Origin of the sequence: Cryobacterium sp. MDB2-A-1, from assembly GCF_004402675.1 — a bacterium.
GTDB classification, from domain to species: Bacteria; Actinomycetota; Actinomycetes; order Actinomycetales; family Microbacteriaceae; genus Cryobacterium; species Cryobacterium glucosi.
Map to the genome: position 1 here is coordinate 1 of NZ_SOFK01000034.1, position 57,671 is coordinate 57,671.

The 57,671-nt window shown below is 68.0% G+C and carries 51 protein-coding genes and 2 tRNA genes (1 of these 53 running past the window's edge); 25 read left to right on the forward strand and 28 right to left on the reverse strand.

Going from position 1 to position 57,671, the window contains the following annotated elements:
* The 7 genes from E3O39_RS14255 to E3O39_RS19170 all read right to left on the reverse strand — a co-directional run.
* Positions 1–560: tetratricopeptide repeat protein (locus E3O39_RS14255; RefSeq protein ID WP_166789566.1), on the reverse strand; the 560-nt coding region annotated here is incomplete at its 3' end.
* Positions 561–2,143: 1,583 nt separating this feature from the next.
* On the reverse strand, positions 2,144–2,587 hold the full coding sequence (locus tag E3O39_RS14265; protein WP_134445805.1) for a hypothetical protein: 444 nt from the start codon (positions 2,585–2,587) through the stop codon (positions 2,144–2,146).
* A 232-nt stretch (positions 2,588–2,819) separates the two neighbouring features.
* Entirely contained in the window at positions 2,820–3,707 is an 888-nt protein-coding gene (locus tag E3O39_RS14270) for a type II secretion system F family protein (RefSeq protein ID WP_198413445.1), read from the reverse strand.
* Positions 3,695–4,603, reverse strand: a complete 909-nt coding sequence (locus tag E3O39_RS14275; RefSeq protein WP_134445806.1) for a type II secretion system F family protein — start codon at positions 4,601–4,603, stop codon at positions 3,695–3,697. Before E3O39_RS14275 ends, E3O39_RS14270 begins: the two co-directional genes overlap by 13 nt.
* Positions 4,600–5,829 (reverse strand): CpaF family protein, encoded by a 1,230-nt coding sequence (locus tag E3O39_RS14280; RefSeq protein ID WP_134445807.1) that lies wholly within the window; start codon positions 5,827–5,829, stop codon positions 4,600–4,602. The genes E3O39_RS14275 and E3O39_RS14280 overlap by 4 nt, the downstream gene beginning before the upstream one ends.
* Positions 5,830–5,919: 90 nt before the next feature.
* On the reverse strand, positions 5,920–6,684 hold the full coding sequence (locus tag E3O39_RS19165; protein WP_134445808.1) for a 3-hydroxybutyrate dehydrogenase: 765 nt from the start codon (positions 6,682–6,684) through the stop codon (positions 5,920–5,922).
* A gap of 2 nt (positions 6,685–6,686) precedes the next feature.
* Positions 6,687–8,090 carry an MFS transporter gene (locus tag E3O39_RS19170; RefSeq protein ID WP_134445809.1) on the reverse strand — a complete coding sequence of 468 codons (1,404 nt, stop codon included), beginning with the start codon at positions 8,088–8,090 and terminating at the stop codon, positions 6,687–6,689.
* A gap of 101 nt (positions 8,091–8,191) precedes the next feature.
* Here E3O39_RS19170 and E3O39_RS14295 point away from each other — a divergent pair, with 101 nt between their 5' ends.
* The 4 genes from E3O39_RS14295 to E3O39_RS14310 all read left to right on the forward strand — a co-directional run bounded on the left by E3O39_RS14295 (position 8,192) and on the right by E3O39_RS14310 (position 10,829).
* Positions 8,192–9,157: a LysR family transcriptional regulator gene (locus E3O39_RS14295; protein WP_134445810.1), complete on the forward strand. Its 966-nt coding sequence runs from the start codon at positions 8,192–8,194 to the stop codon at positions 9,155–9,157.
* Positions 9,158–9,189: 32 nt separating this feature from the next.
* Positions 9,190–9,271: transfer RNA gene (locus E3O39_RS14300), tRNA-Leu, on the forward strand.
* Between the two features lies 1 nt (position 9,272).
* The gene (locus tag E3O39_RS14305) at positions 9,273–9,974 is read left to right on the forward strand and encodes a DedA family protein (RefSeq protein ID WP_134445811.1); all 702 of its coding nucleotides are present in this window, start codon (positions 9,273–9,275) and stop codon (positions 9,972–9,974) included.
* 99 nt (positions 9,975–10,073) lie between these two features.
* Complete coding sequence (locus tag E3O39_RS14310) at positions 10,074–10,829, forward strand: DedA family protein (RefSeq protein WP_166787219.1); 756 nt, start codon at positions 10,074–10,076, stop codon at positions 10,827–10,829.
* A gap of 172 nt (positions 10,830–11,001) precedes the next feature.
* Here E3O39_RS14310 and E3O39_RS14315 read toward each other — a convergent pair whose 3' ends face one another.
* The 4 genes from E3O39_RS14315 to murI all read right to left on the reverse strand — a co-directional run bounded on the left by E3O39_RS14315 (position 11,002) and on the right by murI (position 14,296).
* Positions 11,002–11,925 carry a cation diffusion facilitator family transporter gene (locus E3O39_RS14315; protein ID WP_134445812.1) on the reverse strand — a complete coding sequence of 308 codons (924 nt, stop codon included), beginning with the start codon at positions 11,923–11,925 and terminating at the stop codon, positions 11,002–11,004.
* A 119-nt stretch (positions 11,926–12,044) separates the two neighbouring features.
* Positions 12,045–12,647, reverse strand: coding sequence for an RdgB/HAM1 family non-canonical purine NTP pyrophosphatase (rdgB, locus tag E3O39_RS14320; RefSeq protein WP_134445813.1), 603 nt, complete (start codon positions 12,645–12,647; stop codon positions 12,045–12,047).
* A 3-nt stretch (positions 12,648–12,650) separates the two neighbouring features.
* Positions 12,651–13,385, reverse strand: coding sequence for a ribonuclease PH (gene rph / locus E3O39_RS14325; RefSeq protein WP_134445814.1), 735 nt, complete (start codon positions 13,383–13,385; stop codon positions 12,651–12,653).
* Positions 13,382–14,296 carry a glutamate racemase gene (murI, locus tag E3O39_RS14330; RefSeq protein ID WP_134445815.1) on the reverse strand — a complete coding sequence of 305 codons (915 nt, stop codon included), beginning with the start codon at positions 14,294–14,296 and terminating at the stop codon, positions 13,382–13,384. Before murI ends, rph begins: the two co-directional genes overlap by 4 nt.
* A gap of 167 nt (positions 14,297–14,463) precedes the next feature.
* Here murI and E3O39_RS14335 point away from each other — a divergent pair, with 167 nt between their 5' ends.
* The gene (locus E3O39_RS14335; protein WP_134445816.1) at positions 14,464–15,696 is read left to right on the forward strand and encodes a beta-ketoacyl synthase; all 1,233 of its coding nucleotides are present in this window, start codon (positions 14,464–14,466) and stop codon (positions 15,694–15,696) included.
* A gap of 93 nt (positions 15,697–15,789) precedes the next feature.
* Entirely contained in the window at positions 15,790–17,118 is a 1,329-nt protein-coding gene (locus E3O39_RS14340) for a nicotinate phosphoribosyltransferase (protein ID WP_134445817.1), read from the forward strand.
* Between the two features lie 37 nt (positions 17,119–17,155).
* On the opposite strand, the gene E3O39_RS14345 is transcribed toward E3O39_RS14340, so the two are convergent.
* From E3O39_RS14345 to E3O39_RS19905, 4 genes are read right to left on the reverse strand one after another with little or no spacing between them, the layout of a single operon-like run.
* The gene (locus tag E3O39_RS14345; RefSeq protein ID WP_134445818.1) at positions 17,156–17,449 is read right to left on the reverse strand and encodes a DUF3039 domain-containing protein; all 294 of its coding nucleotides are present in this window, start codon (positions 17,447–17,449) and stop codon (positions 17,156–17,158) included.
* A 20-nt stretch (positions 17,450–17,469) separates the two neighbouring features.
* A complete protein-coding gene (locus tag E3O39_RS14350; protein WP_134445819.1) occupies positions 17,470–17,952 on the reverse strand; it encodes a DNA alkylation repair protein in 483 nt (160 codons plus the stop codon).
* 7 nt (positions 17,953–17,959) lie between these two features.
* Positions 17,960–19,537, reverse strand: coding sequence for a hypothetical protein (locus tag E3O39_RS14355; RefSeq protein ID WP_134445820.1), 1,578 nt, complete (start codon positions 19,535–19,537; stop codon positions 17,960–17,962).
* A complete protein-coding gene (locus E3O39_RS19905) occupies positions 19,513–21,708 on the reverse strand; it encodes an ATP-binding cassette domain-containing protein (protein ID WP_370294911.1) in 2,196 nt (731 codons plus the stop codon). Before E3O39_RS19905 ends, E3O39_RS14355 begins: the two co-directional genes overlap by 25 nt.
* A 258-nt stretch (positions 21,709–21,966) precedes the next feature.
* Between E3O39_RS19905 and E3O39_RS14365 the strand changes: the two genes are divergently transcribed.
* The 3 genes from E3O39_RS14365 to E3O39_RS14375 are packed head-to-tail and all read left to right on the forward strand — an operon-like array spanning position 21,967 to position 24,284.
* On the forward strand, positions 21,967–22,659 hold the full coding sequence (locus E3O39_RS14365; RefSeq protein WP_134445821.1) for an NTP transferase domain-containing protein: 693 nt from the start codon (positions 21,967–21,969) through the stop codon (positions 22,657–22,659).
* A gap of 42 nt (positions 22,660–22,701) precedes the next feature.
* Positions 22,702–23,502 carry an ABC transporter permease gene (locus E3O39_RS14370; protein WP_241975384.1) on the forward strand — a complete coding sequence of 267 codons (801 nt, stop codon included), beginning with the start codon at positions 22,702–22,704 and terminating at the stop codon, positions 23,500–23,502.
* On the forward strand, positions 23,502–24,284 hold the full coding sequence (locus E3O39_RS14375) for an ABC transporter ATP-binding protein (RefSeq protein WP_134445822.1): 783 nt from the start codon (positions 23,502–23,504) through the stop codon (positions 24,282–24,284). Before E3O39_RS14370 ends, E3O39_RS14375 begins: the two co-directional genes overlap by 1 nt.
* Positions 24,285–24,290: 6 nt before the next feature.
* On the opposite strand, the gene E3O39_RS14380 is transcribed toward E3O39_RS14375, so the two are convergent.
* Positions 24,291–24,566 (reverse strand): helix-turn-helix domain-containing protein, encoded by a 276-nt coding sequence (locus E3O39_RS14380; protein ID WP_134445823.1) that lies wholly within the window; start codon positions 24,564–24,566, stop codon positions 24,291–24,293.
* Positions 24,567–24,683: 117 nt separating this feature from the next.
* Here E3O39_RS14380 and E3O39_RS19565 point away from each other — a divergent pair, with 117 nt between their 5' ends.
* Complete coding sequence (locus E3O39_RS19565; RefSeq protein ID WP_241985093.1) at positions 24,684–25,715, forward strand: hypothetical protein; 1,032 nt, start codon at positions 24,684–24,686, stop codon at positions 25,713–25,715.
* An 8-nt stretch (positions 25,716–25,723) separates the two neighbouring features.
* Here E3O39_RS19565 and E3O39_RS14390 read toward each other — a convergent pair whose 3' ends face one another.
* The 5 genes from E3O39_RS14390 to E3O39_RS14410 form a co-directional block, all read right to left on the reverse strand.
* Complete coding sequence (locus tag E3O39_RS14390) at positions 25,724–26,950, reverse strand: hypothetical protein (protein ID WP_134445824.1); 1,227 nt, start codon at positions 26,948–26,950, stop codon at positions 25,724–25,726.
* 24 nt (positions 26,951–26,974) lie between these two features.
* Entirely contained in the window at positions 26,975–27,853 is an 879-nt protein-coding gene (locus tag E3O39_RS14395) for a glycosyltransferase family 2 protein (protein ID WP_134445825.1), read from the reverse strand.
* A gap of 3 nt (positions 27,854–27,856) precedes the next feature.
* Positions 27,857–28,684 (reverse strand): CDP-alcohol phosphatidyltransferase family protein, encoded by an 828-nt coding sequence (locus E3O39_RS14400; protein WP_134445826.1) that lies wholly within the window; start codon positions 28,682–28,684, stop codon positions 27,857–27,859.
* Positions 28,681–29,667, reverse strand: a complete 987-nt coding sequence (locus E3O39_RS14405) for a glycosyltransferase family 2 protein (protein ID WP_134445827.1) — start codon at positions 29,665–29,667, stop codon at positions 28,681–28,683. Before E3O39_RS14405 ends, E3O39_RS14400 begins: the two co-directional genes overlap by 4 nt.
* 199 nt (positions 29,668–29,866) lie before the next feature.
* Entirely contained in the window at positions 29,867–31,567 is a 1,701-nt protein-coding gene (locus tag E3O39_RS14410; RefSeq protein WP_134445828.1) for a S1C family serine protease, read from the reverse strand.
* A gap of 203 nt (positions 31,568–31,770) precedes the next feature.
* Here E3O39_RS14410 and E3O39_RS14415 point away from each other — a divergent pair, with 203 nt between their 5' ends.
* Positions 31,771–33,006, forward strand: coding sequence for an aminotransferase class I/II-fold pyridoxal phosphate-dependent enzyme (locus E3O39_RS14415; RefSeq protein ID WP_134445829.1), 1,236 nt, complete (start codon positions 31,771–31,773; stop codon positions 33,004–33,006).
* A 109-nt stretch (positions 33,007–33,115) separates the two neighbouring features.
* Here the strand turns inward: E3O39_RS14415 and E3O39_RS14420 are convergent, their stop codons facing one another.
* Positions 33,116–34,198 (reverse strand): alkene reductase, encoded by a 1,083-nt coding sequence (locus E3O39_RS14420; RefSeq protein ID WP_134445830.1) that lies wholly within the window; start codon positions 34,196–34,198, stop codon positions 33,116–33,118.
* A 230-nt stretch (positions 34,199–34,428) separates the two neighbouring features.
* On the opposite strand from E3O39_RS14420, the gene E3O39_RS14425 reads away from it, so the two are divergent.
* On the forward strand, positions 34,429–35,667 hold the full coding sequence (locus tag E3O39_RS14425) for an alpha/beta fold hydrolase (RefSeq protein WP_134445831.1): 1,239 nt from the start codon (positions 34,429–34,431) through the stop codon (positions 35,665–35,667).
* Here the strand turns inward: E3O39_RS14425 and E3O39_RS14430 are convergent.
* Complete coding sequence (locus tag E3O39_RS14430) at positions 35,604–36,338, reverse strand: glucose 1-dehydrogenase (protein WP_134445832.1); 735 nt, start codon at positions 36,336–36,338, stop codon at positions 35,604–35,606. The genes E3O39_RS14425 and E3O39_RS14430 overlap by 64 nt on opposite strands.
* Positions 36,339–36,489: 151 nt before the next feature.
* Between E3O39_RS14430 and E3O39_RS14435 the strand changes: the two genes are divergently transcribed.
* Complete coding sequence (locus E3O39_RS14435; protein WP_166787220.1) at positions 36,490–37,227, forward strand: TetR/AcrR family transcriptional regulator; 738 nt, start codon at positions 36,490–36,492, stop codon at positions 37,225–37,227.
* A 116-nt stretch (positions 37,228–37,343) separates the two neighbouring features.
* A complete protein-coding gene (locus tag E3O39_RS14440; RefSeq protein WP_241975386.1) occupies positions 37,344–37,730 on the forward strand; it encodes an ATP-dependent DNA ligase in 387 nt (128 codons plus the stop codon).
* Positions 37,731–37,743: 13 nt separating this feature from the next.
* On the opposite strand, the gene E3O39_RS14445 is transcribed toward E3O39_RS14440, so the two are convergent.
* Entirely contained in the window at positions 37,744–38,601 is an 858-nt protein-coding gene (locus E3O39_RS14445) for a carbon-nitrogen hydrolase family protein (RefSeq protein WP_134445834.1), read from the reverse strand.
* Positions 38,602–38,719: 118 nt separating this feature from the next.
* Between E3O39_RS14445 and E3O39_RS14450 the strand changes: the two genes are divergently transcribed.
* From E3O39_RS14450 to adhE, 10 genes are all read left to right on the forward strand, one after another.
* Positions 38,720–39,397, forward strand: a complete 678-nt coding sequence (locus E3O39_RS14450) for a response regulator transcription factor (RefSeq protein WP_134445835.1) — start codon at positions 38,720–38,722, stop codon at positions 39,395–39,397.
* Between the two features lie 13 nt (positions 39,398–39,410).
* Positions 39,411–40,793 carry a cell wall metabolism sensor histidine kinase WalK gene (locus E3O39_RS14455; RefSeq protein WP_166787221.1) on the forward strand — a complete coding sequence of 461 codons (1,383 nt, stop codon included), beginning with the start codon at positions 39,411–39,413 and terminating at the stop codon, positions 40,791–40,793.
* Positions 40,794–40,877: 84 nt separating this feature from the next.
* Positions 40,878–42,416, forward strand: a complete 1,539-nt coding sequence (locus E3O39_RS14460; protein ID WP_134445837.1) for a glycosyltransferase family 39 protein — start codon at positions 40,878–40,880, stop codon at positions 42,414–42,416.
* A gap of 5 nt (positions 42,417–42,421) precedes the next feature.
* Entirely contained in the window at positions 42,422–43,162 is a 741-nt protein-coding gene (locus E3O39_RS14465) for a polyprenol monophosphomannose synthase (RefSeq protein ID WP_134445838.1), read from the forward strand.
* Between the two features lie 187 nt (positions 43,163–43,349).
* Positions 43,350–44,066: an NUDIX domain-containing protein gene (locus E3O39_RS14470; RefSeq protein WP_134445839.1), complete on the forward strand. Its 717-nt coding sequence runs from the start codon at positions 43,350–43,352 to the stop codon at positions 44,064–44,066.
* Between the two features lie 44 nt (positions 44,067–44,110).
* Entirely contained in the window at positions 44,111–45,436 is a 1,326-nt protein-coding gene (gene nadA / locus E3O39_RS14475; RefSeq protein ID WP_134445840.1) for a quinolinate synthase NadA, read from the forward strand.
* Positions 45,433–47,142, forward strand: a complete 1,710-nt coding sequence (nadB, locus tag E3O39_RS14480) for an L-aspartate oxidase (RefSeq protein WP_241975387.1) — start codon at positions 45,433–45,435, stop codon at positions 47,140–47,142. Before nadA ends, nadB begins: the two co-directional genes overlap by 4 nt.
* A complete protein-coding gene (gene nadC, locus E3O39_RS14485; RefSeq protein WP_134445841.1) occupies positions 47,136–48,020 on the forward strand; it encodes a carboxylating nicotinate-nucleotide diphosphorylase in 885 nt (294 codons plus the stop codon). The genes nadB and nadC overlap by 7 nt, the downstream gene beginning before the upstream one ends.
* A gap of 35 nt (positions 48,021–48,055) precedes the next feature.
* A complete protein-coding gene (locus tag E3O39_RS14490; protein ID WP_134445842.1) occupies positions 48,056–49,201 on the forward strand; it encodes a cysteine desulfurase family protein in 1,146 nt (381 codons plus the stop codon).
* Between the two features lie 216 nt (positions 49,202–49,417).
* A complete protein-coding gene (adhE, locus tag E3O39_RS14495) occupies positions 49,418–52,147 on the forward strand; it encodes a bifunctional acetaldehyde-CoA/alcohol dehydrogenase (protein WP_134445843.1) in 2,730 nt (909 codons plus the stop codon).
* A 77-nt stretch (positions 52,148–52,224) separates the two neighbouring features.
* Here the strand turns inward: adhE and E3O39_RS14500 are convergent, their stop codons facing one another.
* Positions 52,225–53,724 (reverse strand): CoA-acylating methylmalonate-semialdehyde dehydrogenase, encoded by a 1,500-nt coding sequence (locus E3O39_RS14500; protein ID WP_241985094.1) that lies wholly within the window; start codon positions 53,722–53,724, stop codon positions 52,225–52,227.
* 97 nt (positions 53,725–53,821) lie between these two features.
* Here E3O39_RS14500 and E3O39_RS14505 point away from each other — a divergent pair, with 97 nt between their 5' ends.
* Positions 53,822–54,445: a LysE family transporter gene (locus E3O39_RS14505; RefSeq protein WP_134445845.1), complete on the forward strand. Its 624-nt coding sequence runs from the start codon at positions 53,822–53,824 to the stop codon at positions 54,443–54,445.
* Between the two features lie 30 nt (positions 54,446–54,475).
* Here E3O39_RS14505 and E3O39_RS14510 read toward each other — a convergent pair whose 3' ends face one another.
* The 3 genes from E3O39_RS14510 to E3O39_RS14520 all read right to left on the reverse strand — a co-directional run.
* A complete protein-coding gene (locus E3O39_RS14510) occupies positions 54,476–54,943 on the reverse strand; it encodes a GNAT family N-acetyltransferase (protein ID WP_134445846.1) in 468 nt (155 codons plus the stop codon).
* 120 nt (positions 54,944–55,063) lie between these two features.
* A tRNA-Met gene (locus E3O39_RS14515) sits at positions 55,064–55,137 on the reverse strand.
* 177 nt (positions 55,138–55,314) lie between these two features.
* Positions 55,315–57,671 carry the 3' portion of a UPF0182 family protein gene (locus tag E3O39_RS14520; RefSeq protein WP_174774617.1) on the reverse strand. The gene runs 544 nt beyond the window's last position, so 2,357 of the gene's 2,901 nt are visible here — the last part of the coding sequence; the start codon falls outside the window, past its right edge; its stop codon occupies positions 55,315–55,317.

A 57,671-nucleotide genomic window follows, 5' to 3' on the forward strand; every position in this document is an offset into this window, starting at 1 on the left:
CCGATCTCCACAGCTTCCACAATCGGCGCCACCGCCTCCTCCCGCCGCCCCACCCCGGACAGCTGGTTCGAGAGAGTGTGCATAGAACCGGCAAGGTCGGATTCGTACGCGGCCGGATTCACCTTCGCCAACCGGCGACGGATCTCAACCGCCTCCACGATCGGCACCACCGCCTCCTCCCGCCGCCCCACCCCGGACAGCCGGTTCGAGAGAGTGTTCAAGGACATGGCAAGGTCGGATTCGTACGCTGCCGGATTCACCGCCGCCAACCGGCGACGGATCTCCACCGCCTCCACGATCGGCACCACCGCCTCCTCCCGCCGCCCCACCCCGGACAGCCGGAGCGAGAGAGTGTTCAAGGACATGGCAAGGCCGGGCTCGTACGCGGTCGGATTCACCTCCGCCAACCGGCGATAGATCTCCACCGCCTCCACGATCGGCACCACCGCCTCCTCCCGCCGCCCCACCCCGGACAGCAGGAGCGACAGATTGTTCAAGTACCCGGCAAGGCCGGGCTCGTACGCGGCCGGGTCACCTGCCGTGGCACGGAGGGCATTCACGTGCTGTTGGGTNCTCGTACGCGGCCGGGTCACCTGCCGTGGCACGGAGGGCATTCACGTGCTGTTGGGTGAGGGTGAGGGCAAGTCCGTTGAGGATGACGTCCTTCCGTGCCGGCAGGATGTTGAGGGCGTTCTGTAGGGCTGTGAGGTTGGGGCGAATCATGGTTACGGCCTGATCTAAGGCGCTGGCGATCGTCGCGCCCTTCAGCAGGAGGCCCAGGTCAGAGGTTCCGGCAGCTTGCGAGACGGCGACGTTGCAGAGGCGTTCGAGGTTCCCTGTGAGGATCGGGCGGGCCGCGTCAGCGAAGGACTCATCCATAGCCGCGGTCCGGGCACAGGCGATCAAAGGCTGAACGAGACTCTCCGGCCGGGAACGGTCGAGAGCTGCGGCCACAGTACTGGGAAAGTCCTTGAGTGTGGTGCCGATCAGGTGCTCGGCGAGCAGGTCAGGTTCCAAAGCATTCCACCACTGAGGACCTCGATAAAGATTGTGGAGCCAACGGGCGAGCTGGTGACACCGCTCGTCGGGCGCGTTCGACAGTTCGGGAAGGCTCCGCAGCAGCCTGGCGGCTTCGTCCTCAGCCGCCGCGTCAGACCCGGCACCAGCGCCCGCGCCCGCGCCCGCGAGAGTCGCCACAGCGACAACACGACGCAACAAAACGGGATCGGGCAAAGGGGCCAGGTTGCGCGCCCTGTCAGACCAATACATGGCCTCGTACTCCAGGAGTCCTTCTAGCAGTTGACTCCGGGTGGAACGGCTGAAATCCGGTCCGACACCGCCCTGAACAATTAAGTATGCGGTGATTACGATCAACAGCGCACTATCGAAAGCCCGCCCCGTCAGATCCGGGTCAGTCGATTCCATCGGATCGGCCGGCGACCCCGGCCACCCTGAAAACGCTTCGGCGGCGGCGTGAAACAACGCCAGCCTCTCATCGGCCGTCGGCTCCGCCTTGTTCAGATCGAAGGCGCGTGTCTCGCTGAGGATCGCCCGGAGACGATTGGTCACGGTTGCCCGCAGCGACTCAGTCCAGTCGTCGCTTGTCCGCGGCGCAGTCCGAACCAGCAACACCACGCGAACCCGGTGCTCGTTCGAGGCGGCGCGTTGCAGCGCAGGGAGCACTTTCTCCAACTGCCCGACCCGGTTCTCAGCAGAGTCAATCACGACCAGACGATGCGTGGGAGTGTCGGCCAAATCCTGGAGCTCGGCCGCTTCCAAATCATGCTGCAACATCCCCGCCAACCAATGATTCTCGCTGGCTCGCTCACACACTTCAACGCTCAGGCGGCTCTTACCCGTGCCACCACGCCCTCCCAACACACACACCGCAAACGGAAGATCGCTACGAGTCCAGTCAACCAAAGAGCCCAACAGTCCCGCACGGTCCACATACGGGATCACCCCAGAACTAGCCTGAATAAGTTCCGCAGGCGATGCATTAGCGGTGACCGGGATGACAGCGGACTCCACCGGCACAAACCACCGCCGGTCATTAAATGAGATCTGAATCGTGGCCCCGACAACACGGCTGATCTGCACATTCTGATTACCCTGAGCCCACTGGCCCCCAGGCACCAGCCCGTCAGAGACGGTCATCCGAGGATCCCCGCCGCCCAGTCTCAGGCAGGTTCCCGTAACTCACGGTGATCGTCGAGTCACTGACGTTCGCGTTTTGCACCACACCCGTAGCGTGATCAGCAATCAACGAAACATCACCCGTCTTCACCCCCGCGGCCTTCGTTTCCTTGACCCAGGCCGCCAACTCACTCTTGAAAGCTTCATCAGCATCGGCACGCTGGTTGATCACAGTAGCCAGAGCACCCGCACGGGAGGGGCTATCTGGAACCTCCTCCACGCCCTTCAGCGCGGCCTCCGCATCTTTGTCCCCCTCAAAACGCTTACGCAACCACACCACCATCTTCTCCAACGCATTCGCCGCCCCATCAACGGCCTTCTCCCCGACCTTCTCCGCAGCCTTCACCACCAAAGCAGCAGCAACCACACCCAACGTCACCGGATCAACCACAACAACCTCCCAAGAGTCTCAACGAAACACCGGGATCATGCCCCAACCCACCACACCCCGCTAGGGAAAGCGGAGAACCCAAGACAGACCACTGCGGCCAACGAGACGGCAGGAGCCATCTCAAAAGCCGACTAGTCCGAACAGGAGAGACCACCGAAACGGCGTGCTTGGCGAGTTCGCGAAGCAGTAAGATTAGACAAATACCTGATCAGGATGATTAAAGCAAAACACATCATAGTCCCGGTATAAGCGGAACGAGCATCGCGACCTCTTTCTTCCCCGCGACCTCGAGGAGCTCGCGCTTGGTCTCCTCGCGGGCGTCCTGCGCCTGGGCGCGCAGCACCTCGGCGAGCGGGGTGCCGCGGTCGAGTGCACCGCCGACCTGGTCGACGAAGCGGGTCAGCGCCGTCAGTTGCAGGGACCTGGCGAGTGACTGGAGGGCCTCGACGAGCGGGATCCCGGAGTGCACCTCGGCGACGACGCCGGCGAATTCGCGGGACAGCTCCCCCGCGCTCGTGCGGGACACCCTGGCCAATGCATCGAGGATGCCTTCCCCGGCCGACAGGGACAGGGTGAGGAACTCGAGAATGGTCGGCAGCTCGGCACGCATCCTCGTGAGTCGGCTGTGTGCGGCTCGGCGCAGGAGCCCATCCCAGAGCAAGGCACCGCCGAGCCCGACGAGCACGGGGATCGCGGCAGCCGCCAGCACCGGGAGGGCGTGCAGGGCGGGGACGAACACGACCGCGACGAGGCCGGCGGCCAGGGACAGGAGTGCGCAGACGAGCTGCTGGGAGCGGAACTCGTCGAGGCTGCGCCGGTACCCCGATTGCCGGAGACGCCGTTCGACGGTGTCGGAACCGCCGAGGAGAGCCGCGAGTCCGCGTCGAAGCCGGCCGAAGACCGGCACGAACAGGGTGCCGAGCACCGGGATCGGATCGACGGTGGTGCGCCCGACGAACGCGCGGGCCTCCGGCGACACGTCCAGGATGTACGGGGCCAACCGGTCGGCCAGCCGGGGCCGGCTGAGCCGGGGGAAGACGCTCACGAGCGACCAGAGCCCGATACCGAGCACCGCGCCGAAGAACACACCCCACGCGAGCGGGGCGCTCACCGGAACCACCGGCGTTCCTCGGGCAGGCGGCCGATGAAGACCATCAGGCGGTATGCGATCACCGACACCACAAGTCCGGAGACGATCACGGCAACCCCGCTGCCGGTGTTGTATGCGACCGCTCCCTCCGGCCGGGAGGACAACAACAGGAGCACGATCCAGGGTGCGGCGACGCCGAGCCTTGCGGCGTTGACGACCCACGACTGCCGGGCTTCCACCTCCGCCCGAATCGCGGCATCCTGCCGCAGCCAGGCCGCGAGGTCACGGAGCACGAGGGTGAGGTCACTTCCCCCGACCTCCCTGGCCATCCGCAGGGTCTCCAGAATGCGGTCGGCCACCGGATCGGCAAGGCCGGCCTTGAGCCGGTCGACGGAGTAACCGAAACTCCCGGTCGCGCGGTAGTCGCGGGCGAAGTCGGCGAAGGCGGCCCGCGTCGGCACCGGCCCGGATTCGGCGAGCGTGCTGATGCTGTCGGGCAGGGCGAGGCCGGAGCGCACGCCCGAAACCAGGTGGTCGACGACGTCCGGCCAGACCGTACGGTGCGAGCGCCGTCGCTCGCGGGCCCGCCAGAGCACGATCGTCGTCGGCACCAGGGTGCCGACAAGGCCGGCGACAAGGGCGAGCGCCCTGACTCCGATCAGCGCCTGGGCGAGGGCAGCGCAGGCCAGGCCCAGCAGCAGCGAAATCGCCGTGAACGCCGGGAGCGGCAGCGAGCCGAGGCCGGCAAGGGCGAGGGACCCGCGCAGGGTCGCAGGGCCGCGCGGGTGGGGCCGGCCGCTTGCGCCGTCAGGCGGGCTCGGCGGTGAATCCTGGGCGCCCGCCGCCACCCGGCGCCGCGGCCAGAGGAATGGCGCGGCCATGAGCAGCAGGCCGGCGCCGAGGAGGCAGCCCAGCGCGAGCCTCATGCGCGGTCCGCCCGCAGCACGATCGCGGGGTCGAGCCCCACCGCCCGGAACTTGGCCAGCTTGCCGGGCTGGCCGCCCGTCGGCGTGAGCCCGCCCCGGTCGGCGAGGAAGATCGGGCTCGCCTCGATCACGGTGCCGGCGAGTCGTCCGCTGACCGCGAGGATCTCCGTCACCCGCCGGCGCCCGTGCCGGTCGATCTCGCAGTGCACGACGATGTCGATGCACCCGGCGACGGTCGGCAGCACGAACGCGGAATCGATGTTGCGCCCCGCGAGCAACGGCAGCGTGCAGAGCTTGGCGAGGGCGTCCCTCGCACTGTTCGCGTGGATGGAGCACATCCCCGGCAGGCCGCTGTTGAGGGCGATCAGGAGGTCGAGGCTCTCGGCCTCTCGAACCTCGCCGACGACGAGGCGGTCGGGGCGCATCCGCAATGACTCCTTGATCAGTCGCCGCAGGGTGATCTCGCCACGGCCCTCGAGGCTCGGCTGCCGGCACTGCATCGACACGACGTCGCGGGCGGACAGGTCGAGTTCGAAGGTCTCCTCGACCGTCACGATCCGTTCGTTGCGCCGGGTCGCCGACAGCAGGGCGTTCAGCATCGTGGTCTTCCCGGTCTGGGTGGCTCCCGACACGAGGATGTTCTGTCCGGCGAGCACGCACATCCGCAGGAACTCCGAGGCCTGCTGGGTGAGCGAGCCGAGGCCGACGAGCTGGTTCAGGTCGCGGATGCGCCGGGTGAACTTCCGGATGTTGACCGACCACTCCCGCGTGATGTCGGGAATCACGACGTGAAGCCGCGAACCATCCGGCAGGGAGGCATCGACGAACGGTGAACTCAGGTCGATACGACGGCCGGAGGCCTGCAGCATTCGCTCGACGAGGTCGCGCACCTCCCGTGCGGTGAGGACCATGTCGGTGAGTTCGGGTACGCCGTCCCGAGCGACGAACACCAGGGACGGTCCATTGATCCAGATCTCCTCGATCTCCGGATCGTCGAGGAGCGGCTGGAGCGCCCCGAACCCGGTCAGCGAAGCGACGACTTCCCTGGCCGCCTGATGCTCGTCGGAGATGAGCGGATGCGCCCCACCGAGCGCCCGCTCACTGTAGCGCTGGAGCTCGGCGCGCACGTATCGCTCGGCGAGGTTCTCGTCGGAGGCGAGGTCGACGCCGTCACGGCGCACCCGTGAGCGCACCTGCTCGGTGATGATGCGCACGGCCTCGCTCATGCGCACAGTGTGCCCGGACGGCCGGATCCCCGTTGAAGTTATCCACAGGCATCCGCCGTCCGGGCCGCACACCGGAATGGGCCAGTCGGATCAGCGGGCCGACCAGCCGCCGTCCATGCCGTAGCTCGAGCCGGTGACCATCGCCGCGTCCGTCGAGGCGAGCCACGCCACGAGCGAGCCGACCTCCGCCGGTTCGACGAGGCGCTTGACCGCGCTCTCGGTGAGCATGATCCGACTGAGCACCTCCGACTCGGGGATGCCGTGCACGACGGCCTGGTCGGCGATCTGCTTCTCGACCATCGGCGTGCGCACGTAGCCGGGACTCACACAGTTGCTCGTGACACCGTGGTCACCGCCCTCGAGGGCGGTCACCTTCGAGAGCCCCTCGAGCCCGTGCTTCGCCGAGACGTATGCGGCCTTGAACGGCGACGCACGGATGCCGTGCACCGAGGTGACATTGACCACCCGTCCGAAACCGCGTTTGTACATCCCAGGGAGCGCCGCCCGGATCAGCAGGAACGGGGCCTCGAGCATGAGGGCGAGGATCAGCCGGAAGTCGGCGGGGTCGAAGTCGGGGATCGGGTTGATGCGCTGGATCCCCGCGTTGTTCACGAGGATGTCCACGTCGCCGAGCACGTCCGCGAGCCGGGCGTCCGTCAGGGCCGGAGTGTCGGCGAGGTTGACGACCCACGTCGAACCGTGAACCTCCGCGGCGAGCACCGAAGCACTCGCCGCGTCGATGTCGGCGACCGTGACGTGGGCTCCGCGGGCAGCGAGGGAGCGCACGACGGCCTCGCCGATGCCGCTCGCTCCCCCGGTGACGAGGGCGCGCCTCCCTGCGAGGGACTGTTCCACGGTCAACGCAGCGTCGGGGCCGGTTCGAGGCCGTGCCTGGCGGCATCCGCCGCGTCGACGTCGCGGAGCGAGATGCCGTTGGTCTCCTTGAGCGTCACAACGGCGACGACCGTGATCGCACACGCGATCACGAGGTAGAACGCGACCGGCAGCCAGGACTTGTACTGCTGGAGCAGCGCCGTCGCGATGATGGGCGCGAGCGAGCCGGCGAGGATCGACGTGACCTGGTAGCCGAGGGAGACGCCGGAGTACCGCATCCGGGTCGGGAACATCTCGGCCATGATCGCCGGCTGCCCGGCGTACATGAAGGCGTGGAAGCACAGCCCGATCGTGATCGCGGCGACGATGACGACCGGGTTGAGGGTGTCGAACATCGGGAAGGCGAAGAACGCCCAGCTGGCCCCGAGAATCGCGCCGGTGAGGTAGATCGGTTTGCGGCCGAAGCGGTCGGAGAGCCTGCCGACCTGCGGGATCACGAGGAAGTGCACGACGTGGGCGATCAGCAGGGCCAGGAGCAACTGGCTGGTGTTGTACTTGTGCACCGTGACGAGGTAAACGATCGAGAAGCTCACGATCGTGTAGTAGAGGATGTTCTCGGCGAACCGCAGCCCCATCGCACCGAGGATGCCGCGCGGGTACTTGCGGACGACCTCCATCACGCCGTAGCTGATGGCCTTCTCGGCCTCGACCTGGGCGCGGGCCTCGAGGAAGATCGGCGCTTCGCTGACATGGGTGCGGATGTAGTAGCCGATCACCACGATGATCGCGGACAGCCAGAAGGCGACCCGCCAGCCCCAGCCGAGGAATTGCTCCGCAGGCAGGATCCACGACATGGTGAGCAGCACGAGGGTCGCGAGCAGGTTGCCGACCGGGACGGCGGCCTGCGGCCAGCTCGCCCAGAAGCCGCGGGACTTGTCCGGGCTGTGCTCCGCGACGAGCAGCACGGCGCCGCCCCATTCCCCGCCGACGGCGAAGCCCTGGATGAAGCGGAGTGCAACGAGCAGCGCGGGCGCCCAGTATCCGATCGTGTTGTAGCCGGGCAGGCAGCCCATCAGGAAGGTCGCGGCCCCGACGAGGATGATCGTGACCTGCAGGGTGTGCTTGCGGCCCAGGCGATCGCCGATCTGGCCGAAGACGATGCCTCCGAGCGGCCGGGCGATGAAGCCCACCGCGTAGGTGAGGAACGCGGCGATGATCCCGTCGAGTTCGCTGCCCGCGTTCGGGAAGAAGAACTTGCCGAAGACGAGGCTCGCCGCGGTCGCATAGAGGAAGAATTCGTACCATTCGACGACCGTGCCGACCATCGAGGCGGCCACGATCTTCCTGAGGCCGGAGGTTTCTTCCCGGTTGTCGCGGGATCCCGCGCCTCCGGGGCTGTCGGCAGTGATGCGTTCGTTGACGCTCATGTCTGTCTCCTTCGGTGTCTTCGCTGACACTGTCGCTGGATGCCGGGGGCGGGTCGCCGCCCTGGCTCCACCGAGTATCGCCGCCCGTCGGCTCTGCGGCCATGACCACTTCCGAACTCCGTGTGTGCATAATTGCAGATATGACCGGACCCCGCCCCACCCTGCCGCCGAACGCCGACGACCTTCTCGTGCTGCTCGCGGTCGCACGCAGCGGCCGTTTCGTGACCGCGGCGGAAAGCCTCGGCCTCAATCACACCACGGTCTCGCGCCGCATTGCAGCCCTCGAGAAGGCGCTCGACGGCCGGGTGCTGTCCCGCACGGTCGGCGGCTGGGAGCTCACGGAACTCGGCTCCCGCGCGGTCAACGCCGCGGAAAACGTCGAGGCCGCCGTCTCCCTGCTCGGCGGCCCTCCCGGGCAGGCCGCTCAGCTCTCCGGCGTCGTGCGGCTCTCGGCGACGGATGGCTTCAGCGCGTACATCGCAACGCCGGCGGTCGCCGCGCTGCAGCGCCGGCATCCCGGCCTGCGGGTCGAGATCGTCACGGTGACGCGGCGCGCGCTCCAGCACCGGTCGGGACTCGATATCGAGGTCGTCGTCGGAGAGCCTCAGGTGCACCGGGCCGACGCGATCCTGCTCGGGCACTATGTCCTGGGCATGTATGCGTCGCGGGACTACCTGGCCGAGAACGGCACGCCCGTGAGCGTTGCAGAGCTCACCGAGCATCCGCTCGTCTACTTCGTCGATTCGATGCTGCTCGTCGACGACCTCGATGCCCCCAGGCGGCAGGTGCCGTCGATGCGCCCCTCGCTGAGTTCGACCAACGTGTTCGTGCACGTCGAAGCGACCAGGGCGGGAGCAGGGATCGGTTTCCTGCCGTGTTTCATGGCCGACCAGCACCCGGACCTCGTGCGCCTCCTGCCGGACAAGTTCAACGAGGAACTGCCGTACTGGATGGTGCTCCGCGCCGAGTCCCTGCACCAGCCCGCCGTCGCCGCCGTCGTCGACGCCCTCCGTGCCCGAACCGCGGCGTTCACCCACGCCCTGCAGGGCCGCGGAGGGGCAGGCTGACCAGACGATCTGGCTACACTGGAACGGCACAAGCGGGAGTGGTGAAATTGGCAGACACGCAGGATTTAGGTTCCTGTGCTTTCGAGCGTGGGGGTTCAAGTCCCCTCTCCCGCACATGATGAGCACATCGGCCCTCGACGGCCAACTGACCGATGTGCTCGCGAACACGGGCGTCATCGTGTTCTACCTGCTCGTCTGGGCCCTCGTCTTCGCCGGGACCGCGGTATTCCTCGGAGTCTTCATCCCGTTCATCACCGGGGATTCGCTCCTGTTCGGGTCCGGGCTCGTCGCGGCATCGGCGGCGAACGTGGACATCGTCGTGCTGATGATCGGAACCGGAATCGCCGCATTCCTCGGCGACCAGGTCGGATTCCTGCTCGGGAGGCATTTCGGCCGCGGCTACCTCGATCGCCGCGGTGGCCGTCGCACCCGCGCTGCCATCGTGAAGACCGAGGCCTTCTACCGCAAGTACGGCTGGTGGTCGGTCGTGATCGCCCGGTTCATGCCCTGGGCGCGCGTCTTCGTGCCCGTCATCGCAGGGGTCGGCCGGATGAACTACTACCGGTTCCTCTCCAGTAACCTCGTCGGCGCACTCGCCTGGGGCGTCGGGCTCACCCTGACGGGATACTTCGCGGCGAGCCTGCCCGGCGTGAAGAGCGCCGCGTACGTCATCGCCGGGGTCTTCATCGCGGCATCCATCTTCTTCGGAGGCCGCACCTGGCTCGCCGACCGCGCCGAGAACCGCCGGGACGCGGCCGGCGGCGGCCGACCAGACGGCCCGGCCGATACCCCGGCCGACGACCCCGCGGCCGGGTAATTCACGGGTTCCACCCTCCCTTTAGCGCTAGCCTGTAACAGACCATCCCTGCTCATCACCGTGCGGTCGCCATGGCCACCACCGACTGGAGTCATCTTCGTGCTCAACACTGCTCTCAACCACGCCGGACTCATCCCGTGGCTTGACCCGGTAAACCTCATCGACGGGTTCGGTCCATGGGCCCTGCTCGGAGTGTGCGCGATCATCTTCGCCGAAACCGGCCTTCTCGTCGGCTTCCTGCTGCCCGGCGACACCCTCCTCGTCATCACCGGCCTCCTCACCTTCGCGGGCGTCATCCACATCAACATCTGGTGGGTCGCCCTCGCCATCGGCTTCGCGGCGTTCCTCGGCGGCGAGGTCGGCTACCTGATCGGTCACAAGCTCGGCCCGCGCGTCTTCGAACGCAAGGAATCCGGACTGTTCAGCGTCGAGAACGTGCAGCGTACCAACGGTTTCTTCGAACGCTTCGGCGGCTTCGCCGTGATCATCGCACGCTTCGTGCCGATCGTGCGCACGTTCGCACCCGTCGCCGCGGGCGTCGGCCACATGAATTACCGCAAGTATTCCCTGTACAACCTCGTCGGCGCCATGATCTGGGGCGCCGGCCTCACCTTCGGGGGGTACTTCCTGGGGTACATCCCGCCGGTCGCCGACTTCGTCACGCACTACATCGACCTGATCCTGATCGCGGCCGTGCTCGGCACGCTCATCCCCACCGCGTTCCACTACGTGCAGTCCTCGCGCAAGGCGAAGAAGGCCAAGGCGCTCGCCGCGGCCGCGCCGTCGACGACCGACACCGGCAGCCTCGTCCTCGACGCGGATGTCTTCACCGGCCACCCCAAGCACGACGACTAACACTCCCCATCGCGGACTCCAGCGCGCGCTGCGTTCCGAATTCAGGAGCTGAGCCCGGCTGAACCGCTTCAGGAGTGCGTTGATCCCGGTTCCGGGCCTCAACTCCTGAATTCGGAACAGGCACGGACGTCTTTGAGGCGCGCGCGCGGAGCGTGGAAGCGGGAGGTCGGGGTCAGCGGTGCGGGAAGTCCTCGTGATCGGCATGCTCGGCCGGCTCGAGCTGGAACGTGGAGTGCTCGACATCGAAGTGGGTGCTGAGGCACTCCGAGAGGGCGTCGAGCAGCGCCCCTGAGCCGCCGGACTGCAGTACGGCGGGTTCGACGACGACGTGCGCACTGAACACGTGCGCGCCGGACGTGATCGCCCAGACGTGCACGTCGTGCACCGCTGCTACCCCCGGCGTTTCGATGAGGTGCCTGCGGATCTCTGCGACGTCGGTGTCGACGGGCACCGATTCGCTGAGCACCCGTACGACGTCTCTGAGCAGGGTGAAGCTGCGGGGCACGATCATGGCCGCGATCAGCAGGGACGCAATCGAGTCCGCCTGCTCGAAACCGGTAGTGAGGATGACCCCGGCCGCGACGATGACCGCGACGGAGCCGAGAGTGTCTCCGAGTACCTCGAGGTAGGCGCCACGCATGTTGATCGAGGAGCCGGCAGCAGGGCGCAGCAGGAGCAGCGCGCCGATGTTCGCGACGAGGCCGATCACGGCGACCCAGAGCATCGGTCCGGCCTGAACGTGGCCCTCGCCGGGCCCGAGCAGCCGGGAAACCGCGCCGATCACGACGGACACGGCGACGCCGAGCAGGATCAGCCCATTGATGAGCGCGCCGAACACTTCGGCGCGCTGGTAGCCGAACGTCTGCCGGTCCGTGGCCGGCCGGGCGGCCACGACGGTGGCGATGAGGGCGATGATCAGGCCGGCCAGGTCCGAGAACATGTGCCCGGCATCCGCGAGCAGGGCAAGCGACCCGGTCAGCCAGGCCCCTGCGACCTCGACGAGGAGCACGAGGGCGACGATCCCGATCGCGAAGGACAACCGGGTGCGATTGGTGGCGGATGCCTGCCCGTGCCCGTGCGCGTGATCGTGGCCCATGCCTCCACGCTAGGCGGTGCCGGGGCGCGTCGCCAGTTCAGCGCCCAGTTGGGAATGAGAGCCGTTATCAGGGCTTGAGCGGCGCCTCCGCCGGTATCGAGACCGGTGCCGGTGCCGGATCAGCCGAGCAGCTCCCGCAGTACGGGGACGAGCCCGTCGAAGGCGCGCGCCCGGTGGCTGTCGCGATTCTTGACGGATGCCGTCAGCTCCGCCGCCGAGATCGCATAACCGTCCGGGAGAAAGATCGGGTCGTACCCGAAGCCGCCGGCCCCCGCGGCCTCGGTCAGGATCCGGCCGGGCCACTCCCCCGTCACGACCCGTTCGGTGCCGTCCGGCAGCGCCAGGGCGGCGACGCAGGTGAAATGCGCGGTGCGGTGTTCCTCCGGCACGTCCCCGAGCTGCCAGAGCAGCAGGCGCAGGTTCTCGCCGGAATCCCTGGCCGGGCCCGACCAGCGTGCGGAGAAGATGCCCGGCGCGCCGCCGAGGATGTCGACGCAGATACCCGAGTCGTCCGCGATGGCGGGCAGGCCGGTGTGTGCCGCGGCTGCACGAGCCTTGATGAGGGCGTTCTCGGCGAAGGTCGTTCCGTCTTCGACGGGTTCAGGGCCGTCGTACGCGAGCACGTCGACCCCCGGGAGCTGCGGCGCGAGAATGCGGCGCAACTCGTCGACCTTGTGCGCGTTGTGGGTGGCCAGTACGAGCCGCATGGTGTCAGCGCCCATCCGTCAGCGCCCGAGGGCGGCGTTCTGCAGTTCGGTCAGGGTGACGGTCCCTGCGAGGGCGAGGTCGAGCAGCGAGTTCAGCTCCGCACGATCGAAGGGGGCGCCCTCCGCCGTGCCCTGCACCTCGACGAAGGAGCCCCGGCCGGTGACGACGACGTTCATGTCTGTCTCGGCACTCGAGTCCTCGGTATATGCGAGGTCGAGCATGGGAACGCCTTTGATGATGCCGACGGAAATCGCGGCGACGCTGTCGGTGAGGGGCTGCGCCTTCTGGCCGATGAACTTCTGCTGCCGACCCCACTCGAGCGCGTCGAAGAGTGCGACGTAGGCTCCGGTGATCGCGGCGGTACGGGTGCCGCCGTCGGCCTGGAGCACATCGCAGTCGATCACGATGGTGTTCTCGCCGAGCGCCTTCATATCGACGACCGCTCGGAGGCTGCGGCCGACAAGACGGCTGATCTCGTGCGTTCGGCCGCCGATCTTGCCCTTGACCGCCTCGCGGGCCATCCGCTCGTTCGTGGAACGCGGGAGCATCGCGTATTCCGCGGTGACCCAGCCCTTGCCCTTGCCGCTCATCCAGCGCGGGACACCGTTGGTGAACGACGCGGTGCAGAGCACCTTCGTGCGTCCGCAGGAGATGAGCGCGGACCCTTCGGCCTGGTCGCTCCAGCCGCGTTCGATCGTGACCGGCCGTAGTTCGTCGATGGCCCGTCCGTCTGCGCGCACGATGTCGGTCATGAGGTCTCCTTGGTGTGCCGGGCATCCCTCGGGTGGAGGAGGGACGCTGCGTGATTGTGCTCGGAATTAGGGTGGGTTGCTGCGAACTCGACGAGCTCGCTGAGACTGAAGACACCGGTCTCGACCAGGTCGACGGTCGAGACCTCCGGGCCGGCCAGGCGATGGGCGAGGTCGAGGAAGTCATCGGCGCTGTTGCCCGTCGCCTCGTAGCGGTAACTCGGAGGTGCCTTCTCGGTGCGGGCGAGGCCCTGCCCGACGAGGATCCGGTAGACGTCGTTGGCGGTTTCGGTGTCGCTCGAGACGATCGACACGGCGTCGCCCATCACGTACGAGATCGCGCCGCGCAGGAACGGGTAGTGCGTGCAGCCCAGCACGAGGGTGTCGATGTCCGCAGCGCGCAGGGGGGCGAGGTATTCCTCGGCGACGGCGAGCACCTCGTCGCCGGTCGTGACCCCGGCTTCGACGAATTCGACGAATCGGGGGCAGGCCCTGGTGAAAAGCCTGATGTTCGTCGCTGCCGCGAAGGCGTCCTCGTATGCCCGTGAATTCACGGTGCCGATCGTGCCGATCACACCGACCCTGTTGTTGCGGGTCGTGCCGACCGCGCGTCGCACGGCGGGCTGGATGACCTCGACCACCGGGACGCTGTAACGCTCCCGCGCATCTCGGAGCACAGCGGCCGACGCGGTGTTGCAGGCAATTACCAGCATCTTCACGTCCTGGGCCACGAGGTCGTCGAGAACCTTGAGTGCGAAGCCGCGGACGTCGGCGATCTTCTTCGGCCCGTACGGCGAATTGGCCGTGTCTCCGATGTACAGAATCGACTCGTTGGGCAGCTGGTCCTTGATCGCCCGAGCGACGGTCAAACCGCCGACGCCAGAATCGAAAATTCCTATGGGTGCATCCGTCACGACAATCGAGCTTAGTCGGCCCGGCTGACCGAGGCTCCGAGGCCGTGCGGGCGCCCGCGCGTACCACGCCGGGAATATGGCCGTAACTACACTCGAAAGAGGGTTCCCGCCAACCGACGGTCGCCGCGCAGGACGGCGTCAGATTCGCCGTCGAGGAGATGATCGTCATGATTGACCGAGTCGTAATCACCGGGTTGGGCGCTCTCACGCCCCTGGGCAACACCTGGCGGGAGACCTGGTCCGGCCTCACGAACGGTCGCAGCGGCGTCGCACGCATCACCCAGTTCGACCCCTCCGGATTGCCCACCCGCATCGCGGGCGAGGTCAAGAACTTCATCGCCTCAGAGCGGATGCCGTTCAAGCAGGCCAAGCGCGCCACACGCGCATCACAACTCGCCATCGCCGCGGCACGCGAAGCCGTCCAGGACGCCGGGTTCGGCGAATCCATGGAAGGCATCGACACCGCCGTCGTCGTCAACAGCGCCGTCTCGGGATATGCAGAGATCCAGGAGGCGACGGAACTCGTCAACTCGGGCGGCTCACGCCGGATCCCGCCGCGCTTCGTACCCTCCTCCCTGCTCAACATGGCCGCATGCGAGGTCGCGATCGACCTCGGCGTGCACGGCCCGGTCAACGCGAGCGCGCTCGCCTGTGCGAGCGGCGCATACGCCCTCCTCGAGGCACGCACGATGCTGATGATGGGCGACGCGGACGTCGTCATCGCCGGTGGCGTCGAAGCGGCGATCACCCCGGTGATGTTCGCCGGCCTCAATGCGATGCACGCGGCATCCACCCACAACGACTCGCCCGCCGAGGCAAGCCGCCCCTTCGACGCCGACCGGAGCGGACTCGTCTTCGGCGAGGGCGCCGTCATCTTCGTGATGGAACTCCTCTCCCACGCCAGGGCACGCGGAGCGAAGGTCTACGCCGAGGTGCTCGGCGGGGCGCTCACGAGCGACGGCTTCAGCATCGTCGCCCCTGACCCCACCGGACAGTACGCGAGCGCCGCGATGACGAAGGCGCTCACGAAGGCGAAGCTCAACCCGAGCGACATCGACGTGATCTGCGCGCACGGCACCTCGACGCAGGCCAACGACCGCGCCGAGACCTCCGCGATCCGGCGGGCGCTCGGGCACGCCGCCGACCGCATCGCCGTCACGGCGCCCAAGTCGATGACCGGACACATGATCGGTGCGGCCGGGGCGCTGTCCGGACTGCTCTGTGCGCTGAGCATCAAGACGGGCATCATCCCCCCGACGATCAACTACACGACGCCGGACCCCGACTGCACGCTCGACTACGTGCCGCTCGTGGCCCGTGAGCGGCCCGTGCGCTACGCCCTCGCGAACGCCTTCGGCTTCGGCGGCCAGAACTGCATCGTCGCGTTCGGCGCGCTGTAGGGAGAGTATGACCAGGCGCGGCCGGGGCAGGCTGGGAACGCCGGCCGCGGCCCGTCCGCTGGGGCAACCCCGCCGGAGGAATAGGCTGGCCGGGTGACTGAATCCTCCGCGTTCCGCACCGACCGATACGAGCTCACCATGGTGGACGCCGCCATCCAGAGCGGCACCGCAGACCGGGAGTGCCTCTTCGAGGCGTTCGCCCGGCGGCTGCCGGATGGGCGCCGCTACGGTATCGTCGCGGGCACGGGGCGCCTGCTCGAGCTCATCCGGGACTTCCGATTCACGGATGCCGAGCTCACCTGGCTGCGCGACAACCACGTCGTGCGCACGCCCACCCTCGACTGGCTCGCCGACTACGCCTTCCGCGGCAATATCTGGGGCTACCAGGAGGGCGAGGCGTACTTCCCCGGCTCTCCCCTGTTCTCCGTCGAGGGCAGCTTCGCCGACGCCGTCGTGCTCGAAACCCTGGTGTTGAGCGTGCTCAACTACGACAGCGCCGTCGCTAGCGCGGCCGCGCGCATGGTCTCGGTGAGCCTCGGCCGGCCGATCGCCGAGATGGGCTCGCGCCGCACGAGCGAGTACGCCGCCGTCGCCGCCGCCCGCGCGGCGTACATCGCCGGGTTCGCGTCCACGAGCAATCTCGAGGCCGGGCGCAGCTGGGGCATCCCCACGATGGGTACGGCGGCCCATTCCTTCACGCTCTTGCACGACAGCGAAGCGGATGCCTTCGAAGCCCAGGTGGCGGCGTTCGGCTCCTCGACGACCCTGCTCGTCGACACCTACAACATCCAGGCCGGAATCGACAGGGCCGTCGCGGTCGCCGGGACAGGGCTCGGGTCGATCCGGATCGACTCAGGGGACCTCCCGACCGTCGTCGCCGGCGCGCGCGCCCAGCTCGACTCGCTCGGCGCGGTCAACACCCACATCACGGTGACAAGCGACCTCGACGAGTATTCGATCGCCGCACTGTCGGCGTCTCCCGTCGACGCGTTCGGCGTCGGCACCTCCCTCGTCACGGGTTCTGGTGCCCCCGCCGCCGGGATGGTCTACAAGCTCGTCGCGCACCGGAACGACGCCGGCGAGTGGGTGTCCGTCGCGAAGACATCCGCGGCCAAGGTCTCGGTCGGGGGCCTCAAGCGGGCCGTTCGACGTCTCGACGCGAGCGGAACGGCCCGCGCCGAGGTCGTCCTCCTCGGCGGCGACCCCGCAGACACGACGGAGCCCGCGGAGGAATCCGGGCGGGACCGGGTACTGCTCGTCCCGCTCGTCACAGACGGCGTGATCGACGAAAGCCACCTCGGGGCGGCCGGCACGGAACGCGCGAGACTGCACCATGCCTCTGTGATGCGTGAGCTGCCGATCGAGGCTTTCCGCCTCGGCCGCGGGGAGCCCGTCATCCCGACGATCTACGAGCAGGGGTAGACAGGTACGGGTAGACCGGAAGGGGTCTGCGGAACCGCTACTTCTTCATCGTGTCGTAGATCTCTTTACAGGTCGGGCAGATCGGGAACTTCTCCGGGTCGCGACCGGGAATCCACATCTTCCCGCACAGTGCCTTGACCGGCTTGCCGGAGATGGCGCTCTCGAGGATCTTGTCTTTGGGTACGTAGTGGGAGAACCGCTCGTGGTCGCCCGGTTCGATCTGCTCGGTGTTGAGCAGTTCCTCGAGCTCGCGGTCGAGCGTGGACGTACCGCCGCCCGGCTGGCCGGGGTTGCCCGGTTCGGCGATACTGGCGCGAATGATTCTGATCATGGGTCCTAGTCTAGGCAGCGTCAGGCTTCCCTCACGAGGGCGGCGGTGCGGCGGAGCCACGGGTCCTGGTCGCGCGCCCAGCGCTCGATGGCGGCATCCGCCCTGGTGCGAGGGAGTCCGGAGAGCCGTCCGACGAGGGGGCGGGTGACATCGCGGGCGAGCGGATCCGCGAGCGCGGCCAGCCGGGCGTCGCGGAGGAAGCCTTCGATCCGGGTGAGATCGGTGTTGGTCAGCAGTGCGACGTTCGACTGCAGCAGGACGACGGCGGCGAACCGGCGCTCGAAGACGGGAACGTCCCACAGCTCTGTGCTGAGCGCCGTGACCTCGTCATGCGTCAGCCCCGGGTACCGCCGGGCAGCGTCCCGGATCGTGCCCCGGATCGCCCCGATCGTCGCCCCGTAGAAGTCCAGGTCGCTTCCGAGTCTGGTCTTCTCCGCCTGGGCCCGGTATTCGTCCCCCTCGTTGCGCAGGGTGGTATCGACGAACTCGCAGGCGGCGCTCACCGACGGGTCAGGCGCGCAGCGCCGAGGCGAGCATCTCGGGTCCGCGGGCGTCGAACGTGCGGCCCCCGAGCCAGATGCCGCCCCAGAGGGTGAGCAGGCCGACGACGACACCACTCGCGAGGGACGGCAGCAGCCAGACCGGATCGACGAAGAGGCCGAGGACCGCGAACCCGATCGCCGGGAGCGAGAGGATGACCGATCCGACGAGGGTCACGGACTGGATCAGCGCTGCCGCGGTGTCGGAGGCTTGCGGCTGCGTGAACGGGCTGTCGCCTGGCTTGGATGCCGGGTAGGGGAAGCGCGCCGAGCTGTAGCTCGAGAAACCGAGTCCGGTCAGCAGGATGCAGGTGCTCACGCCGAGCACGGCGGGGAACGCGCCCCAGTCGCCGTACACGGCGACGCTGATGCACGAGCCGATGCCGGTCAGTGGGATTCCGACCAAGAACGCGGGAACGAGCCGGCCCATCCGGTCGGCCATGCCCCGGGTGCCGGAGACGACGTGCAGCCAGATCGCGGTGTGGTCGAACGCGACGTCGTTGTGAAGCGCCCAGCCGAGGAAGATGCACATCAGCGGCACCGGCAGGAGCGCGAGGGCCTGGACCGGAACCCCGGCGAACGCGAGCGGGAGAACGACGAGCACCGGGATCACCGGGATCATCACGAGGGACATGCCGTAGCGGGGGTCCCTGCGCCAGTAGGTCAGGCTTCGTGCGGCGATGGCGCCCGCGGCATTGTTCGGCAGGCGGTCGAACCAGCCGAGGCCGCCGTACTCCTTGGCGACGGCTTCCCTGCCGGGTGAGACGAGCATCCGGCTCACGAGCGCTTGCCAGGCGACCCAGAGGACGAGCAGGAATGCCGCGGCCTCGAGCAGCTTGAGGAGTGCAGCACCCCAGTCCCCACCTGCCGCGTCGCCGGGCGCCGACCAGGCCGCCCCGAGCGGAGTCCAGCCGAGGATACTGCTGAGGCCGCCGATGAAGCCCGTGCCGTAGAGACTCCAGTCGAGGTTGACCACGAGCACGGTGACGGGAGCGAACATGACGAGCAGGAGAACGCCGACGATTCCGGCGATCTCCCGCGCGCGGCGAGTGGCCAGCAGGAACGAAGCAATGGACGTACTGACCCGGGAGCCGAGCATGCAGGTGGCAAGGAGGAGCGCCGCGGACAGGACGGCGAACACGGTCTCACCGGGTCCGCGCGACCAGGTCACGATGGTGCCGAGCAGCACGATCGTGAGCACGATTGCGGGGACGCCGATCAGTGCGGACACGGCAAGCCCCAGCGACAGTTGCCGGTTGGGGATGCCCATGACCGCGAACTTGCGGGGGTCCATGCTGTCGTCGATGCCCGTCATGAGCGGGATCAGCAGGAAGCCGAGCACGACGAGCGAGCCGGCGACCACGATGCCGTCACGGATCGAACCGACGCCGTCGTCGACGAAGCGCAGGCCGACAAGCAGGGCGAAGATCCCGGCCGCGACCGCGAGCCCATAGAGCAGTCCGATCACGATGCCGACGACCTGCCAGGGGCTCCGCCGGAAGAGATTGCCGAAGAGCCGGAGCTTCAGTCCGAGAAACTGTGCAACCATTCCATCCCCTCCGCCACTTTTCGCCCTCCGGCGAGTTCGATGAACCGTTCTTCGAGGGTCTGCCCGCCACGCACCTCGTCGACAGTGCCGGCCGCGAGGACCTTGCCGTTGACGATGATCGCGACGTGATCGCAGACCCGCTGGATCAGGTCCATGCTGTGGCTCGAGAGGACGACGGTGCCGCCACTTGCAACGTACTTCTGCAGGATCTCGGTCACGTTGACCGCCGAGACCGGGTCGACGGATTCGAACGGCTCGTCGAGAACGAGCAGGCGCGGCGAGTGGATCATCGCGCAGGCCAGGGCGATCTTCTTGGTCATGCCCGCCGAGTAATCGGCGACCAGTCGGTTGAGTGCGTCCTCGAGTCCGAACGCAACGGCGAGGTCGGCGGATCGTTTCCGGACGGTCGCCCCGTCGAGCCCGCGGAGCACGCCGGCGTAGTAGAGCAGCTGGGCGCCGGTCAGGCGGTCGAAGAGACGCAGTCGGTCCGGCAGCACCCCGATGACGCGCTTCGCGGCGACCGGGTCGCTCCAGACGTCGATGCCGTGGACCTCGATCGAACCGTCGTCCGGACGGAGGAGGCCGGTGACCATGGAGAGGGTCGTGGTCTTGCCCGCACCGTTCGGGCCGACGATGCCGTAGAAGGAGCCGGTGCGGACCTCGAGGTTGATTCCGGAGACGGCGAGCGTGCTTCCGAAGGACTTACGCAGGGCCGTGACGGAGAGGACGACAGGGGCGGGTGCGGTACGGGCACCGGGAGCGATGGCGAGGTTCGCGGCAGCCGGCTCGGCAGGCTCGACCTCTGGCTCTGGCTCCGGTTCCGGTTCGGGTTCCGGCTCGGGTTCTGGTTCCGGTTCCGGTTCGGACACGAGCTCCGGCACGGGCGGGGCCTGGGGCTCCACCGAGTGCACGGTTTCGGGCTCGGTTTCTGTCTCGGGCACGAGTTCGGTTTCCGGCTCGGTGACGGGCTCAGTTTCGGGCTCACTGAGGAGCTCGGTGACGGGCTCCGCTTCAGGCTCGGTTGCGGGCTCGGTGACGGTCGCCGGCTCGTCGAGAGTCGAGGACCCTGCCGCCTTCGCGACGATCGGCACGGGTGCTGCGGCGACGACGGGCCCGGGGTCGGGCTCCGGAGCGTCGATCGGCTCAGGGACAGCGACGAGTCCCGGTTCCGGAACGGATGGGGCAATCGGCTCACCAGCACGAACCGGTGCCGGTACCGGCATGACCTTGGTCGCGGGCGGAGGTGTCGGGTCCGGACGGACCGTCGACACCTCGTCGTCCTTCGGCTGCGTGGCTGCCGGCGTGGTGGACTTGTTCTCGACGGGGGGCAGGTGCAGGCCGAGGACGGCCGTGGCGACCCAGTCTCTGGAGGTCCCGACTCCCGGGCGGATGCGTGGGGGCTTGGGAACGGCGGGAGGCGCTGAGACAACGGATGGCACGACGATCGGCACGACGCCGGGTACGGGAAGCCGGCCGCCGCGTGCGGGCGCGTCCGGCGGCATGGGGCCGAGTGAACGCTTGGCGAGGGCCTCGGTGCGGGCCTGCGCCTGGGCGCGGGCAAGCGCCTCCGGGTCGGGACGCGGTTTGATCGCGGCCAGAGCCAGGGCATCGGCCTGCGCCTTCGCGCGTGCGGCGGCATCCGCCTGGGCGCGCGCCTCGGCCGCCTCGTACTCGCGAGCCTGGGCAGCTGCGTACTCTTCGGCTTCGGCACGGGCACGAGCCTCCGCCTCCGCCTCGGCCTGCGCCTGGGCGAGGGCTTCCGCGGCGGCAAGGGCCTCCGCACGGACGACGGCAGCCTTCGCGGCACGCGACTTCGCCGCGCTCGCCCTCGCGGCGCGTTGACGAGCGGCCGTCTCGGCCTTTTCTGCGGTCGTGCGGGTCTTGGCCGCGGCTCCTGCCGCAGGGGCGACATGGGTCGGGGACGGCTCGGCCGGATCAGCGGGTTTCTGGGGAGCCGCGGCAACCTTGCGAACCGGGCTGGCGCGGGGCTTCTGGGTTCGGGCGACGGGGGTTCGGGCTGCCGGAGTTCGGGGTGAAGCGGTGCGCGCCGAGGTTGCGCGGTCGGGCGTCGTCTTGGCCGGACGCGCCGGAGTGGCTGCGTCGTTCGACGGGGCCGAATCGGACGCGGGCACAGTTGTGGTCGGCTCGTTGGGCTCGGAGTTGGGAGGCACGTGAGTCACCTCGCCAACCCTACCAACGACCCTCCGACAAGACTGGATGGCGGGCGCGAATCCCGCCGAAAACGCGCTCGACCCGGCCCGTTCACCGGGGCCGATTCCACGCGGCGGCACCCGAAAGGGGCACTTCGGGTAGACTGATCCTTTCGTGTTGGTGTGTCTGAACGGAAAAGACGAGGTGAACCACAGGCAAACTGGCTCGACATTTTTCGAACCGGGCGCAGGTAGCCCGACACTGTTTAGGAGACAAATATGGCCACCCAGGTAGTCATTTTGGCAGCGGGAATGGGCAGCAGACTGGGTCGTTCACTGCCCAAGCCGCTCACGGAACTCAGCGACGGCCGGTCGATCATGCGTCAGCAGTTCGACAACATCGAGCACGCATTCGGATCCCTGGCCCGCGTCACCATCGTCGTCGGTTACAAGCTCGAGCACATCATCGAGGCGTTCCCCCAGGCATCCTTCGTCTACAACGAGGAATATGACCAGACCAACACGTCCAAGAGCCTCCTGCGCGCCCTGCAGGCCTCCGGCGCGGGCGGGGTGCTCTGGATGAACGGCGACGTCGTCTTCGATCCCGCCGTCCTCGATCGGGCGCACGCCATGGTCGAACGCGACCAGTCTTTCGTGACGGTCAACACCTCACAGGTGTCCGAAGAAGAGGTCAAGTACACGACCGACGACGAGGGATACATCAGGGAACTCTCCAAGACCGTGACCGGTGGACTCGGAGAGGCCGTTGGCATCAACTTCATCTCCAGTGCGCACAAGGCGATCCTGGTGCGCCATCTCGCCAGGGTGAACGACCAGGACTACTTCGAGCGCGGCATCGAACTCGCGATCGAGAAGAACGGCCTGCTGATCGAACCCCTCGACATCTCCGACTTCTACGCTGTCGAGGTCGATTTCGCCGAAGACCTCGAGCGCGCGAACCTGTTCGTCTGATTCGCATTCACCCTGATTTTGTGAACATCTAGAGTGGAGTCTGTGAGTAGCTACGCAGAAGTGCGCCCTGAACAGCTCACCGCTCTCTCCCGCTACCGCCACTCACTGTGGCTCCTGACCCAGCGCGACCTGCGGGTCCGCTACTCCACCTCGTTCCTCGGCTATTTCTGGTCGATCCTCGACCCGCTCGTGATGGCCGGGATCTACTGGTTCGTGTTCACCCAGGTGTTCCACCGGGGCGTCGGGCACGAGCCGTACATCATCTTCCTGCTCAGCGCGCTGCTGCCCTGGATGTGGTTCAACGGAACCGTCTCCGATTGCACGCGCGCGTTCCTGCGCGAGGCGAAGCTGATCCGGTCGACCCGGATCCCCCGCACCATCTGGGTGAACCGGCTCGTGCTCTCCAAGGGCATCGAATTCCTCGCCTCGATCCCGGTGCTCGTGCTGTTCGCCGTGTTCGCCGGCGCCCGGCCGAGCGTCGAAATCGTGTTCTTCCCGCTCGCCATCGTGATCCAGGCGATCCTCACGGCGGGGGTCGGCCTCATCGTCGCGCCGCTCGTCGTGTTCTTCCGCGATCTGGAACGCGCCGTCAAACTCATCCTGCGCTTCCTGTTCTACGCATCCCCGATCATCTACAGCACCCAGGACCTGCCGCACCAGCTGCACTTCTGGGCGGCGTTCAATCCCCTCAGCGGCATCTTCAGCCTCTACCGGGCGGCCTTCTTCCCCGGCAACCTCGACTGGTTCACCGTCGGCGTCAGCGCGGCCATGTCCGTCGCCTTCCTCGGACTCGGGCTGCTGGTCTTCACGCGCACCGAGCGCGCGGTCCTGAAGGAGCTGTGATGACGGGAACAGTCCGGACGCCGGGATCGGCCGTGACCGGGGCGCCTGTGATCGCCCTGGCCGGGGTCGGCATCCGTTTTCGCCGTAACCGACGCGGCAGGCGCAGCTTCAAGGACCTGTTCGCGAGCGGGGCCCGGCGCACCAGACCCGGCGAATTCTGGGCCTTGCGCGCCGTATCCTTCACGGTGCAGCGCGGAGAGGCCATCGGCGTTGTCGGTCGCAACGGCCAGGGAAAGTCGACCCTGCTCAAGCTCGTGACCGGGGTCGTCCTGCCCGATGAGGGCACTGTGCGGGTGACGGAGGGCGTCGCACCACTGATCGAGATCACCGGCGGTTTCGTCGATGACCTCACCGTGCGCGACAACGTCTATCTCACGGCGGGCCTGCACGGCATGACGAAGAAACAGATCGGCGAGCGTTTTGACGAGATTCTCGACTTCGCCGAGATCGGAGACTTCGTCGACACCCCGTACAAGCACCTCTCGAGCGGTATGAAGGTGCGCATCGCCTTCGCGGTCATCTCCCGGCTCGAGGAGCCGATCATCCTCGTCGATGAGGTGCTCGCCGTCGGCGACAAGGCCTTCCGGGAGAAGTGCTATCGCCGGATCGAGGAACTGCTCGCCGGCGGCCGCACCCTGTTCTTCGTCTCGCACAACGAACGCGACCTGCGTCGCTTCTGCGCCAGGGGCCTCTACCTCGACAAGGGCGCGCTCGTCCTCGACGGTCCACTCGACGAGGTCCTCGCCCGGTACGACGCCGATTACGGCGTGCGGCCCGCCTGAGCCGGCTCAAGGATCGACGATGGCGAGGCTGTCGCGATCGGGCGGCAGCTGTTCCTTGGTCAGGCCGGTGAGGAGGTCCCCGACCTCGAGGCTCAGCACGTCCGCGAGCCGGATCAGGGTGTGGAAGGTCGGATTCCCAGTGCCGCGGTCGATCCTGGCGTAATTGGACACGTTGAGTCCGGCCCGGTGCGCGACAGACTCCTGGTTGAGCTCGAGTTCCGTTCGGCGCTGCCGCAGGCGCAGTCCCAGCAGGCGGCTCGCTTCTGACTTCGGCTCCGGCATCCTCCATCTATAGGCTTGAAGTGGGAAAACCGCCAGTGGCCGGGGAAAAGATGTGAATACCTTCCCCTGTCAGACCGGCAACGTAAACTCGACGGAAATCGGAAGGACGGCATCGACATGGCACGAAGAGTGAAACCCCTCGTCTCGACGACCGGGGGTCTGCCGCAGGGCGGCCAGCTTCCGACCGGCATCATCCGGGGATTCGACCGGGTCATGGCCATCCACCGCCCGGCTGTGCTCGCCCACATCCGCGGCATCCGCCGGCGCTCACCGGACTCGGACCCCGCACAGATCATCAGGATCCTCGAACGCCGCTACCTCGCCATGGTCACGACCGGCGGCGCGGCCGTCGGGGCGACGGCCGTCATTCCCGGCGTCGGCACCGGGGTGACCCTCGCACTGTCCGGCGTCGAGACCGCCGGGTTCCTCGAAGCGACAGCCTTGTTCGCCCAGTCGGTGAGCGAGGTGCACGGCATTGCCGTCGACGACCCGGAGCGCGCCCGCGCCCTCGTCATGACGATGATGCTCGGCAGGGAGGGCTCCGACCTCGTCCGCCAGCTTGCCGGCCAGTTCAGCGGAACGGGTGCGGTCCGAACGGCCTATTGGGGCGAACTCGTCACCGCGAGCATTCCGCGCGCCATCATGGGTCCGCTCACCGATCGCCTGAAGAGCTCGTTCATCCGCCAGTTCGCGACCCGCGGCTCCGCGAGTTTCGTCGGCAAGGCGCTCCCCTTCGGCGTCGGCGCCGTCGTCGGCGGCGCCGGCAACCATATTCTGGGCAAGCGGGTGCTGACCTCGTCCCGGCTCGCCTTCGGCCAGCCGCCTGCGGGCTTCCGTCCCGAACTCGACCCGCGCATACGCGAGGCGATCGTGCGCGAGGGCGGCGGCCTCGAGGGAGTCGGCCGTGCCGGCGCGCTGCGGGTCGCCGCCGGCCACCGCATCACCCAGCTCGGGCAGCTCGGGCACGGCACCCTCACCGTGCTCCCCCGCATGGTCCCGCGGCTGCTGCGCCGTGGCCGACCGCTGGAGTCAGGGGTTCCAGGCACCGCAACGGCGGATCACCCGGATTCGGCTCACGCGGATTCGGATCACGCGGCCGCCGGGCAGGACGTGTCTCCCCGCGAACCGGCCTCCTCTCCGCGACCGTAGCAGGCCGCTCAGGGCCGAACGGCGTCGAACCGCTCCCACTCGTCCATCAGGTGCTGCACGGCCGCGTGGAAGCGAGCGGTGGCCGCACCGGGTGCCGCGTCGCCGAAGTAGCGTTCGACCCACACACCCAACCGGGCCTCGGCCTCCGGGTCGTGCGCGAGCGCATCCACCGTGCCCACGATCGAGGAGGCGGCGGACGCGTCGAGCCATTCGCACGCCGCGAGGTACCCGCCGGTGTCGATCTCGGCAGCGGGATCGGCGGGGCGGGTGACGAGAAGGGCCTTGCCTGCGGCGAGCCGGTCGTAGACCATGGCTGAGATGTCGACGATGGCAACGTCCGCCGCCGCGAGCTGCCAGCCGAGCTCCGCACCGGTGTCGTACATGTGGTGAGCGGCGGGATCGCGGGCGTTCGCCGCCTTGATCAGGGCGATGATCCTGCGGTTGGCTGCGCCGTATGCCTCGTCGGTGACCCCGCTGCGCGGGTGCGGCCGGTAGATCAGGCGATGCCGCGACGAGGCGAGGAGCGCAGTGGCGAGTGCGACGCCGTGGCTCGCGATCGAGCCGTATGCCGCGGTGGGCCGGTCTCCTTCCCAGGTCGGCGCGTAGAGCACGACCTGCCGGTCGTCGGGAACGTACGGAAGCACGCCGCTGTAGTGGTCCGCCTGCGGGCGGCCGATGGTGATCGCCCGCTTGTCGAAGTCGTAGTCCCAGAGCACCCGGTCGAGACGGGCGAGGGCGGCGTCACCGGCGACGAAGGCGTAGTCGTACGCCTTGATCTGGTTCGTGACCATGTACATCTTGTCGCTCTCGCCATGGTTGATGAACACGTGCCAGCACCGCGGGTAGCGCATCATCTGGAAGTTCCGGGCGTTCTGGTTGACGTAGAACACGATGCGGATGTCCTGTTCCGCGACGACCCGCTCGAGGTCGGCGACCTTGCGCACGTAGGTCACCGGCACCGGGCACTCCTCGGACATCGGCAGCGCCCCGGTCCCGGTGCGGCTCAACACGATGACGGGCCAGGTCTCGGCGAGCACGGCGAGCGGCCGGTACCACTGCCGCATCTGATACAGGTTGACGGCGCCGTCGGCGAAGTAGACCGCGATCTTGAAACGGCCGAGCGGAAGCGGACCGTCCCCGAGGAGCCGGCCGGCGAGCAGTTTCTGTGCCCGGCGCGACGCGGCGACATCCTTGACCAGCTTGACGGCCAGGCCGATGTCTTTTCGAATGGTCATCCCTCCAGAGTACCGAGCACCGGGTCAGACGATGGGGGGACGGCCGGCCAGGGACATCCGCCAGACCGTGCGGGCGCTGATCGGCCGCCGCTCCCCCGGGTTGCTGCGCCAGCCCTCCCGGAATCCGGCGAGCCAGGCCCGCAGTGCCGGCCGGTCGCTGCGGAATCGCAGCAGCTGGATCGCGAGCCAGGAACCGGCGTAGACCGGGACCAGCACGGCAGGCAGGTTGCGCCGGGCGAGCCAGACCCGGTTGCGCGCGTTCAGCCGGTAGTAGTCGGCGTGCCGGGTGGGCTGGATGACGGGATGATTTGCTTCGAGGTTTCCCGCGTACCAGGTGCGCAGCCCCTGGTCCCAGACCCGCCACGCCAGTTCGATGCCCTCGTGCGCGTAGAAGAACGGTTCGGCCCAGCCTCCGGTGGCCAGGAAGACCGCACGGGGCATCACCACGGCACCTTCCCAGACCGAGAAGACGGCGCCGGACTCTGTCGCGGCTCCCTTACGGATGCGCGGAATCCAGCGGGTCGGCGCCGCCGCGCCCGTGGGATCGGTCACCCGGGGTTGCAGCAGGCCGATCGACGGGTCCGCGCGGAGCTGCGCGACCGCGCGACTGAGGAACCGGGGGTCCGGGATGCTCGCGTCGTCGTCGAGGAAGAAGAGGTACTCGCCCGTCACAAGGGGGACGCCGCGATTGCGACCGGCGGGGATGCCCAGGTTCTCCGTCAGGGCCAGCGCCTGGACGGCACCCGGTAACCCGGTCGGTACCCAGCCGTTGCCCACGCAGACCACGTCGAGGACGACCTCCTGCTGGGCGAGCACCGAGCGGATGCCGCTGGCGAGGTCATCCGGCCGGGTGCCCTGGGTGAGCACGACGACACCGACCCTCGGCAGCACGGTGTCGCTCACCGCTCAGGACCGGACGCGGCGCGACGCCATGATTGCGACGAAATGGCCGAAAAGAGCGAGGATCGACAGGGGCACGAGAGCGATGAGCACGATCCGGTCCATGAGAGGCTCGCCGACGAAACGGCCGATCACCGCGGAGGCGAAGATCAGGATCGTGAGTTCGACGGAGTGGTACAGGCGGTGGAACGGCAGGAACCGGGCGAGCCTGCGCAGCTGGGCGATCCTGCCGGGAGTCGGGGTCTGCTCACCGCGCGTGTCGGCGAGCTTGGTGAGCCCCGCGTTCGCCCTGGCGACGTGCACCATGTCGTTGAGCGCCTTGTTGAGCACGATCACGAGGGCGAGCAGCAACGCGAGAGTCGTCCAGAGGAAATCCTCCGGCGATTCGAACGGGTAGGCCGCCGCGCGAATGCCGAACGCGATCGGAATGAGCGCCTCCGTCGAGTAGTGACCGACCTTGTCGAGGAAGACCCCGGCTGGCGACGATTCGCCTCGCCAGCGCGCGACTTCGCCGTCGCAGCAGTCGACGAGCATCTGCAGCTGCCCGAGGATCAGCGCGAGCAGGGCCCCCCAGACACCGGGGATGAGCAGCGCCGCAGCGGTCGACCAGCCGACGAGGATCATCAGCGCCGTGACACCGTTCGCGGTCACGCTCGTCTTCAGCAGCAGCCAGGTGAGATACGGCGACACGTCGCGCAGGTAGAGCGAGGCCGTCCAGTGCTCGGCGTTCGCCCGCAGGCGTACCTCGGGCGGCTGCGCGACGGCCCGCAACTCGGCGATCGACGTCGGCCGGGGCTGGCGCACCCGACCGGTGGAATGTGAGTGGGATGTCATAGGTGTCTCCCGGTCCGTGCCGCGATATTGCTGGTGAGTTTCAGGTATCCGAGCAGGAAGCCGAAACCCCAGCAGAAGTGGATACAGGGCAAGACTAGAAGGAACCAGGCGCCGGAGCGCCCGCCATCAGGGCGAGTCACGACCACGGTGGCCAGGAGGACGACGAGCAGGTATCCGACCGGGGCGATCCAGCCCAGCAGCAGCCACGGTACGACGACGCCGGCGAAGCCCAGTACCACTCCGGCGGTGACGAGGAGCACCATCACGGGAGGCACGAAATAGCGGATGCCGTTGTCTGCGGGGAAGCGCCGCGCGAGTTCCCCGCGCCACATTCCGGTGGACAGCATCTGGCGGGCGAGTCTGGACAGGCTCGGTCGCGGCCGGTAGACGACGCGCAGCCTCGGTGTGAACCAGACCGTGCCGCCCTGCTCGCGGAGGCGCCGATTGAGCTCCCAGTCCTGGCCGCGCTTGATGGTCTCGTCGAAGAGCCCGGCACGCAGGAGGCTGTCGCGGCGGAAGCAGCCGAGGTAGACCGTCTCTGCGGCGCCCTCCGGCCCACCGACGTGGAGGGGCGTTCCGCCGAGGCCGATCCGGGTGCCGTAAGCCCGGGCGACGGCGCGCTGGAACGGAGCGGTGCCCCGCGCGTCCATGACTCCGCCGACGTTGTCCGCCCCGGTGCGCTCGAGGGTATCGACGGCGACGCGCGCATAGTCGCTCGGCAGCACCGAGTGGGCGTCGACCCGGATCACGACGGGGTAGGCGGATGCACGGATCGCGGCGTTGAGGCCGGCAGGGGTCGATCCGATCTCGTTGGGCACGACACGGATGCGCGGGTCGAGTTCGGCGAGTTCCGCGACGAGTTCCTCCGTGCCGTCGATGCTCGGTGCAAGGGCCAGCGTGACGTCGAACGGACCGGTGTAATCCTGGCCCAGGAGGCTCGTCACCGCGGCCCGGACGTGCAGCACATCGTTGAGCACGGGCATCACGTAGGAGACACCGATCAGGGGCGCTTCGCCGGTGTGTGCTGCCTGTTCGATCGGGTGTCCATTCCGTTGCGGACTGTCCAGACTACCAGCCCACCCCTTTGGGGGCCTCCTGACGGCTGGCGCACCGGAGCGGAAACACGACTGCGCCGCCGGTCGATGACCGGCGGCGCAGGGCGTGGAAGGAGGACGGGAGCTGCTAGCTGGACAGTTCCCCGACCGTGACGGTCACGGTGTACGACTTGCCGTCGCGGACGTAGACGAGGTCGGCGGTGGCGCCGGCGGCGAGTACCCGCACCTGGGCGGTGAGATCCTTCGCGTCGGTGATCGGCACTCCGTTGAACTTCGTGACGACGTCGCCCTTCTTCAGGCCCGCCTTCTCGGCTGCGCCACCGGAGCTGACCTCGCTGACGAGGGCGCCGACCGTGCTGCTCGTGTCACTCGTCGCGCTCGTGATGCTCGCACCGAGCAGCCCGTGGGTGGCCTTGCCGTTGGCGATGAGCTCGTCGGAGACGCGCTTGGCGAGGTTCGACGGGATCGAGAAGCCGACGCCGATGCTTCCGGCAGCCGTTCCCGATGAGGAGGACCCGCCCGCGTTGGCGATGGCGACGTTGATGCCGATCAGTTCACCCTTGGAGTTGAGCAGGGCGCCGCCGGAGTTGCCGGGGTTGATCGCGGCATCCGTCTGGATTACGGAGAGCGAAATGCTGCTCGTCGTGCTCGGAGTGGTCGACTGCGCGCTTCCGTCCTTGTTCGGGAGGTCGAAGTTCCAGAAGTACGGGTTGTCCGTGCTCGGGGCCGTGGTGTCCGGCGTGTCCGTGGTGGGCGCCGCCGATGAGGCGATCGAGATGCTCCGGTTGAGGGCGCTCACGATGCCGTCGGTGACGGTTCCGGAGAGGCCGAGCGGTGCGCCGATGGCGATCGTGGTGTCGCCGACGTTGAGCTTGCTCGAGTCTGCCCAGTTGATCGGGGTGAGGCCGCTCGCGTCGGTCAGTTTGACGACCGCGAGGTCGGAGATCGGGTCTGTGCCGACGATTGTCGCCTTGTAGACCTTCCCGTCACTGGCCGTGACTTCGAGGGTCGCGTCTGCGCTCGCGCCGTCGAGTGTCACGACGTGGGTGTTGGTCAGGACATAGCCATCGGAGGTGAGGACGACTCCGGAACCGGTGCCGCCGGAGGTTCCGCTGGTCGCGTTGATGGTGACGACGCTCGGCATGGCCTTCGCGGTGGCTGCCGTGATCTGGTTGACGCTCTCGGTGTTGTTGACGACGACGGTGCTCGACCCCTGGGCCTGACTGACGGGGGTGCCGTTGCCCTGGCCTCCGGAAAGGAGCGCCATCACGCCGGCGCCGGATGCGCCGCCGATGAGGGCGCCGATCGCGAGCGCCGCAACGAGGCTGAGTCCGGCACGGCGGCGGGCCGGGTCCTTCGGATGGGGGGCCGACGACGGGCCGGTCGGTCCGTTCGGGCCGCCACCCTGGGGAGCGTAGGAGAAGGGTGCAGCCGATGCTGCGAAGTGCGGCGGGACAGAGCCGTCGGCTCCGCCGAGGGGCCGTCCGAAGGCATCCGTCGCGTAGGGAAGCGTCGGCTGGGTGATCTGGTTCGACGCGTTCGCGACGGGCTGCTGGGGAGCCTGGGCGGCCTGGACGTCTGCGGGGGCGGACGCCTGCTGGGCGACGACGCCCTGCGGCTGCTCTGCAACCGGCTGCGCGGCCTGCGGGAAGCCGACGACCTCGGTCGTGTTGTCCGCGTTCGCGGAGGGGGCCGGGTACTCGGTGGTATCGGCGGGGACGGCGGCGTTGGCCGGCTGTCCGGACGCGGCGGCCTGGCCGGCGTCGGAGGGAACGTCGGCAGCGGGACGATCTCGATTAATGTCTGGGTCCTGAGGGTGTTCGGTCATGAGGTGCTCCTTCCAAGCGATGCCAGCTTCGCGCCCGAACCTGAACGAATCCTCCGCCCAAGCTGAGAGCATTCAATGACGAAGCCGTGATGTTGCTTGGGGTGGCAGCCCAGCGACCGGGGTCGGCCGGATCGGCGCAGCAATCCTCGCCTGCGAACCGGTCCCGTGAGCCACCGACACGGGGGATGTCGTAGTTTGGAGTCATGCACGGCTCCCCCGAGACAGTTCCGACCGCGGCCATTCCGGGCGCCTGGCGCCGGACGGCCCGTGGTGCCGGCCTGCTGGGCGCCGACGGCACGATCGCCGCCACCATCTTCGCCGAGATGAGCGCGCTCGCCGTCCGCACCGGCGCGATCAATCTCGGACAGGGGTTCCCGGATGAGGACGGACCCATCGAGGTTCTCGACGCCGCCAGACAGGCCATCACGGACGGGGTCAACCAGTACCCGCCTGGCCGCGGCTTCCCCGTGCTTCTCGACGCGATCGCCCGCCACCAGCAGCGTTTCTACGGCCTCAGTGTCGACCAGGAGACCGAGGTCCTCGTGACCGCGGGGGCGACAGAGGCGCTCGCTGCGACGATCCTCGCCCTGATCGAGCCCGGCGACGAAGTCGTGACGTTCGAACCGTTCTATGACGCGTACGGCGGCCTCATCGCACTCGGCGGCGGCATCCATCGCACCGTGCGCCTGCGCACGCCGGACTTCCAGCCGGATCTCGACGAGCTCAGTGCGGTGATCACCGATCGCACCCGGCTCATACTCGTGAACAACCCGCACAATCCGACCGGGACCGTGTTCTCCCGCGAGACGCTCGAGTTCATCGTGCGGCTCGCCGAACAGCACAACGCGATCATCGTCACCGACGAGGTCTACGAACACCTCACTTTCGGTGTGCAGCACCTGCCCGTCGCGACGCTTCCGGGGGCTTTCGAGCGCACCGTGACGATCTCCTCCGGCGGGAAGACCTTCAACACGACCGGATGGAAGATCGGCTGGCTGACAGCACCCGCCGCGCTCGTGACGGCGATCCTCGCGGTCAAGCAGTTCCTGACCTACGTGAACGGTGCGCCGTTCCAGCCGGCGATCGCGAGGGGGCTCGATCTCCCGGACTCGTACTTCACGGGTATCGCGGCCTCGCTGCAGGGCAAGCGTGACGTCCTCGAGCGCGGCCTGGTCGCCGCGGGCTTCGCCGTGTCGCGCCCGAGCGGTTCGTATTTCATCGTGGCGGATGCCGCGCCTCTCGGATACGAGGACGGCGCTGACTTCTGTCGCGACCTTCCCGCCCTCGCCGGCGTGGTCGCCGTGCCGATCGGTGCGTTCTGCAGTCCGGAACACCGGCCGCAGTATGCCTCGCTCGTGCGCTTCGCCTTCTGCAAGAAGGTGGACCTGTTGGAGCAGGCTGCCGCACGGCTCGCCGCCCTGCGCCCGGCCGCCCGGTAGCGCGAGGCCGCCCGAACCGATTCGACGGAGATGCCGGGTTTTCGTAACCTGGGCGGCCGCAAACCGGCCCAGAAACTCAAAAAGTCCGTCGAATCGGTTCGGGCGAGTGTTACTCCGCGGCGGCGGCGAGCGCCGGGTAGTCCGTGTAGCCGGCGGCCGTGCTGCCGTAGAGGGTCTGCGGGTCGAGGGCATTGAGCGGGAGGTCGTCGCGCCAGCGGTGCACGAGGTCGGGGTTGGCGATGACGGCGCGTCCCACGACGACGGCGTCTGCGACGTCATCGGCCAGGATGGCCATGGCCTCGGCCCGGGTCGTGACGGTGCCGAAGCCGGTGTTGATCAGGAGCGGTCCGCCGAAGCGGGTGCGCAGTCCCTGGATCAGGTCGCCGGTCGGGTCCTGGTGCAGCACGCTGAGGTAGGCGAGGCCGAGCGGGGCCAGCCCGTCGACCAGGGCGGTGTAGGTCGCGAGGGTCTCTGCGGCATCCGTCTCGAGCACGTCCTGGATGTTGTGCTCCGGTGAGATGCGGATCCCGACCCGGCCGGCGCCGATCGCGGCGGCAACAGCAGTCGCGACCTCGATCACGAAGCTGGCGCGGTTCGCCGGCGAACCGCCGTGGGCATCCGTGCGCTGGTTCGAGGCCGGTGACAGGAACTCGTGCAGGAGGTAGCCGTTGGCACTGTGGATCTCGACGCCGTCGAGCCCTGCCGCGATGGCGTTCTGCGACGCGCGCACGAATTCCGCGACGATTCCGGGGAGTTCGGCCTCGGTCAGCGCGTGCGGAACGGGGTATGGCTTCTTGCCCTCCGGGGTGTGCGTCTCGCCCTCGATGGCGATCGCGCTCGGCGCGACGACGTCGAAGCCGCCGTTGACGAGGTCGTGCGAGACCCGGCCGGCGTGCATGACCTGGGCGACGATGAGGCCGCCGGCCTCATGCACGGCCGACGCGACGGAACGCCAGCCGTCGACCTGCTCGGCGGTGACGAGTCCGGGCTGGCCGGTGTAGCCCTGTCCGGCGTGGCTCGGGTAGACCCCCTCCGACACGATCAGGCCGAGGGATGCGCGCTGGCGATAGTGCTCGATGACCATCGGTCCGGGGATGCCGTCGAGGCCCGCCCTGGTGCGGGTCAGCGGCGCCATCACGAGTCGGTTCGGCAGGTGCAGGTCGCCGAGGGTCAGCGGGGAGAACAGGGTCACAGTCGCTCTTTTCGTAGTACGGAAGTTCCGCCGGGCGCGGCCGAACGGGCCGGCGCAGGGAAACGCAGGGTGCGCTGCAGACAACGGGCCCGGGCCCGGTCCTATTCCACACGCGGTCCACACCGTCGTCCGCCGCCGGGACGCCGACGCCGGGCCGGGCCGGGCTGCGAGCGGTCTCAGCCTGTCCCGACGCGGGCAAACCGATCGCCCCGCGGCGACGAATACCAGGCATGACCATCCTGGTGACACGAACTCCCGACCGCACGGCGGCGCCCGCCCCGGTGACGTCTCTCGTGCCGGCCGGGACGTCCAGGACGTCCGTGACGTCCGTGCCCGAAACTCGGCGGGATGAGTATTGCCCGTTCCCACTCTCGACAGACGCACGCGCCTTCGGCCTCACCACGAGTTCGATGCGCCTCGGCTCCGGCACGCTTGCGGTGCGTCACGGCCGCCGCACGGGCAGCGACACGGCGACGGTCCTGCTGCACGGGGCTGCCGGCTCCTGGACGACCTGGACCCCGCTCCTCTCGGCGGCGACGAACGGTGGCTCGGCGGGCTCGACGGGACGCGTTCCATCCGGCGCACTCGCCCTGACCGACCTGATCATTCCGGACCTACCCGGCTGGGGCGACAGCGAACCAGCGGATGCCTCCGGCCGGCACTCCACCCGGCCCGCCCCGGGCATCACGACCGTCGCGGCCGCGATCGCCGAAACCGTCCGTGCACTCGGCTACGAGCGCTGGCACGTCGTCGGGCACTCGCTCGGCGGTTTCCTCGCCCTCGAACTGGCCGCACTCGAACCTGCCGCAACCGTGTCGGTCTCCCTCGTCTCTGCGACGACGTTCTCGGTGGTGGACAGCGTGCGGCATCCGATCACCAGGTTCACCCTGCTGCCCGGGTACACGGCCCTGCTCGGCGTCATGCGCGCCCTCGCGGTCGCCGAGCCCGCCGGCCGCGGCCTCGTGCGCTGGCTCAACAGGGTGGGTGTGCTGCGCGGGCTCACCGCGCCGCTGTTCAGCCGGGTCGACGCCGTACCGGCGAGCGTGATCTCGGCCCTCGCGACGGAAGTCCGTCCGCGGGCCTTCGTCGAGGCATCCGCCCTCGCCGGAGCCCATGACCCGGAACGGTCCTGGGCCCGCATCACCTGCCCGGTGCGCGCGATCCAGGGCGACGCGGACATCTTCGTCGCCGATTCGGACCGCGCCCGGCTCTCCGCCGTCATTCCCGGGTTCGTTTCGCGAACGATCGCGGGCACGGGCCACTTCGCCCACATCGAGAAGCCCTTCGCCGCCCTCGAAGCCCTGAGCAGCCTCCGCGAGAGTACACTTTCGGCCCCTAAACCGATGGTTCAAGGGCCGAAAGTGTACTCTCACGGGCCCGCCGGGCGGAGCGGGGACGTGAACGATCAGTTGTGCGGGATGCCGATCGTGAGGCCGCCGTCGATGACGAACTCTGCGCCGGTCGAGTAGCTCGACTCGTCGCTCGCGAGGTACAGCACCAGGCTCGATACTTCCTCGGGCTTGGCGCCACGGCGCAACGGGATCTCAACCATGTCGACGTCGAGGGACTTCGTCATGGCCGTCTCGATGAAGCCGGGGTGGATCGAGTTCACGCGGATGCCGAGGGGCGCCACGTCGAGCGCGACCGACTTCGTGATGCCGCGCACGCCGAACTTCGACGCGACGTAGGCGTGCAGGCCCGCGCTGCCGAGGAGGCCCTCGACCGATGAGACGTTGACGATCGAGCCGCCGCCGCGGCGTGAGAGCGCAGGGATGGCGGCCCGCATGCCGAGGAACGTACCGGTGAGGTTGATCTCGATGGTGCGGGTCCAGACGTCGATCGGGAAGCTCTCGATCGGCGCGGCGCTCGCGATTCCGGCGTTGTTGACGAGGATGTCCAGCCCGCCGAAGGTTTCCACGGCGAACAGGACAGCGGCAGACCAGTCGTCTGCGTCGGTGACGTTGAGGTGCACGTAGCGTGCGGACGGGCCGAGTTCGGTCGCCATGGCCTCGCCCTCGGTGTCGAGGAGGTCTCCGATGACCACCTGCGCTCCCTCCGCGATCAGCCGACGCGCGTGTGATGCTCCCATTCCGCGGGCACCGCCACTGATCAGTGCCACTTTGCCTTGAACGCGACCCATGATGGCCACCTTTCTCTTCGGGTTCAATGAATCTGTACTCTACTCAAAAATGAGCGTACTCCGTTATATTGGAATCAGCTGATTGAATCTACGATTGAGAAAACCCCGTGGCACCGTCCCGGGAAGCAGCCGACCCAGAGTGAGGATCCCCGTGCGCCGACCAGACGAAGGCACGACACCGGCCGCCGGTGCCGCCGCCGTTGCCGACGCCGACGCCGACGCCGCCAGTGCCACTCCTGGCCGCCGCGAACGCAACAAGCGTGACAAGCAGGGCCGCATCCTCGCGGCCGCCGAGGATCTCTTCGCCGAGCGCGGCTACGCGCTCGTCACGACCCAGGACATCGCCGATCGCGCGGATGTCGCGGCGGGGACGCTCTTCCGGTACGCGAGCTCGAAGCCCGAGCTCCTCCTGATGGTCTTCAACAACGAGTGGCGCAGGGCCCTGACCGGAACCCGGCAGGATCCAACGAAGGCGGACGCATCCCTCGCCCCGACGGACGCGATCATGGCCCTCCTCCTCCCCCTGCTGACCTCCGCCGCGCGCCACCCGGAGAACACCGCCTATTACCAGCGCGAGATCCTGTGCGGCGAGCCCACCGGGACCTACCGCGTCGAGGCCCTCGAGCTCGTCGACGGGCTCGAGGCCACCATCGCGACCGTGCTCAGCGGCTACGGGACGGAGACCCCCGGAGAATCGGAGCGGCTCCGGCGGGGGGTGGACCCGGCGCTTGCGGCACGCAGTATCTTCTCGCTGCTCCACCTCGCCCTGATCCGATGCGGGCTGGGACGGGAGCCGATGGAGAGCCTGCCGGACTCGCTCCGCACCGAGATCGACCTCGTGCTGCACGGCATCGTCGAGCAGGTGCCGGCCGCGACCGCCGAGGCCTGACGATTCCCTTGTATTGACCGGGAATTACGACCACACTTAAAGTGCGAACCCAGCGGATGCCCCACAAGGGCGGTCTGCTGTTCGCGCGAGAGTTCACCGACTGAAAGCGGCGCCCCATGGGTTCGTTGACGTATGACCGGGTCACCGTCGAATTCGACGACCGGATCCTCGCGCACCTGCAAATCGTGATCGTGCAGAAGTTACGCCGCGGCGAGAGTTTCCTGTTGTCCTGGCGGAACGCCGCAGAGGCAGGAGACGGTCGCAGTTCCGCCTGGCTGCACCCGGCCATCCCGCTGTACTTCAAGTTCTCCGGCGGCCAGCCGCCGACCATCAATCCGCTGTGGCTCGCCCAGCTCACCCGCTCGGCGAACAGCTCCCAGGGACTCGTCGCCACGGGAGAGGAGCGGGCGATGTCCGAGCAGGACCACGTGATGCGCAAGGAACCCGGTTTCCGTTCCCGGGCGGCAGCGGCCTCCCAGGACACGATCGCGACCGAGGGCTGAGGCTCCCCGGCGGCTAGACCTCGACGATCCCGAAGCGCCGGAGCCGGAGTGCGGGGTTGACCGCACGCACCTGCCCGAGGCGAGCCGAGGTGAGCCAGGCGAGGCCGACATCCGTCGTCTCGCCGATCGTGACCAGTTCGACCCCCATCGGGTCGACGATCATGCTCGTGCCGACGCCGATCGGCGGGGCGTGGTCGGCGGCGGCGACATAAACAGTGTTCTCGATCGCGCGCGCGGTCAGGAGGGTGCGCCACTGCTGCTCCTTGAGCGGGCCCCGCACCCATTCGGCGGGCACGAGCACGAGCTCGGCACCCGCGTCGACGAGTCGCCGGGTGACCTCGGGAAAGCGGATGTCGTAACAGGTCTGCAACCCCACCCGCAGCCCTCCGACCGAGAAGGTCTGCGGCGGCTCGATCGCGCCGGGCAGCACCCAGTCGGATTCGCGCTCTCCGAAAGCGTCGTAGAGGTGCAGCTTGCGGTAGCGGGCGAGGAGTTCGCCCGACGACCCGACCGCTACGAGGGTGTTGAAGAATCGTCCGGCACCGACGGCCTCCTCGAGCATGCCCGCGACGATGACGAGGCCGAGGCCTTCGGCGAGCGCCGCGAGCGCCGTCACGAACGGCCCGTCGATCGGCTCGGCGGCCGCGACGAACGCCGGCCCGAGGGTCGGCTCGAAGAACGCGGAATACTCGGGGAACACGACGAGCTGCGCGCCGCGGGCGACCGCGATGCCGGCCAGGCGGGCGACCTCGGCGAGGTTCGCCTCCCGGTCGGCCCCTGGGACGAACTGGGCGACGGCGACACCGACGGCCGTCGGGTCGACAGGCACCGTCCGGGCGGGCGCTGGCGTGGCAGGCGGGGTTTCGACCATGGCGTCAGCCTAGCCACGAGGGCGGCGCGATTGGAGCGGAACCCTCAGACTGGTCACGCTCCGCACCGGGAACGTGCCAGCATGAAGAGGTAGCGGCGTACGAGCAAAAGGGGCGGGCATGACGAAGATCCTGGTCGTGGAAGACGACGAACAAATGGGCGCGCTGATCGAACGCGGACTCGAGGCAGAGGGCTACGAGATCGTCAGGGTCGGGAACGGGATGGATGCCCTGATCGCGATCAACAACAACGAATTCGACCTTGCGGCCATCGACGTGATGTTGCCGCAGATGACCGGGTTCGAGATCTGTCGGCGCATCCGCGACTCCGGCAACACCATGCCGGTCCTGCTCCTGACCGCCAGGGACACCGTCGACGACCGGGTCTTCGGGCTCGACAGCGGTGCGGACGACTACCTCACCAAGCCCTTCGCCTTCCTCGAGCTCACCGCCCGGGTGCGCGCCCTGCTCAGACGCCAGTCGATGGCAACACCGCTGAGCCTCGAACTCGGCAACCTCGCCATCGATTCCCGGGACCTCAAGGTGACCGTGGCCGGCCGGTCCGTCTCGATGAGCCCCAAGGAAGTCGCGCTGCTCCGCCTGCTGTGCAGCCGGGCAGGGACGACCGTCGACCGCACGACGATCCTCGAAGAGATCTGGAACGGCACCGAACACATCGACCCGAACATCGTCGACCAGTACATCAGCTACCTGCGGCGCAAGATCGACTCTGCGGCGGCCGGGATGCGGATCGTGACCGTACGCGGCTCCGGGTATGCCGTGGAACTCGTCGAGTGAGCGGAGCACGTCCATGAGGTTGCCAGGGCTGTCGATCCGGGCCCGCATCACCGTCGGCAGTCTCGTGATCGCCGCTGTCCTGTTCAGCGGTGCAGCGGTGTTCTTCCGCGGCGAGGTCCAGGCGATCCTGATCGAGACGACGACGACACTGCTGCACAGCGACGCTGCCCCGATCGTGACGGACCTGATCCGCAACCCGACAGAACCCATCGACGGCCCGAGCGAGGGCCAGCTCATCGCGATCGTCGGTCCGGACGGCCAGATCTCCAAGTCCTCGCTGCCGATGGCGCTGCGGAAACGCGTGAGTGAGCTCGCGACGATCGGCGAGACGCCGCAGACGATCGACGCGGGCAACGCCAGGTACCTTGTCGCCGCGACGACGGCCGTGACCAACCAGGGCAACTGGGTCGTCATCACGGCGCGGAACGAGGAGGCACTCGGCCTGCTGCTCGACGAACTGGGCCGGGTGCTCATCATGGGCACCGTGCTGCTGACCGTGGGATTCGGCCTCGCCTCGTGGCTGCTCACCGGCGCGGCCCTCCGCCCGGTGAACCGGCTGCGCAAGGAGGCGGAGAGCCTGAGCACGACCGGGTCGTCCGCGCAACTGCTCGTCCCGGCGGGCAGGGACGAGGTCAGCCGCCTCGCGGTCACGCTCAATGACTTCATCTCCCGGCTGCGCCGCAGTCTCGACAGGGAGAAGCAGGTGGTGTCGGATGCGAGCCACGAGTTGCGCACTCCCCTCGCCGTGCTCAAGGCGCAGCTCGAGCTCGCGCATCTCAATTCCGGCGACGCTCCGGCCCTCGAGGCGGACATCGACGACGCCTCCCGCACCGTGGACCGCCTCTCCCGGCTCGCGACGAACCTGCTGGAACTGTCCAAGCTCGAGAGCCAGCAGGCCCCGCCGGAGTGCGGCTGGGAGAACCTGATCGCCGAGATCTCGGCCTCGGTCGACCGCGCAAGGGTGGTTCGCAACGGGGAGGATCTCGACGTCGACTACGAGATCGAGGGCGAGGATCCGACCGGCCGCTATGCGATCTCGGTGACCAACGTCGGGCAGCTCATCGACAATCTCATCTCGAACGCCATCAACGCCATGGGCGGCCGCGGCGCCGTGACCGTCACGCTCCGCAGCCTCGCAGAGGGTGCCATGCTGAGCGTCGTGGACACGGGGCCCGGCATGCCGGAATCGTTCATCCCGGTGGCCTTCGACCGGTTCTCCCGGCCGGAACAGTCCCGCGCGAGCGGCTCGATCGGGTCGGGGCTCGGCCTCGCGATCGTGCACGCCATCGTGACGCGGGCGAAGGGAACCATCAGCCTGCGCAACACGGGGACGGGCCTGGCCATCGACATCCGTCTGCCGCGCAGCATCCGCACCGGACAGGGCCCGCGGGCCTGACGACAGCGCCAAACTGAGAGCCTTCGCAGGCGCCCGACACCGGGTCGTCGGGAAACCCCCGACCGGGTGGCATAACGTAATGGGGTGACTTATCTGCCCGTGACCCATGATCCAGAGCTGCGCCCGCAGCGGCGATCCTGGCCCACCCACCGGCAGCTGGCCCCGCTGTACGTCGGTGTTCTCGGCCTGTTGATCTCCGCCGCGGCGTCGTGGAACCCGTCCTATTGGGGCGATGAAGCCGCGAGCGTGATGTCCGCGGAGCGTTCGTTGCCCTCCCTGTTCCGGATGCTCGGCACGATCGATGCCGTTCATGGCACCTATTACCTGATGCTGCACTTCTGGATCGACCTCTTCGGTGCGTCCGAGTTCTCCACCAGGCTCCCGAGCGCGATTGCGATCGGTGTCGCAACGGCGGGAACGTTCGTCCTCGCCCGGATGCTGACCGGGGCCAGGGTCGCCTGGATCGCAGCCCTCGTCTTCGCGGTACTTCCCCGGGTGACGTACATGGGCGCAGAGGCGCGATCGACGGCGCTCGCGACGGCTATCGCCGTGTGGCTCGTCGTGCTGCTCGTGCATCTGGTCCGCGCAGGGACGGCGAGCCGGTCGACCCAGAGCTGGCTCTGGATCGGCTTCACCGCGCTCTTCGCCCTCGGAATCTATGTCTTCCTCTACGTCGCGCTTCTCGTCCCCGTACTCGGGATCGCGGTGTTCCTGCTCGCGCCCGATCGGGCCCGGCGACGCGGACAGCTGATCGCCTGGTCGGGCGCGACCGTCGTCGGTCTCATCATCGCTTCCCCGGTCCTGTTCGCGGGCGTCAGTCAGAAGGACCAGCTCTCGTTCATCGGGCGGCGAGCCCAGACGGGCGTGCTCGACGCGGCCGTCAACCAGTGGTTCGGCAACGTGCCCGCGGCGGTCATCGCCTGGGCTCTGATCCTGCTCGCGGTCGTTCTCGCCTGGTTCAGTCGCGGAAGGGTGCCCGCCCTCGAGCGGAACAGGGCAGCGTTGGGCGTGATGCTCGCCTGGATGCTCGTGCCGAGTGCGGCTCTGCTGATCGGCACGCATGTCGTCACGCCGATGTACTCGCTACGGTACCTCTCCATCTGCACGCCGGCCGCAGCAATCGCGCTCGGGATCGCCGTGGCCTGGATCAGGCCCCGCTGGGCCGGGATCGCGGCACTCGTACTGCTCGTCGTCGCCGTGGTGCCGAGTTACGTCGACCAGCGCGGCCCGTACGCCAAGAACGCCGGGAGCGACTGGCGCCAGGCCGCATCCATCGTCCAGGCCGGTGCGCACCCCGGAGACGCGATCGTGTTCGACGAGAGCGTGCGGCCCTCACGGAAGCCGCGGCTCGCGCTACACCTGTACCCCGCATCCTTCACCGGGCTGCGCGACGTGACCCTCGACACGGCCTATGGGGACACCGGATCGCTCTGGGACACCACCCGGCCGCTCACGAGCGTCCTGGATTCACTCGCGGGCACGGATACGGTATGGCTGGTGCAGTATTCGGGCAGCAGTGAGGAAAAAGCGGGCACCGACCTGCACACGCTGCAAGACCTGGGATTTTCCGTCGCCTCAACGGCCACGGTCGTACACACAACAATCACCGAACTGACAAGGTAGTTTTCATGGCACAGACACTGGTCATCATCCCGACCTACAACGAACGCGAGAACATCAATCCGATCGTGGCCAGGGTGCGCGCGAGCGTCCCGGCCGCGGACATCCTCGTCGTCGACGACGCCTCCCCCGATGGCACCGGCCAGCTCGCCGATGCCATCGCCGCAGCGGACTCCAAGGTGCACGTCCTGCACCGCACGAAGAAGAACGGCCTCGGAGCGGCCTACCTCGAGGCTTTCGGCTGGGGCCTGTCCCGCGGCTACGACGAGCTCGTGCAGCTCGATTCGGACGGTTCGCACCAGCCTGAGCAGCTCCCCGACCTGCTGGCGGCGGCGAAGACCGCCGACGTCGTGATGGGATCGCGCTGGGTTCCTGGCGGAGCCGTGCAGAACTGGCCGTGGCACCGCCGCGCGCTGTCCCGCGGTGGATCGACATACTCACGCCTCGTGCTCCGGCTCCGCCAGCACGACGTCACAGGCGGCTACCGCGTCTACACGGCGCATGCCCTCGAACGCATGGACCTCGCGAGCGTCGAGAGCCTGGGCTATTGCTTCCAGATCGACATGCTGCTCACGAGCGTGCGGGCCGGCCTGACCGTCGTCGAAGTGCCGATCACCTTCGTCGAGCGTGTGCTCGGCTCATCCAAGATGAGCGGAAGCATCGTCGTCGAAGCGATGGCCCGCGTCACCCTGTGGGGCCTCACGGGCAAGGGCGCCCGTCGGTCCGTCGTTGCCGCCGCCAAGAACTGAGCCGCGCGTTCCGAATTCAGGAGTCGAGCCATCTTGACGCCGGAAACCGGCCGATCAACCGGTTCAGACCAGTCCTACTCCTGAATTCGGAACAGGAACGAAGTCGGGGGCGACTTCGGGTCAGAATGACTATATGATGGGTTCACCCAGTTAGAGTCATACTGACCTTTACCTAGTGGATGCCCCCATGAGCGCTCAAGCCGCTGTCGCACTCGCCGTGTCGACCGTGATCTTCGCCCTGCGCTCCGACGCGGAATCCGACTTCAAGACGCTGTGGCTCCCCCTGGTCCGCCGCACCAGGGACCCATACCTCGACCAGTGGGCGTTGCCGGGCGGCGGGCTGCCCGGCGACGAGGAACTCGCCGCGGCCGCCGCCCGTACCCTGCACGAGACAACCGGCCTCGCGCCCAGGTACCTCGAGCAGCTCTATACCTTCGGCGATCCGGGCCGCTCTGCCGGCGGCCGCGTGGTGTCCGTCGTCTACTGGGCCCTCGTCGAGTCCGGTGAGGCCGACCTCGCCGTCGTCGGCGACAACGTGCGCTGGTTCGCCGCAGACCGCCTGCCGCGGCTCGCCTTCGACCACAACCGGATCGTCGAGTACGCCCTCTGGCGGCTGCGGACCAAGGTCGAGTATTCCCGGATCGCCCACGCCTTCCTCGGCGAGACCTTCACGCTCTCCCAGTTGCGCGACGTGCACGAGGCCGTACTGCAGAAGTCCCTCGACCCGGCCAATTTCCGTCGCACGATCGAGGCATCCGGTTCCATCGTCGACACCGGCGAACGCGTCGCGGGCACCCGGCACCGTCCGCCCCGTCTCTACCGGTACAACGACTCCGGACGACAGGGCGAACCGGATCCTTTCGGGCCGGAACCCGCGACCGCCGCCATCCCCACCACGAACTGAATCACCGTGTACAACGCTTTTTGTGAAAATCGAGGAGTTACAGCATGACCATCGCATCGGTCGACCGCACCATTCGTCTGATCAGCACGGGCACCGCGCCCGGAAGCACCTGCAGCCCGCAGCTGGCCGCAGGCCCCTGGGAATTCGACTCCGGCACCCCCGGCTACGGCCCAGGGTCCTCGATGGGCGATGTGCTCCCGACCGGGTCCCCGCGCCAGGGCGCGCTGCCCGAGCGCTACCGGACCGCCTCCGCAGAGGAACTCGACGCGCGCATCCGCTCGGCCAAGGCCACCCTCGGCGACCGGGTCGTGATTCTCGGGCACTTCTACCAGCGCTCGGAGGTCCTCGAGCACGCCGACTTCGTCGGTGACTCCTTCCAGCTCGCGCAGGCGACGAAGAGCCGCCCCGATGCCGAGGCGATCGTCTTCTGCGGCGTGCACTTCATGGCCGAGACCGCGGACCTCCTCTCCGGGCCCGACCAGGCGGTCATCCTGCCCAACCTCGCCGCCGGGTGTTCGATGGCGGACATGGCCGACATCGACTCGGTCACCGACTGCTGGGAACAGCTCGAAGAACTCTATGGAACCGAGGCGGATGCCTCCGGCCGGGTCCCGGTGATCCCGGTCACCTATATGAATTCCTCGGCGGCCCTCAAAGCGTTCTGCGGCGCCAACGGCGGCATCGTCTGCACCTCCTCGAACGCCGAGACCGTGCTGAAGTGGGCCTTCGAACGCGGCCAGCGGGTGCTCTTCTTCCCCGACCAGCACCTCGGCCGCAACACCGCGAAGGCGATGGGCATCCCGCTCGAGCGGATGCCGATGTGGAACCCGCGTAAGCCACTCGGCGGCAGCACCGGGACCGAACTGGAGGCCGCCCAGGTCATCCTGTGGCACGGATTCTGCAGTGTGCACAAGCGCTTCACCGTCGACCAGATCACCACCGCCCGTGCAGAGCACCCCGGGGTGCGTGTCATCGTGCACCCGGAGTGCCCGATGGCGGTCGTCGACGCCGCCGACGAATACGGCTCCACCGACTACATCAAGAAGGCCATCGAGGCCGCCCCTGCCGGGTCGACCTTCGCGATCGGCACCGAGATCAACCTCGTGCAGCGCCTCGCGGCTGAGCACCCCGAGCACACCATCTTCTGCCTCGACCCCGTCGTCTGCCCGTGCTCGACGATGTACCGCATCCACTCCGGCTATCTCGCCTGGGTGCTCGAAGCCCTCGTCGGCGATGCCGGGCAGCCGCCCGCCGTGCTCAACCGCATCGAGGTCCCCGCGACCGACGCGACGAACGCCAGGGTCGCCCTCGAGCGGATGCTTACCGCGCGTCCTCCCGTCGGCGCACCGGTGAGCGGAGCACGCGCGTGACGCCCGCAGCACCGATCGCACCCGTCGCACCATCGCTCCGGATCCTCGTGATCGGGAGCGGCCTCGCCGGACTCATCGCCGCGGTGCGCGCGACCGACGCGGGTCATTCCGTCACCCTGGTCACCAAGCAGGGACTCCCGGACAGCAACACCCGCTATGCCCAGGGCGGCATCGCCGCGGCCATGTTCCCCGACGACTCGGTGGACCTGCACATCCTCGATACCCTCCGCGCCGGGGCAGGCCTCTGCGACCCGGCGGCCGTCGAGGTGCTCTGCGGCGAAGGGCCTGCCAGGGTCCGCGACCTGATCCGCTTCGGCGTCGACTTCGACAAGGACGACTCCGGCGTGACGCGCGGGCTCGAGGCCGCCCACTCCCGCTCCCGGGTGCTGCACGCCGGCGGGGACGCGACCGGCGCCGCGATCGAAGCCGCACTCGTTTCGACCGTCCGCGAACGGGCCGCCCGCTCGGCCCAGACCCCGGGTATCCCGCGCGTCCAGCTCCGTGAGCACACCATGCTCGTCGACCTCCTCGTCGCGGGCGACCGGGTGACCGGCGCCTCCCTGCTCGGACCGGACGGGCTCGTGCACCGGGCCGACGCCGACGCGGTGATCCTCGCCACCGGCGGGGCGGGCTCGCTCTTCCCGCACACCACCAATCCCGCGCTCGCGACCGGCGACGGCGTCGCAGCGGCCTGGCGCGCCGGCGCGGCGATCGCCGACCTCGAGTTCTACCAGTTCCACCCGACCGCCCTCGCGGTGCCGGGAACCCCGCTCGTCTCCGAGGCGGTCCGCGGCGAGGGCGCCGTGCTCCTGAACGCTCGCGGCGAGCGCTTCATGCTCGCCATCCACCCCGGCGCCGAACTCGCCCCCCGCGACATCGTCGCCCGCAGCATCGCCCGCGAAATGTCCGCCCAGGGCGGCACACCCGTGCTCCTCGACGCGACCGGCCTCGGCAGGGAACTCCTCGAAACCCGCTTCCCCACGATCACGGCCGCGTGCCTCGCCGCCGGGATCGACTGGGCCGTCGAGCCCATCCCCGTCGCACCCGCCGCCCACTACTGGATGGGTGGCGTCAGCACCGACCTGTGGGGCCGCACCTCACTGCCCGGCCTCTACGCCGTCGGCGAGACCGCACGAACCGGGACCCACGGCGCCAACCGCCTCGCCTCGAACTCCCTGTTGGAGGCCGCGGTCTTCGCCGACCGAGCCGTGCGCGCCCTCGGCACTGGCCAGGTCGACGCCGACGGCAGGCGCCTGCCGCCAGTGCCGGCCTCCAGCGGCACGGCCGACGCGACCGTTCCCGCCAGGGCCGTCGACGGACCCGGCGCGCATGTCGACCGCGCCGAACTCCAGCGCCTGATGTGGGACGCGGCCGGTGTGCTGCGCGACGGTGACGGGCTCGCCGCGGCATCCGCTGCCCTCGCCGGCTGGAAGCACCCGGCACCCGCCGGTCAGGACGCGACCCCGGCCGACCGGGTGCGCGCCGTCGAAGACGCCAACCTGCTCGACCTGGCGAGGGTCACCGTGGCCTCCGCGTTCGCCCGCGAGGAATCCCGGGGCGCGCACTACCGCGCCGATTTCCCCGAGAGCCGGCCGGAGCTGGCCCACAGCCAGGCGTGGGTGCGACCCGCCGATTCCGACGATCCGTTCCTCGTGCTCGAATCCCCTGAACGCGCCAGAGAGGCCGAGGAGGCCATCGCATGCTGAGCACCACCGCCATCGACACCGTGGTGCGCGCCGCACTCGACGAGGACGCCCCCTGGGGCGACCTGACCTCCGAGGTGCTCATCCCCGCAGACGCCACGGCGACCGCGAGGCTCGTCGCCCGCGAACCCGGCGTTTTCAGCGGCAGCGCCGTCTTCGAATCCGCCTTCCGGCTCACCGACCCCGCCATCGCGGTCACGCTGCTCACAACCGACGGCACTCCCTTCGCGACCGGCGACGTGCTCGCAGAGGTCGCCGGCCCCGCCAGGGGCATCCTCCAGGCCGAACGCATCGGCCTGAACTTCGTGCAGCGGATGAGCGGCATCGCGACGCTCACCGCCCGGTACGTCGCCGAGACCGCCGGCACCCGCGCCCGCATCGTCGACACCCGCAAGACCACGCCGGGGCTGCGGGCCTTCGAACGCACCGCCGTCCGCGACGGCGGCGGCCACAACCACCGCTTCAGCCTCTCCGACGCGGTCATGGCCAAGGACAACCATCTCGCCGTCCTGCAGTCCGGCGGGCTCGGCCTCACCGAGGCGCTCCTGCTCGTGCGCGACCGGATCTCGCACACCACCCACCTCGAGGTCGAAGTGGACCGCATCGACCAGATCGAAGCCGTGCTCGCGGCCCGCGTCGACACGATCATGCTTGACAACTTCGACCCCGATCGGCTCGCGGAAGGCGTGCGCCTGGTCGCAGGCCGCGCCATCGTCGAAGCGAGCGGCGGCGTGAACCTCGACACGGTCCGGGCCATCGCGTTATCCGGCGTCGACGTCATCTCCGTCGGCGCGCTCACCCACAGCGTGCGCTCCCTCGACCTCGGCCTCGACGTCGTCGTGGTCGCCGGCACCGAACTCGACGGCGCCGTCCGGAACTGACCGCCGACCGCCAGCAGACACCCAAGGAGCCCGGAGTGATCTACCTTGACAACGCAGCGACGACGCCCGTGCGCCGCGAAGTCCTCGAGGCCACCTGGCCGTTGCTCACCACCGGCTTCGGCAATCCCTCGAGCCACCACCGGGTCGGCGAGGCCGCGGCGGCCGCCCTCGCCGACGCGCGCGCGACGGTCGCCGCCGTTCTCGGCTGCCGACCCGCCGAGGTGCTGTTCACGAGCGGCGGGACCGAGTCCGACAACCTCGCGATCAAGGGCATCGCCCTCGCCGCGCCGCGGGGCCGGCACCTGATCATTTCGGCGGTCGAGCACGAAGCGGTCCTCGAATCCTGCGACTACCTGCACCGGTTGCACGGCTTCGACGTGACCCTGCTGCCGGTGGATGCCCAGGGTCTCGTCGATCCGGCAGACCTCGCCCGTGCGCTCACCCCCGCCACGACCCTCGTCTCGGTGCAGTACGCCAACAACGAGGTCGGCACCGTGCAGCCGATCAGAGATCTGTCCACGCTCGCCCGCGTCCAGGGCGTCCCGTTCCACACCGACGCCGTCCAGGCCGCCGGCTGGCTGCCACTGTCCGTCGCCGACCTCGGAGTCGATGCGCTCAGTATCTCCGGCCACAAGCTCGGGGCGCCCCAGGGAACGGGGGCGCTCTTCCTGCGTCGCCGGGTGCCGCTCGAACCCGTCCAGCATGGCGGCGGCCAGGAGCGCGGCAACCGGAGCGGCACCGAGAACGTCGCCGGAGCCGTAGCCCTCGCGACAGCGTTGCGGCTCGCCGAGACCGAACGCGCAGCGAATGCTCCCAGGGTCGCGGCCCTCCGCGACACCTTCATCGCAGAAGTGCTCGGCGCGGCGCCGGGCGCACGCCTCACCGGGCATCCGCTGCAGCGCCTGCCCGGAACGGCGTCGTTCGTGTTCCCCGGCACGAGCGGGGAGGCCGTGTTGCTCGAGCTGGAAGGACACGGGATCGTCTGCTCGAGCGGCTCGGCGTGCGCGGCGGGCAGCGACGAACCCTCCCCCACCCTCACGGCCATGGGGCTTCCCGCGGAGGTCGCCCAGACCGCAGTCCGGTTCACCCTTGCCTCGTCGACGACCGGAGCAGAGCTCTCCGAAACGGCCCGGGCCGCCGGTCTCGCTGTCGCGACAATCCGAGGTCTCGGCCGACGCTGAATCGGGCCGTGGAATCTGCGGAATTTCTACGAATCGTAGAAATCGACCAGCCGATCACGTCGAATGAGAAACAGACGGCTAATCAGCCAAAATGCTCAATTGAAACGTCGCAATCCCGGCACCCTGCCCATCGTTAAAGATGCGTCCCTCGGCGCGGGGTCGTAAGCTTGCCTAAAGAGGCGAAAAGCCCAAGTTGGGCCGCCGAAGAGGGGCACCATGACCATTACGGACAAACCAGTCACTGAGTCACTTGCTAGCCAAATCGACTCACTCGTTCAGGGAGCACAGCAGGCGCTCACCGAATACGCTGACTTCACCCAAGAGCAGATCGACCACATCGTAAAAAAGGCCTCCGTCGCGGCCCTCAGCAAACATGCTGAGCTCGCCGTCCACGCAGTAGCCGAAACCGGTCGTGGCGTATTCGAGGACAAGGCCGTGAAGAACCTGTTCGCGTGCGAGCACGTCACGAACTCGATGCAGAATCTTAAGACCGTCGGCATTATCAGCCGCGACGCTATTACCGGAATTACAGAAATCGCCGAGCCGGTCGGTGTTATCGCAGGTATCACCCCGGTGACCAACCCCACCTCGACTGCAATCTTCAAATCCCTTATCGCCATTAAGACCCGCAACCCGATCATCTTCGGCTTCCACCCGGGAGCCCAGCAGTCTTCTGTCGCAGCTGCCCGCATTGTGCGCGACGCGGCAATCGCCGCCGGCGCCCCCAAGAACTGCGTGCAGTGGATCGAAGTTCCCTCCCTCGAGGCGAGCACGCTCCTGATGAACCACCCCGGTGTTGCGACCATCCTCGCGACCGGTGGCAACGCAATGGTCCGCGCCGCGTATTCCTGCGGCAAGCCGGCCCTCGGCGTCGGTGCGGGAAACGTTCCGGCATTCATCGAGAAGAGCGCCAAGCTCAAGCGTGCCGTCAACGACGTCGTGCTCTCGAAGTCCTTCGACTACGGCATGATCTGCGCTTCCGAGCAGGCCGTCATCATTGAAGAGCCGCTCTATGCAGAGGCACTCGTCGAATTCAAGAAGCTGCACGCGTACCTCGTGACCCCGGCGGAGAAGACCCTCCTCGAAGAGTTCATCTTCGGTGTCCAGGCACACTCGGAAAACTGTGGCGGCGCCAAGCTCAACGCTTCCGTCGTCGGCAAGTCGCCGGTGTGGATCGCGCAGCAGGCCGGATTCACCGTTCCCGAAGACACCTCGATCATCATGGTCGAGGTCGGCAGCGTCGGACCGCAGGAACCGATGACGCGCGAAAAGCTCGCCCCGGTGCTCGCCGTCCTGCACGCCAAGGATGCAGAAGAGGGCATCACGCTCTCCGAGCAGATGGTGGAATTCGACGGACTCGGCCACTCCGGCTCGATCCACAGCGAGAACCCCGCGATCATCGAGGAATTCGGTATCCGCGTCAAGGCCGTCCGGATCATCACCAACGCCCCGAGCTCGCTCGGTGGCATCGGTGACATCTACAACGCCTTCATCCCCTCGTTGACGCTCGGCTGTGGCTCGTACGGACACAACTCCGTTTCGAACAACGTGTCGGCCATCAACCTCATCAACATCAAGCGGATCGGTCGAAGGAACAACAACTTGCAGTGGTTCAAGGTCCCCGCCAAGACGTACTTCGAGCCGAACGCCATCCGCTACCTGGCGGACATGCGCCACGTCGAACGCGTCACCATCGTCACCGACGCGACCATGACGAAGCTCGGCTTCGTTGACAAGATCCTCGACGTGCTCAACCGTCGCGAGAACCGCGTGTCCCTCCAGATCATCGACAACGTGCTCCCCGAGCCGACCGTCGCCGCGGTCAAGAAGGGTGCAGAGGAAATGCGCGCCTTCAAGCCCGACACGATCATCGCCCTCGGTGGCGGTTCGCCCATGGACGCCGCGAAGGTCATGTGGCTCCTGTACGAACACCCCGAAATCGAATTCGCCGACATGAAGGAAAAGTTCTTCGACGTGCGCAAGCGCGCGTTCAAGTTCCCCGACCTCGGCGAACTGGCCCAGCTCGTCTGCATCCCGACCACCTCGGGTACCGGTTCGGAAATGACGCCGTTCGCGGTCATCACCGATGAGGTCTCCGGAGTCAAGTACCCGCTCGCGGACTATGCACTCCTGCCGAACGTCGCGATCATCGACCCCGCGCTCACCGCCGCAATGCCGTCCTTCCTCGTCGCCGACTCCGGCTTCGACGCTCTGACGCACGCGACAGAGGCTTACGTGTCGGTCTACGCGAACGACTTCACCGACGGCATGTGCCTGCACGCGATCAAGCTGATCTTCGAGAACATCGAGACCTCGGTCAACGGCACGCAGAACAGCACCGACGACAAGGTCATCAAGGCGCGCGAGAAGATGCACAACGCATCCTCGATCGCCGGCATGGCGTTCGGTAACGCGTTCCTCGGAATTTGTCACGCGATGGCTCACGTCACCGGCGCCCAGATGCACCTCATCCACGGGCGAGTGAACGCGACCTACCTGCCGCACGTGATCCGCTACAACGGCAAGATCCCGACCAAGCTGACCAGCTGGCCCAAGTACGAGACCTACATCGCTCCCGAGCGCTTCCAGCAGATCGCGAAGCACCTGGGGCTGCCGGCCTCGACTCCTGAAGAGGGCATCGAGTCGTACGCGACCGCCGTTGAGAAGCTGCGCGACGCCGTGCACATCAAGCCGTCGTTCCAGGCCCAGGGTGTTGTGGAGGAAGACTTCATCGGTCGCCTCGACTCGCTCGCCATGGGTGCATACGGCGACCAGTGCGCACCGGCCAACCCGCGGATGCCGATGCTCGCCGACATGAAGACCATCATGGAGGCCGCGTACTACGGCACCTCGTTCGAAGAGGTTCGTGCCGGTCGTTCGGCCGCAGCGGCCGCCGCCGAGTCCAACACGGACGCCAAGAAGCCGGCCCGCAAGGCAGGCAAGTAGGTCTTCACCCGCTGAATCAGTACTGAAACAGGTTGGGCCCCGCACTTCGGTGCGGGGCCCAACCTGTTTTTCGGCTGTTATCGGTTCTGGGGGAAGCCCAGGTTGATGCCGCCGTGGCTCGGGTCGAGCCAGCGGCTGGTGATCGCCTTGCCGCGGGTGAAGAAGTGCACGCCCTCTGCGCCGTGGGCCTTGGTGTCACCGAACAGCGAGTTCTTCCAGCCGCCGAACGAGAAGTACGCGACCGGGACCGGGATGGGCACGTTGATGCCGATCATGCCCACCTCGATCTCGTTCTGGAACCGGCGCGCGGCCCCGCCATCGTTGGTGAAGATCGCGGTGCCGTTGCCGAACGCACCGGCGTTGATCAGGGCGACGCCCTCCTCGTAGGTGTCGACCCGGACGATGCCGAGCACCGGGCCGAAGATCTCCTCGGTGTACGCCTTCGAGGTGACAGGGAGGTGGTCGATCAGGGTCGGGCCGAGCCAGAACCCGTTCTTGTCTCCGTCGACCTCGATGCCGCGACCGTCGACGACGATCGTGGCGCCGTCATCCGCTGCGATCTCGATGTAGCTTGCGACCTTGTCGCGGTGAACTTCCGTGATGAGCGGGCCCATGTCGCACGAGCGACGCCCGTCACCGACGGTCAGGGCCGTCATCCGGGAAACGATCTTCCCGACCAGCTCGTCGGCGACCGGTTCAACCGCGACGACGACGCTGATGGCCATGCACCGTTCCCCGGCACTGCCGAAGCCGGCATTGACCGCCGAGTCCGCGACAAGGTCGAGGTCGGCGTCCGGAAGCACGAGCATGTGGTTCTTGGCGCCACCGAGTGCCTGCACCCTCTTGCCGTGCCGCGTGCCGGTCTCGTAGACGTAGCGGGCGATCGGGGTCGATCCGACGAAGGAGATCGCCTTGACGTCGGGGTGCGTGAGGAGGCCGTCAACGGCCACCTTGTCCCCGTGCAGGACCGTGAAGACGCCGTCGGGTAGACCGGACTCCTTCAGCAGCCTGGCGAGCCAGATGGCCGCGCTCGGGTCCTTCTCGCTCGGCTTGAGGATCACGGTGTTGCCGGCCGCGATGGCGATCGGGAAGAACCACATCGGCACCATGGCCGGGAAGTTGAACGGGCTGATGACGCCGACGACGCCGAGGGCCTGGCGGGTCGAGTACACGTCGACGCCCGTGGCGACGTTCTCGGAGTATTCGCCCTTGAGCAGGTGCGGGATGCCGCAGGCGAATTCGACGACCTCGAGCCCCCGCGTGATCTCGCCGAGGGCATCGGAGAGCACCTTGCCGTGTTCACTCGTGAGGATCTCGGCCAGCTCACCCTTGCGGGCGTTGAGCAGTTCGCGGAACGTGAAGATGATCGACTGCCTCTTGGCGATCGACAGGTCGCGCCACGCCGGGAACGCGGCTTTGGCGGATGCGACGGCGGCTTCGATCTCGCCGGCGTCGGCGAGGGGGACGTCTTTCGTGATGGTGCCGAGGGCCGGGTCGAAGACCGGAGAAGTACGGCCGGACACCCCGGCGTGCTCGGCGCCATCGATCCAGTGCGGGACAACGGGTACTTCGCTCATGGCACTCATCTCTCTCGGACAACGACGTCGGGGAACGGGTCGATTCTGACACAACCCACCGCAATCCACGGGTTCAGGCAGGCCCTAGGCTGGAGCGGTGCAATTCTCCCTCTGGCTGGCCCTCGTGGGTGCGGGTGCGCTGATCAGTTTCACGCCCGGGGCTGGGGCGATCAACACCATGAGCAATGCCCTCAATTCCGGGTTCCGCCGCTCCATCTGGGGCATCCTCGGCCAACAGGCTGCACTGGTCGTGCACATCACGATCGTTGCCCTCGGCGTTGGGCTGCTCGTCGCCAATTCGCCTGTCGCATTCAACATCATCCGCTATGCGGGCGCCGCGTACCTCGTCTACCTGGGCATTCGGCAGTTCCTCGCGAAGCCGAGCCTGGACGCCGAGAGCGCCCGGGCTCTCCGTGACGAGCCGCGCTGGTCGATGTTCCGTCGCGGCCTGTGGGTGAACCTGCTCAATCCGAAGGCGATCGTCTTCTTCCTGGCCTTCCTCCCCCAGTTCATCCGGCTCGACCGCCCCGCGCTCCCGCAATACCTGATCGCGGCAGCCACGGTGATCGTGATCGACGTGCTCGTGATGTGGCTCTTCTTCGCGGGAACGGCGCGGTCATTCCAGCGCTTCACCAGGGACGCGCGCGGCCAGCGGGTACTCAACCGCATCTTCGGAGTTCTCTTCGTCGGCGTCGGCATTCTGCTCGCTGCGATCCACTGACCGATCACCGGCGGCCCACCGGAGTAAGGCTCACTCCCGAGCGAGCCGGATGGTCAGGAAGACGCTGCTGGGGTCGAGGGTGTACCCGGCGAACGGCGGGCATTCGACGAAGCCGGCGCGCAGGTACAGCCGCCGGGCCGGGGCGAAAGAGTCCTGGGTCCCGGTTTCCAGGCTGACGCGCCCGATGCGCCGGTGGAGTGCGTCGTCGAGGATGTGCGAGAGGAGCCCGGCCGCCACTCCGCGACCGCGCGCCTCCCGCGTTGTGCGCATGGACTTGAGCTCGGCGTGGTCACTCGTCAGCTCTTTCAGGGCCCCACAGCCGACCAGGGTGCCGCCTTCCCGAGCGGTCCAGAATCGGATCTCCGGTGCGGACAGGGCTTCGAGGTCGAGGGCGTGGACACTCTCGGCCGGCGAGGAGGCGAACATATCCGCAAGATGCTCGTCGAGCAGCCGATGGACGTCCGGTCGCGCAGGATCGTCCCTGTCGATGGTGAACATTCAGGCATGCCCGGTCTCGGCGTAGGCCAGGGGCCGGGTCGTGGGGCAGGTCATCCACCGAGGGTATCGGTTCCGGGTATGAAAAAAGCCCCCGGAACCTTACGGTTCCGGGGGCATCTGTTGCGGGGGCAGGATTTGAACCTACGACCTCTGGGTTATGAGCCCAGCGAGCTACCGAACTGCTCCACCCCGCGCTACAAGAAGTAGCTTATCACAGCCTTGAGGCCCAGTCGAACCACGCGGCGCCGTGCATGCTGCGCGGGTTCTGTGCCGGCGCTCGTGCGTTGTGCCACACGCACGGACGGCCGGCTCCCCGAGGGGAACCGGCCGTCACGACCACGGATGCTGTCCGCGGCCGGTGCTGCTGTCTGCTACTGGCCCAGCAGGGCGAGCATGCTCGCGACGGTGTCGGAGAGCTTCTTGTCCGCCACACCGTAGGCCGCGAAGTCGCCGGCGGTCAGCGCCGCCTGCTTGTCGGCAATAGCCTGCTTGGCGACGGCCAGGAGCGCCTGGAGCTGGGCATCCGTTGCCGGGTTGCCCGTCGTCGTCGAGGGTGTCGTGGTGCCGCCTGTCGTCGGCGTCGTCGTTCCGGTGGTCGGCACCGAAGTGTCACCGGCCTGCGCACCCGAACTGCCGCCGAAGAGCACGTCGAGCGCCTTGTTCAGGGTGTCCTCGAAGGCGATCTGGTCACCGAAGGCCACGAGAACCTTCTGCAGCAGCGGGTAGCTGGTCTCACCCGTCGACTGCACGTAGACCGGCTGCACGTACAGGAGCCCGCCACCGACGGGCAGCGTCAGCAGGTTGCCGTTGAGCACCTTCGACTGGCCCTGCTTCAACAGGTTGAGCTGGGTCGATACCGTCGGGTCGGCGTTGAACTTCGCCTGCACCTGGCCGGGGCCAGGCACCGTGTTCGCCTTCGGCAGGGTGAGCAGGCGGAGCTTTCCGTATTCCGCCGATCTGACTCCGTCGGTCGCGCCGGCATCCGAGTCGACGGCGAGGTACCCGGTGAGCACGTTCCGGCTCGTGGTACCCGTCGCGTCCGGGATGAAGGTCGAGTACAGGGTGAATGCCGGTTTCTCCGAACCGGGCACCTGCATCGTGAGGTAGTACGGGGGCTGGAGAGTCGTGTTCGTCGACGGCGACACCGGGTCGTTCGGCGTCGTCCACGCGTCGTCGTGCGAGTAGAACGAGCCGGGGTCTGTCACGTGATACTGGCTCAGGATGTGGCGCTGCACCTTGAAGAGGTCGGCCGGGTACCGGACGTGGCTCATCAGCTGGCCGCTCATATCGCTCATGGGCTTGACCGTGGACGGGAAGATCTTCTGCCACGTCTTCAGGATCGGGTCCGTGGTATCCCACGCGTAGAGGGTGACCGAGCCGTCATAGGCGTCGACCGTTGCCTTGACCGAGTTGCGCATGTAGTTGATCTTGTCGAGCGCGAACGGCTGTGCGGGCGTCTCGGTGTCCGTGATGGCGTCGCTCAGGCCGACCGGTGTCGAGTACGGGTAGTCCGCGCTCGTCGTGTAGCCGTCGACGATCCACTTGACCCGGCCGTCGACGACAGAGGGGTATGCGGAGGAGTCGAGGGTCAGGTAGGGGGCGACCTTCTGCACGCGCGTGACGGGGTCGCGGTCGTAGAGGATCTGCGACTGGTCGTTGACGTCGTTGGCGAGGAATATCTGCTCGGACTGGAACTTCAGCGCATAGATGAGTTTGTTGAACGCGTTGTCGAGCTTCGGACCGCCGTTGCCGGTGAACGTCGTGTAGGTCTGCTGGGCGCCATCGGTGCCGGACGGATAGTCGAGCTCGACGGGCTTGCTGTCCGCCGCGGCCCCGACGATCGAGTAGGTCGGCGAGTTCTCACCGAAGTAGATCCGCGGCTCGTAAGTTCCGAGCGATCCGGTCGTCGGGATGCCGGACTCGAGGAACACGGGCTGGCCGTCTGCCGAGCGCTGGTTGCCGTATGCCGCGACGACGCCGTACCCGTGGGTGTAGACGATCGTCGAGTTCACCCAGGTGTTCCCGGCGTTGAGCCCGGACAGCTTGAGATCACGGACGGAGACGACGGTGTCCTGGGACTTGCCGTCGATCGTGTACCGGTCCACATCGAGGTTCTTCGGGAACTGGTAATACTGCTTGAACTGTTCCAGCTGCGAGAAGGCGTCGCTCACGAGGGCCGGGTCGAGGATCCGGATGTTGGCGGTCGTCGTCGCGTCCGCCCGGAGTGCCCCTGGCTCTGCGGTCGTCGTCGCGTTGTACGGGACCTCGGTGACACCGGAGAGGTCGTATGCGTTCCGGGTGAGATCGATGTTCCGTTGGATGTACTCGGCCTCGAGGGACTTCGCGCTCGGGTCGACCTGGAAGCGCTGCACGACCCACGGGTAGAGGGAGCCGAGCAGGAGGCTTGTCACGATGAGGAGCGCCGTGCCGATCACGGGGAGGCGCCAGCGACCGATGATCGCCGTGACGAGGAAGAGGATGGCGACGACGGCGGCGATGCCGGCGAGGATCGCCCGTCCGGGGATGGTGGCGTGGGTGTCGGTGTAGCCGGCACCGGTGATCAGGTCGTTCGTGCTGGTGAGCGTCGAATACTGGTCGAGCCAGATGCTGAGCGCCTGCAGGACCAGGTAGAGACTCGCCGTGACGGCGATCTGGACGCGAGCGGCCTTGGACACGAGGATTTCGCGGCCGCTGACCCGGATCGACCCGTACAGGTAGGTGGTCGCGA

Bases quoted from the DNA above. Each gene is read 5' to 3' on its own strand.
- E3O39_RS14400 (WP_134445826.1), bottom strand. From the start codon at position 28,684: ATGACATCCCACTCACATTCCACCGGTCGGGTGCGCCAGCCCCGGCCG.
- E3O39_RS14430 (WP_134445832.1), bottom strand. From the start codon at position 36,338: ATGGGTCGCGTTCAAGGCAAAGTGGCACTGATCAGTGGCGGTGCCCGC.
- E3O39_RS14295 (WP_134445810.1), top strand. From the start codon at position 8,192: ATGACCACTTCCGAACTCCGTGTGTGCATAATTGCAGATATGACCGGA.
- E3O39_RS14390 (WP_134445824.1), bottom strand. From the start codon at position 26,950: ATGACCATTCGAAAAGACATCGGCCTGGCCGTCAAGCTGGTCAAGGAT.
- E3O39_RS14375 (WP_134445822.1), top strand. From the start codon at position 23,502: ATGACGGGAACAGTCCGGACGCCGGGATCGGCCGTGACCGGGGCGCCT.
- E3O39_RS14275 (WP_134445806.1), bottom strand. From the start codon at position 4,603: ATGAGGCTCGCGCTGGGCTGCCTCCTCGGCGCCGGCCTGCTGCTCATG.
- rdgB (WP_134445813.1), bottom strand. From the start codon at position 12,647: ATGGGCGCTGACACCATGCGGCTCGTACTGGCCACCCACAACGCGCAC.
- E3O39_RS14305 (WP_134445811.1), top strand. From the start codon at position 9,273: ATGATGAGCACATCGGCCCTCGACGGCCAACTGACCGATGTGCTCGCG.
- E3O39_RS14380 (WP_134445823.1), bottom strand. From the start codon at position 24,566: ATGCCGGAGCCGAAGTCAGAAGCGAGCCGCCTGCTGGGACTGCGCCTG.
- E3O39_RS14440 (WP_241975386.1), top strand. From the start codon at position 37,344: ATGGGTTCGTTGACGTATGACCGGGTCACCGTCGAATTCGACGACCGG.
- E3O39_RS14425 (WP_134445831.1), top strand. From the start codon at position 34,429: ATGACCATCCTGGTGACACGAACTCCCGACCGCACGGCGGCGCCCGCC.
- rph (WP_134445814.1), bottom strand. From the start codon at position 13,385: ATGACCGACATCGTGCGCGCAGACGGACGGGCCATCGACGAACTACGG.
- E3O39_RS14315 (WP_134445812.1), bottom strand. From the start codon at position 11,925: ATGGGCCACGATCACGCGCACGGGCACGGGCAGGCATCCGCCACCAAT.
- E3O39_RS14415 (WP_134445829.1), top strand. From the start codon at position 31,771: ATGCACGGCTCCCCCGAGACAGTTCCGACCGCGGCCATTCCGGGCGCC.
- E3O39_RS14450 (WP_134445835.1), top strand. From the start codon at position 38,720: ATGACGAAGATCCTGGTCGTGGAAGACGACGAACAAATGGGCGCGCTG.
- E3O39_RS14470 (WP_134445839.1), top strand. From the start codon at position 43,350: ATGAGCGCTCAAGCCGCTGTCGCACTCGCCGTGTCGACCGTGATCTTC.
- E3O39_RS14500 (WP_241985094.1), bottom strand. From the start codon at position 53,724: ATGAGCGAAGTACCCGTTGTCCCGCACTGGATCGATGGCGCCGAGCAC.
- nadA (WP_134445840.1), top strand. From the start codon at position 44,111: ATGACCATCGCATCGGTCGACCGCACCATTCGTCTGATCAGCACGGGC.
- E3O39_RS14445 (WP_134445834.1), bottom strand. From the start codon at position 38,601: ATGGTCGAAACCCCGCCTGCCACGCCAGCGCCCGCCCGGACGGTGCCT.
- E3O39_RS19170 (WP_134445809.1), bottom strand. From the start codon at position 8,090: ATGAGCGTCAACGAACGCATCACTGCCGACAGCCCCGGAGGCGCGGGA.
- E3O39_RS14280 (WP_134445807.1), bottom strand. From the start codon at position 5,829: ATGAGCGAGGCCGTGCGCATCATCACCGAGCAGGTGCGCTCACGGGTG.
- adhE (WP_134445843.1), top strand. From the start codon at position 49,418: ATGACCATTACGGACAAACCAGTCACTGAGTCACTTGCTAGCCAAATC.
- E3O39_RS14365 (WP_134445821.1), top strand. From the start codon at position 21,967: ATGGCCACCCAGGTAGTCATTTTGGCAGCGGGAATGGGCAGCAGACTG.
- E3O39_RS14345 (WP_134445818.1), bottom strand. From the start codon at position 17,449: ATGATCAGAATCATTCGCGCCAGTATCGCCGAACCGGGCAACCCCGGC.
- E3O39_RS14335 (WP_134445816.1), top strand. From the start codon at position 14,464: ATGATTGACCGAGTCGTAATCACCGGGTTGGGCGCTCTCACGCCCCTG.
- nadC (WP_134445841.1), top strand. From the start codon at position 47,136: ATGCTGAGCACCACCGCCATCGACACCGTGGTGCGCGCCGCACTCGAC.
- E3O39_RS14410 (WP_134445828.1), bottom strand. From the start codon at position 31,567: ATGACCGAACACCCTCAGGACCCAGACATTAATCGAGATCGTCCCGCT.
- E3O39_RS14465 (WP_134445838.1), top strand. From the start codon at position 42,422: ATGGCACAGACACTGGTCATCATCCCGACCTACAACGAACGCGAGAAC.
- E3O39_RS14510 (WP_134445846.1), bottom strand. From the start codon at position 54,943: ATGTTCACCATCGACAGGGACGATCCTGCGCGACCGGACGTCCATCGG.
- E3O39_RS19565 (WP_241985093.1), top strand. From the start codon at position 24,684: ATGGCACGAAGAGTGAAACCCCTCGTCTCGACGACCGGGGGTCTGCCG.
- E3O39_RS14355 (WP_134445820.1), bottom strand. From the start codon at position 19,537: ATGGTTGCACAGTTTCTCGGACTGAAGCTCCGGCTCTTCGGCAATCTC.
- E3O39_RS14455 (WP_166787221.1), top strand. From the start codon at position 39,411: ATGAGGTTGCCAGGGCTGTCGATCCGGGCCCGCATCACCGTCGGCAGT.
- E3O39_RS14405 (WP_134445827.1), bottom strand. From the start codon at position 29,667: ATGCCCGTGCTCAACGATGTGCTGCACGTCCGGGCCGCGGTGACGAGC.